Annotated in this window: 49 protein-coding genes; 16 read left to right on the top strand and 33 right to left on the bottom strand. The window is 70.6% G+C overall.

The window, feature by feature from the left end:
* Positions 1–105: 105 nt before the first annotated feature.
* The 9 genes from WD794_02555 to WD794_02515 all read right to left on the bottom strand — a co-directional run bounded on the left by WD794_02555 (position 106) and on the right by WD794_02515 (position 8,691).
* Positions 106–288, bottom strand: coding sequence for a hypothetical protein (locus WD794_02555; protein ID MEX2289194.1), 183 nt, complete (start codon positions 286–288; stop codon positions 106–108).
* 479 nt (positions 289–767) lie between these two features.
* Positions 768–1,295 (bottom strand): hypothetical protein, encoded by a 528-nt coding sequence (locus tag WD794_02550; protein MEX2289193.1) that lies wholly within the window; start codon positions 1,293–1,295, stop codon positions 768–770.
* A gap of 605 nt (positions 1,296–1,900) precedes the next feature.
* Positions 1,901–2,908 (bottom strand): hypothetical protein, encoded by a 1,008-nt coding sequence (locus WD794_02545; protein ID MEX2289192.1) that lies wholly within the window; start codon positions 2,906–2,908, stop codon positions 1,901–1,903.
* 3 nt (positions 2,909–2,911) lie between these two features.
* Entirely contained in the window at positions 2,912–3,910 is a 999-nt protein-coding gene (locus WD794_02540; protein ID MEX2289191.1) for a hypothetical protein, read from the bottom strand.
* Positions 3,810–4,484, bottom strand: coding sequence for a hypothetical protein (locus WD794_02535; protein ID MEX2289190.1), 675 nt, complete (start codon positions 4,482–4,484; stop codon positions 3,810–3,812). Before WD794_02535 ends, WD794_02540 begins: the two co-directional genes overlap by 101 nt.
* A gap of 71 nt (positions 4,485–4,555) precedes the next feature.
* A complete protein-coding gene (locus tag WD794_02530) occupies positions 4,556–5,764 on the bottom strand; it encodes a Dyp-type peroxidase (protein MEX2289189.1) in 1,209 nt (402 codons plus the stop codon).
* A complete protein-coding gene (locus tag WD794_02525) occupies positions 5,761–6,615 on the bottom strand; it encodes a hypothetical protein (GenBank protein ID MEX2289188.1) in 855 nt (284 codons plus the stop codon). Before WD794_02525 ends, WD794_02530 begins: the two co-directional genes overlap by 4 nt.
* A 1,486-nt stretch (positions 6,616–8,101) precedes the next feature.
* A complete protein-coding gene (locus WD794_02520; protein ID MEX2289187.1) occupies positions 8,102–8,452 on the bottom strand; it encodes a type II toxin-antitoxin system PemK/MazF family toxin in 351 nt (116 codons plus the stop codon).
* Positions 8,446–8,691 (bottom strand): ribbon-helix-helix protein, CopG family, encoded by a 246-nt coding sequence (locus tag WD794_02515; GenBank protein MEX2289186.1) that lies wholly within the window; start codon positions 8,689–8,691, stop codon positions 8,446–8,448. Before WD794_02515 ends, WD794_02520 begins: the two co-directional genes overlap by 7 nt.
* Positions 8,692–9,098: 407 nt before the next feature.
* Here WD794_02515 and WD794_02510 point away from each other — a divergent pair, with 407 nt between their 5' ends.
* Positions 9,099–10,193 (top strand): hypothetical protein, encoded by a 1,095-nt coding sequence (locus tag WD794_02510; protein MEX2289185.1) that lies wholly within the window; start codon positions 9,099–9,101, stop codon positions 10,191–10,193.
* Between the two features lie 202 nt (positions 10,194–10,395).
* On the opposite strand, the gene WD794_02505 is transcribed toward WD794_02510, so the two are convergent.
* From WD794_02505 to WD794_02475, 7 genes are all read right to left on the bottom strand, one after another.
* Positions 10,396–11,280 carry a metallophosphoesterase gene (locus WD794_02505; protein ID MEX2289184.1) on the bottom strand — a complete coding sequence of 295 codons (885 nt, stop codon included), beginning with the start codon at positions 11,278–11,280 and terminating at the stop codon, positions 10,396–10,398.
* Positions 11,277–12,242, bottom strand: coding sequence for a metallophosphoesterase (locus WD794_02500; GenBank protein MEX2289183.1), 966 nt, complete (start codon positions 12,240–12,242; stop codon positions 11,277–11,279). Before WD794_02500 ends, WD794_02505 begins: the two co-directional genes overlap by 4 nt.
* 637 nt (positions 12,243–12,879) lie before the next feature.
* A complete protein-coding gene (locus WD794_02495) occupies positions 12,880–13,209 on the bottom strand; it encodes a helix-turn-helix domain-containing protein (GenBank protein MEX2289182.1) in 330 nt (109 codons plus the stop codon).
* Positions 13,210–13,546: 337 nt separating this feature from the next.
* Positions 13,547–14,629 carry a hypothetical protein gene (locus tag WD794_02490; GenBank protein ID MEX2289181.1) on the bottom strand — a complete coding sequence of 361 codons (1,083 nt, stop codon included), beginning with the start codon at positions 14,627–14,629 and terminating at the stop codon, positions 13,547–13,549.
* A 106-nt stretch (positions 14,630–14,735) separates the two neighbouring features.
* Positions 14,736–15,050, bottom strand: coding sequence for a hypothetical protein (locus WD794_02485; GenBank protein MEX2289180.1), 315 nt, complete (start codon positions 15,048–15,050; stop codon positions 14,736–14,738).
* Positions 15,047–15,991: a hypothetical protein gene (locus tag WD794_02480; protein MEX2289179.1), complete on the bottom strand. Its 945-nt coding sequence runs from the start codon at positions 15,989–15,991 to the stop codon at positions 15,047–15,049. Before WD794_02480 ends, WD794_02485 begins: the two co-directional genes overlap by 4 nt.
* 1,177 nt (positions 15,992–17,168) lie before the next feature.
* Positions 17,169–18,356: an NAD(P)-dependent oxidoreductase gene (locus WD794_02475; GenBank protein ID MEX2289178.1), complete on the bottom strand. Its 1,188-nt coding sequence runs from the start codon at positions 18,354–18,356 to the stop codon at positions 17,169–17,171.
* Between the two features lie 632 nt (positions 18,357–18,988).
* Between WD794_02475 and WD794_02470 the strand changes: the two genes are divergently transcribed.
* A complete protein-coding gene (locus WD794_02470) occupies positions 18,989–20,107 on the top strand; it encodes an ATP-binding protein (protein MEX2289177.1) in 1,119 nt (372 codons plus the stop codon).
* 71 nt (positions 20,108–20,178) lie between these two features.
* Here the strand turns inward: WD794_02470 and WD794_02465 are convergent, their stop codons facing one another.
* Positions 20,179–20,358, bottom strand: coding sequence for a hypothetical protein (locus WD794_02465; GenBank protein ID MEX2289176.1), 180 nt, complete (start codon positions 20,356–20,358; stop codon positions 20,179–20,181).
* Between the two features lie 170 nt (positions 20,359–20,528).
* Here WD794_02465 and WD794_02460 point away from each other — a divergent pair, with 170 nt between their 5' ends.
* Positions 20,529–21,482, top strand: coding sequence for an NADP-dependent phosphogluconate dehydrogenase (locus tag WD794_02460; protein ID MEX2289175.1), 954 nt, complete (start codon positions 20,529–20,531; stop codon positions 21,480–21,482).
* The gene (locus WD794_02455; GenBank protein MEX2289174.1) at positions 21,479–22,921 is read left to right on the top strand and encodes an FAD-dependent oxidoreductase; all 1,443 of its coding nucleotides are present in this window, start codon (positions 21,479–21,481) and stop codon (positions 22,919–22,921) included. The genes WD794_02460 and WD794_02455 overlap by 4 nt, the downstream gene beginning before the upstream one ends.
* Positions 22,922–22,930: 9 nt before the next feature.
* Here WD794_02455 and WD794_02450 read toward each other — a convergent pair whose 3' ends face one another.
* The 5 genes from WD794_02450 to WD794_02430 all read right to left on the bottom strand — a co-directional run bounded on the left by WD794_02450 (position 22,931) and on the right by WD794_02430 (position 25,840).
* Complete coding sequence (locus tag WD794_02450; GenBank protein ID MEX2289173.1) at positions 22,931–23,218, bottom strand: hypothetical protein; 288 nt, start codon at positions 23,216–23,218, stop codon at positions 22,931–22,933.
* A gap of 10 nt (positions 23,219–23,228) precedes the next feature.
* Positions 23,229–24,272 carry a thioredoxin-disulfide reductase gene (trxB, locus tag WD794_02445; protein ID MEX2289172.1) on the bottom strand — a complete coding sequence of 348 codons (1,044 nt, stop codon included), beginning with the start codon at positions 24,270–24,272 and terminating at the stop codon, positions 23,229–23,231.
* Entirely contained in the window at positions 24,269–24,514 is a 246-nt protein-coding gene (locus WD794_02440) for a mycoredoxin (GenBank protein ID MEX2289171.1), read from the bottom strand. Before WD794_02440 ends, trxB begins: the two co-directional genes overlap by 4 nt.
* Before the next feature lie 119 nt (positions 24,515–24,633).
* A complete protein-coding gene (locus WD794_02435; protein ID MEX2289170.1) occupies positions 24,634–25,032 on the bottom strand; it encodes a thioredoxin domain-containing protein in 399 nt (132 codons plus the stop codon).
* Positions 25,033–25,123: 91 nt separating this feature from the next.
* The gene (locus tag WD794_02430; GenBank protein MEX2289169.1) at positions 25,124–25,840 is read right to left on the bottom strand and encodes a Crp/Fnr family transcriptional regulator; all 717 of its coding nucleotides are present in this window, start codon (positions 25,838–25,840) and stop codon (positions 25,124–25,126) included.
* Between the two features lie 116 nt (positions 25,841–25,956).
* Here WD794_02430 and WD794_02425 point away from each other — a divergent pair, with 116 nt between their 5' ends.
* Positions 25,957–26,214 (top strand): histidine phosphatase family protein, encoded by a 258-nt coding sequence (locus WD794_02425; protein ID MEX2289168.1) that lies wholly within the window; start codon positions 25,957–25,959, stop codon positions 26,212–26,214.
* A gap of 217 nt (positions 26,215–26,431) precedes the next feature.
* Entirely contained in the window at positions 26,432–26,971 is a 540-nt protein-coding gene (locus tag WD794_02420; protein ID MEX2289167.1) for a carboxymuconolactone decarboxylase family protein, read from the top strand.
* A gap of 86 nt (positions 26,972–27,057) precedes the next feature.
* Here WD794_02420 and WD794_02415 read toward each other — a convergent pair whose 3' ends face one another.
* Positions 27,058–27,639: a hypothetical protein gene (locus tag WD794_02415; protein ID MEX2289166.1), complete on the bottom strand. Its 582-nt coding sequence runs from the start codon at positions 27,637–27,639 to the stop codon at positions 27,058–27,060.
* A 246-nt stretch (positions 27,640–27,885) separates the two neighbouring features.
* On the opposite strand from WD794_02415, the gene WD794_02410 reads away from it, so the two are divergent.
* Positions 27,886–28,521, top strand: coding sequence for a Crp/Fnr family transcriptional regulator (locus WD794_02410; GenBank protein ID MEX2289165.1), 636 nt, complete (start codon positions 27,886–27,888; stop codon positions 28,519–28,521).
* Between the two features lie 92 nt (positions 28,522–28,613).
* On the opposite strand, the gene WD794_02405 is transcribed toward WD794_02410, so the two are convergent.
* The 8 genes from WD794_02405 to WD794_02370 form a co-directional block, all read right to left on the bottom strand.
* Positions 28,614–29,591 (bottom strand): isochorismatase family protein, encoded by a 978-nt coding sequence (locus WD794_02405; protein ID MEX2289164.1) that lies wholly within the window; start codon positions 29,589–29,591, stop codon positions 28,614–28,616.
* Positions 29,592–29,715: 124 nt separating this feature from the next.
* On the bottom strand, positions 29,716–30,099 hold the full coding sequence (locus tag WD794_02400) for a DUF1622 domain-containing protein (GenBank protein MEX2289163.1): 384 nt from the start codon (positions 30,097–30,099) through the stop codon (positions 29,716–29,718).
* A gap of 1 nt (position 30,100) precedes the next feature.
* Positions 30,101–30,574 carry a hypothetical protein gene (locus tag WD794_02395; protein ID MEX2289162.1) on the bottom strand — a complete coding sequence of 158 codons (474 nt, stop codon included), beginning with the start codon at positions 30,572–30,574 and terminating at the stop codon, positions 30,101–30,103.
* A gap of 48 nt (positions 30,575–30,622) precedes the next feature.
* Positions 30,623–31,591 (bottom strand): SDR family oxidoreductase, encoded by a 969-nt coding sequence (locus WD794_02390; protein ID MEX2289161.1) that lies wholly within the window; start codon positions 31,589–31,591, stop codon positions 30,623–30,625.
* On the bottom strand, positions 31,588–32,772 hold the full coding sequence (locus tag WD794_02385) for a zinc-dependent alcohol dehydrogenase (protein MEX2289160.1): 1,185 nt from the start codon (positions 32,770–32,772) through the stop codon (positions 31,588–31,590). The genes WD794_02390 and WD794_02385 overlap by 4 nt, the downstream gene beginning before the upstream one ends.
* A gap of 153 nt (positions 32,773–32,925) precedes the next feature.
* Complete coding sequence (locus WD794_02380) at positions 32,926–33,183, bottom strand: hypothetical protein (protein ID MEX2289159.1); 258 nt, start codon at positions 33,181–33,183, stop codon at positions 32,926–32,928.
* On the bottom strand, positions 33,180–33,902 hold the full coding sequence (locus WD794_02375; protein ID MEX2289158.1) for a hypothetical protein: 723 nt from the start codon (positions 33,900–33,902) through the stop codon (positions 33,180–33,182). The genes WD794_02380 and WD794_02375 overlap by 4 nt, the downstream gene beginning before the upstream one ends.
* Complete coding sequence (locus tag WD794_02370; protein ID MEX2289157.1) at positions 33,899–34,417, bottom strand: RNA polymerase sigma factor; 519 nt, start codon at positions 34,415–34,417, stop codon at positions 33,899–33,901. Before WD794_02370 ends, WD794_02375 begins: the two co-directional genes overlap by 4 nt.
* Before the next feature lie 238 nt (positions 34,418–34,655).
* Between WD794_02370 and WD794_02365 the strand changes: the two genes are divergently transcribed.
* From WD794_02365 to WD794_02345, 5 genes are all read left to right on the top strand, one after another.
* The gene (locus tag WD794_02365; GenBank protein ID MEX2289156.1) at positions 34,656–35,264 is read left to right on the top strand and encodes a TlpA disulfide reductase family protein; all 609 of its coding nucleotides are present in this window, start codon (positions 34,656–34,658) and stop codon (positions 35,262–35,264) included.
* Positions 35,265–36,014 (top strand): cytochrome c biogenesis protein CcdA, encoded by a 750-nt coding sequence (locus WD794_02360; protein ID MEX2289155.1) that lies wholly within the window; start codon positions 35,265–35,267, stop codon positions 36,012–36,014.
* Between the two features lie 8 nt (positions 36,015–36,022).
* Positions 36,023–37,171 (top strand): DUF3179 domain-containing protein, encoded by a 1,149-nt coding sequence (locus WD794_02355; GenBank protein ID MEX2289154.1) that lies wholly within the window; start codon positions 36,023–36,025, stop codon positions 37,169–37,171.
* Between the two features lie 80 nt (positions 37,172–37,251).
* The gene (locus WD794_02350) at positions 37,252–37,797 is read left to right on the top strand and encodes a hypothetical protein (GenBank protein MEX2289153.1); all 546 of its coding nucleotides are present in this window, start codon (positions 37,252–37,254) and stop codon (positions 37,795–37,797) included.
* Positions 37,798–37,827: 30 nt separating this feature from the next.
* The gene (locus WD794_02345) at positions 37,828–38,478 is read left to right on the top strand and encodes a DsbA family oxidoreductase (GenBank protein MEX2289152.1); all 651 of its coding nucleotides are present in this window, start codon (positions 37,828–37,830) and stop codon (positions 38,476–38,478) included.
* Between the two features lie 27 nt (positions 38,479–38,505).
* Here the strand turns inward: WD794_02345 and WD794_02340 are convergent, their stop codons facing one another.
* Positions 38,506–38,994: a carbonic anhydrase gene (locus WD794_02340; GenBank protein MEX2289151.1), complete on the bottom strand. Its 489-nt coding sequence runs from the start codon at positions 38,992–38,994 to the stop codon at positions 38,506–38,508.
* Between the two features lie 218 nt (positions 38,995–39,212).
* On the opposite strand from WD794_02340, the gene WD794_02335 reads away from it, so the two are divergent.
* Together WD794_02335 and WD794_02330 are read left to right on the top strand one after the other, a co-directional pair.
* Positions 39,213–39,899 (top strand): haloacid dehalogenase type II, encoded by a 687-nt coding sequence (locus WD794_02335; GenBank protein ID MEX2289150.1) that lies wholly within the window; start codon positions 39,213–39,215, stop codon positions 39,897–39,899.
* Positions 39,900–39,939: 40 nt separating this feature from the next.
* Positions 39,940–40,221, top strand: coding sequence for a DUF427 domain-containing protein (locus tag WD794_02330; protein MEX2289149.1), 282 nt, complete (start codon positions 39,940–39,942; stop codon positions 40,219–40,221).
* A 72-nt stretch (positions 40,222–40,293) separates the two neighbouring features.
* On the opposite strand, the gene WD794_02325 is transcribed toward WD794_02330, so the two are convergent.
* Positions 40,294–41,643: an NAD(P)/FAD-dependent oxidoreductase gene (locus tag WD794_02325; protein MEX2289148.1), complete on the bottom strand. Its 1,350-nt coding sequence runs from the start codon at positions 41,641–41,643 to the stop codon at positions 40,294–40,296.
* Between the two features lie 230 nt (positions 41,644–41,873).
* On the opposite strand from WD794_02325, the gene WD794_02320 reads away from it, so the two are divergent.
* Positions 41,874–42,395 (top strand): thioredoxin domain-containing protein, encoded by a 522-nt coding sequence (locus tag WD794_02320; GenBank protein ID MEX2289147.1) that lies wholly within the window; start codon positions 41,874–41,876, stop codon positions 42,393–42,395.
* Positions 42,392–43,765, top strand: a complete 1,374-nt coding sequence (gene nhaA / locus WD794_02315; GenBank protein MEX2289146.1) for a Na+/H+ antiporter NhaA — start codon at positions 42,392–42,394, stop codon at positions 43,763–43,765. The genes WD794_02320 and nhaA overlap by 4 nt, the downstream gene beginning before the upstream one ends.
* Positions 43,766–43,875: the final 110 nt, after the last annotated feature.

Genomic DNA, 43,875 nt, shown 5'->3' with positions numbered 1-43,875 from the left:
ATCTGCCTGTTCACGACGCGCCCGAACCAGCCACTACTCGCGGATCTGGGTCAGAGCAGCGTCCGATCCGCTGTCCCCGGCGGCGGTGCGGAGACAGCGGTGGCATCAGAAGGGCTCGGTCGCGATCGACTGGAGCTGGTGTTCAAGCACAGCGACACGCTCACCGGCCGCGGCGACTTCTGCGGGGACGAGCGGGATCGGCTCACCAGGACGCACGCCGTCGTAGAGCCGGTGTGCCTGCCACAACCGCTCTTCCTCCTCCTGGGCCTCGGTGTGGGCCAGCGCCACCCGCGCCCGCCAGTCGAGGCGCTTCTCGTCGGGAAGACGCTCGAGGAGCTCCGGCCAGGCCTGCCGTAGGTGCTCCCGCTGCTCATCCCGGGGCGCGTCGCCCGGGCCGGTCCATCCGCATGAGCAGAGCGGCCGTCCGGCACGTCCGCCAGCAAGCCCTGGGTTCAAGACGTGGCCGGGGACTCGTGTCCAGGGCTCGACGGCGCGAGGCGGCGGGCCAACGTCCGGCTGCGGAGCGGTCATCGGTGTCCTCCTCAGTATCCTGAGTGCCATCGTGACAGCCTCCGGCCGCGTTCTGGGTGAGACCCCGCGTGCCGGTTCTCCGGCGAAGCCTCGTTCGGTCTGTCCGTGGCCAGTGAAAGTCCCCGTTGGTGGCCACGAGAAGTCCCCCTGAGACATCTCCCGGCCCTGCGTACGTTGGCTCACGGACGCGATCGCCGTCGCAGCGTCACCGTCCTGACGTGGGTTGCGTCAGCCCGTCACCAGCGGCGCAGCCAGCGAGGGCGTCGGCGAGGAGGTTGTTCTGCTGCAACGGCCCCGTCGTGCAACTGGGCGCGCCTGCGTTCGTAGAGCCGCGCGACGTCGGTCCATCTCTGTTCCCCGTGGCGCTTGACGATGATGCCGAGGGCGCCGACCAGCAGGGCGACTGCGGAGGGGAGCATGTGCCAACCGCCACGCAGTAGGAGAGCCAGCGAGGCGCCCAGCCCTGCACCAGCGGTGAGCAGCATGAGTTCGCCGGTCAGGATCACAGACTCTCGTCGCTCGCGCGCGTAGTCCCGGTAGGCGGCGGCGGTTCGTTGTTGGTCGACACTGGCTGGTGATGGCCACGAGTCGGGTACGACGGAGCGGAGCGGCTCCCCGCTGAAGATCTCCCCCACCTCCAGTGGTTCTCGGGTGCGGGTACGGCGGAACTCGGCAAGGTTGCGCAGTGCGACGCGGGTGGACCCGACGGCGAGGACCAGGCACGCGATCGCCCAGAGCCCCGACAGCACCCAGACGACGGTCACCTCACGCCTCGTCGTCCGGCTGCCCGAGCACGACAGGAGTCGGCTGCACCAAGATGGCGAGCGCACGAAGAGCGACACCGCCCAAGGCGAGCCAAGTCGCGGCGATGGTGAGCATTACTCCGACTTGCTCGAAGCGGCCGATGGCGACGAGGGCAGGAACTGGCGCAGAGAGAAGCATGGCGGCTGTGATCGACAGCCACGAGGCGCCGCGCAACAGCCACGGGGCAGGGCGATGCGGTTCGAGGGGACGACGAGGGCGTTTGTACGCGAGGCGGCGGACTATTGCTCGCCGTCGTCCTCGTACCGCTGACCGCGCCACTCGACAATCCCTCTGCTGAGGTGAGTCAGAGGACGGCGCTGACGCGACTGCTGGCCCAGTGTGGTGGGGCCGGTCTTGCCGCCAGTTATAGAGTCGTGGTCGGTGCCGGGCACGCTGGGCTCCAACCGAAATGGCGGTCCCTGCCAGCCCAGGATCGGGAACAGCCCAACGACCCTCGGCGCGCGCATTGAGTCAGCGCCCGAATGCAGCTCGCCGGTGCCGGCAGCACAAAGACGCTTTGAATCCGTGGCAGCGCCCGACGGCGTACGCCCAGCCGGTGTGCGTCCTACGTGACGCAGCCCTCGACCCGTGGCTCGTGCGCCGCTGGCTTCACCAGTGCGGTGAGACGGACAGTCACTCGGTCGGCCAGCTGCGCACCGAACTGGATCGGGCGGCCGTCGAGCTTGATGTCGCCGACCGCGAAGCCAAGCTCGGGCGGGACGGCGAAGCTCGCGCGCACCGCGTGGTCGATGTCGCCGCGCTCGATCGTCCAGAACGCCGCCGGGTCGGCCCGGTCAGTGTCTCGCTCAGGAGTCACCATGCCTGTCGTCCTGATCTCGTGCAGGTACAGCCCGATGGGGTCCTGCAGCGTGATCTCAGCGCCGGTGGCGGCAGCGTCGTTGACGGCCGCGGCGATCCGCGGGTCGCTGTTGCGGAACTCATCGCCGAGTCCCGCGCAGCGTACGAGGATCTGTTGGTCGCTGACGCGGCGGCCGCCGCTGTCGACGCGCTGCACCGTTGCCTCGGCCGCCAGCCGTGCCGCGGCGCCCAGCGTGTTGTTCTTCTGTACGAGATGCGCGAGGCGGCCCTCGGCTGTGGTGTTCCACTTGTTGCGCGGCACGTACTTGCCGGAGTCGAACAGGTCCTTCTCCTCCACCCGTCCGTCGACCAGCTCGCGGTACATCGCGAGGAGTCGTTCTGGGTCCCGGTTCGCGACGTGCTCCCAGAACTCGGGAACCTCGGTGCTGAACGTCACCCGGTTGATCGTGCCGTCGCTATCGCGCTCGACGCTCCACTCGCAGTACTCGACCTGCTGGTCGCGGTCGTCCGCGGTCTCCCAGCGCCCGGTCTCGGTGGTCGCCCCGCGCAGCAGCGGTGCTGGGAAGGCAGGCCAGCCGATGCGCGCAACAATCGCGTCGGCGGGCGTGTCGGCTGCTGTCGGATCGTAGAACTGCGGGAACTCCGCCGCGAACTGGGCGAGCATGTCACTGACGACGTCGCTCCAGGCCGCACCATCCGCCTCGTTGGGCTCGGCGAGCCGGGCCGGGGCAGCGAATTGTCTGAGCGTCGCCACGGTTCAGCCCGCTGCCACAGAACCGTCGGTAAGCATCCGCAGAGCCCCGACGCGCTCTCGCGCCTTTGCGAACAGCAGCGGGCTCTCGGCGATCGGCATCGTTTCCTCAACGTGTTCACGCCGGGACTCGGCCAGGCGGAAGTAATCGTCGTAGCCCGCCTGGGTCTGCAGCCGCTCGGTGATCTGGTCGTAGTAGGCACTCAGCAGCGCGTCGAAGGAGGGCTTGAAGTCTTCGCCGACTGCCCACAGCTCGGCGAACTCCCGTTCGGCGCTGTCGGCCGGCGAGGTCTCGGCCGCGGCCAGGATCGCCGCGGCCATGTCGACGGAGAACGAGGCGGCGCCGGCCGCCACTGTTGCCGCTGCGGGAACATGCGCCATCAACGACGCGCGACGCACCGAGAAGATCGGGTTGGCGAAGTCGGTCATGAGCAGGCTCGCCGCGAGCCGATCGCTCAGGAGCCCGATGCGCCGGGCCTCGCGCAGCACCTGGGTGTCCTCCAGCGCCCGCTCGGGCACGCAGAAGGCGAAGTGCGTGTCGCCGGCCTGCTCGAATCCCTTACCGTCGCTCAGGTGCACACCGAAGTTCGTCAGGCTTTGCTCGTAGATGGGCCCGGAGACCGCGAAGGGTGGCGGCGCCTGCAACCCGAGGACCTCGGACAGCTCCTCGGAGTCGATGAAGAACGTCTGGGGCAGGTCAACGGTCCCTGATGCGGCGTTCCTGGCTTCAGTGTGGCTGGAGATCAAGTTGACCGTCGGCGTCTCGAGCAGCTGTCGCATGATCCGCGCCGGGTCGGTGATCTTGCCGCCGGCAGCCACCAAGCCGTCGAAGCGTGCCTTCGTCCACCGCACGATGCTGGGCCGGGCCACAGCCGTCTCGCACGCCAGTGCGCCGCTGAGCTCTTTACGGCCGAACCACTCGTGCGGCGGGCCACCTAACACCGAGGGGAAGATCTGCGCTGCCGGGGAGTCCCAATGGATCCACGGCGAGCGCAGCTCCTTCATGAGGAAGTTGCCCGACGTGTGACTCTCGAAGGGTCCCTTTCCCTGGGTGGGGTCGCTCAGCGCGTGCCGGGAGTTTCCCGCGAACACCCACCCGGAGCTGGCGCCGACGGTGCGGTAGTAGTTGAAGCCGCCCCGTTCCCGGTCCCAGGCCATGACCTCGACTTCTCCTTGGTCGGGAGAGCGTGCTCAGGAGCACGTCCGGGCCTTCTGGGCCACCGCCGAGCGCAACGAGGAAGCGCAGGTTCCGCGCGACGCCCGCTGTGTCGGGCGTCATCGCGATCTGGCTGCCGTCGCCAACCAGGAAGAAGCTCGGCTCGCCCACCGAACCGTCGGCGTCCCCTGCTTCGGCGAAGAAGGCGAGCACTTCGCCGGCGGTCCTCGGGAAACGGCCGCGCAGCAGCAGCGTCCTCGCGAACACGTCGCCGAGCTCGGCCGCGGCTTGCTCGGCCGTCAGTGTGCGCAGCGCTGCGTCCTCGCCGATCACCATGCGCTGGATCGCGTCGGGCGCGAGCGCCTCCTCTGGCAGGTTGCGGAAGGCGCCGCACGACTCATCGATGACCATCGTCGGGGTCAAGTGCTCTTCCTTCCTCGCGGCGAAGCGCCCACCGTACGCGCGGATCGCGCGGTAGCTGACCAGGCGCGACGTCAGCGCGAGAAGACGTCCGCGCCGGGGAACGGCGCTGCCCGCGGGGGCATCGCGTACAGGCCGCCGGCAACGAGCGACACGAACGCAATGGCTGGCGGCTCGTCCGGCCCGCGCCCGGCCCGTCCGCCGAAGTTGACGTCGCCGAGCCATCCCGGCAGGTGCAGCAAGTGCTGGACCGTGGACAGGTCGCGCTGGAAGCTGACGAAGGTCAGCCCGAGCGACGGTCCTTCCGGCCCCAGACCGTCGAGGAACTCATAGCCCTGCCGGAACATCCGCAGACCCCCGGCAGCCGAGCCCGACGCCCGGTTCTGGTTCGCGCGGTGCACGTGCGACGCCTCGATCACCGGATCGGTGACCTGCGGCGGGTCTCTGTAGTCGGACGGAAGGTTCGCGCCCAGCGCCGGCGGAGAGGCGGCGACCGGCCGGAGCTCGCCCGACGGCCCACGCTCGGTGCCGATCAGGGGCGCGCCACTGAGCTTGTCGCGCCCGACCAACAGCTCTTGCTGCGCGCGCGACAAGGCTCGCCACGCCGCCAGGTCGACTCGCAGCCGCAGGAACGCCAAGTACGTCCCGCCGGCCATCCAGGCCGGGTGCTGCCCGGCCACCATGGCTGCCGCCCTGTCCTCAGTTCGCAGGTTGCTGACGCCATCGTGGAAGCCCAGCCAACCGCGCCCATCGGGCCGTCCGAAGCCCGGGTAGCTCTCGGCGACCGCGACCGGTAGCGCGTGGTCGGCGATGACCTTCCAGATCTCCACCGCAGCAGCGTTGACTGCCGCCTCGCTTTCTGCGGTCAGCTGCATGAGGACGTCGGCCTCTCCCGTCCGGCGCCCACCGTCCCAGGGCAGCGCCGGAAACGGCTCGCCGGTTCGAGGGAGGTAGGCCAGGAAGTCCGGCCGCGGGAGCGCAACGACCGGCGGGTCGTGACGCTGGTCGTCGAACAGCCGCCGCCCGAACCCAAGCAGCAGTCGCAGGCCGGCGAACTGCGCCGTGCTCTCGGCCCGAGTCCGCTCGGCCTGCCCAGCGAGGTCGCGCACCTCCCCTCGCCGCAACCGCTGGACGCATTCGACGATCAGGGCGAGGGCCTCGCCGGCCTGCTCGGCAGTCGCGCCCGCGGTGAAGTCGAGCAGCACGAGCCGAAGGCTGAGCGGCGGGCGCTCCCCGTGCCGCCAGAAGATGCCCTCCTGCAGCAGATGGCCGTCGGCGCTCACCGCGCCGCCCCTGCAGCACGGAAGTCTGCCCACGCGTCGAGGACACCCGCGCACGAGAGACCGTCTGCAGGGCGCGGGATCGGCTCGCACTGCCGCGGATGCTCTTTCAGAGCGCCCGGCGCGCTGACCTTCAGGACGACTGCCAGCTGCACCAGGTCGGCCACCTGGCAGCCGAACGCGATCGGCTGCTCTGTTGCTGTGTCCACCAGGTCGCTCACCCGCAGTCCCTCCCCCGGCGGGACTTCCAGCACCAGCCGGCGGTACCGCGCCCGGCCGTCGGCAGCGCCGCCCGCAGCCATGCCACGGCCGAACGAAAACCATTCGGGTGGAACCGGCCGACCGTCCGGCCGGTGCAGCCGACTGTGCTCGACGCCAACGATGAACATCCCGACCGGGTCGTCAATCCCGATGAGTCGGCCTTCGAACGCTAGACGACCGAGCCGCTCGACGAGGACCGGGTCGCTGCCGCGCCCATCCTGCGCCGCACCGGAAAGCAGCGGAATCGTCTGCCAGGCGGGTGCGCAGCCGGCAGGCTCTCCGGTCACGAACGAGAACGCTGCGGCCGACAGCAACGTCACAAGTGCCTGGAGCGTGTTCGACGGGTGCACCATGCAGCACAGCGAGCGATCGCCCGAGTTGTAGGGCCCTGGCTCGTCGAGCATCGCCGCCGCGAACGCGGCTTCTCGGTCCTCCGGCGACACACCCGCGGCGAACGGGTCCGTCGACCCGAACAGCGCCGCCGCCGGCAAGCTCGGCTCGCCAGCAAACGTGGCCGCCACCCGCAGCGCCTCCGCAGGCGCATGCGCGGCGAGCACCCGCCAGAAGTCGGCCAGCTCCGTGGTGAACTCCACGCGCCGTACGCCCCCGTCCGGGTCCCGTACGACCCGCCACTCCACGTACTCCTCCTGAAGCCGCTGGCGCCCCTCGCAGCCCGACATTCCTTGCCAGTCGAGCAGCGCCAGCCCGTCCTTCCGCGGCAGACACGATGCGACGCGCAGCGGCAGCCCCGTCCAGTCGACCATCGTGGTCTCGCCGAGTCGCACGTCCGGCGGGTGCACCATCCACGGCGACCTCGGCTCGCGTGCCGCGGCCTGCGCGACGCAGGCGTCCACCCGGCGGGCCCACGCCCGGCGGCCCTCCTCACCCAAACCGGCGACAGACTCGTCGGCAGGCGGTGCGGGATCTCGGTCGTTGCGCGCGTCGCTCTGCAAGACACCACTTTCCGATGATCACCTGCGTCGTTGGGCTAGTCCGGCACCCGCGCCTTCGACGTCGGCCTCCCGTTCGTCGCGCCGTCGGTCGCCGCCGAGGGACGCCAACCAGAGGACCGCACATTCGGCCCCCGACACGCCTGTCCTCACGGCTTCCCGCGGGGTGAGATCAGAGCCCCTACTGATAAGTCCTGCCACGATCGTTGGCAACCGGGGCCTGACCCTGCGATGACGCAGAAGTCAGGTCTCGTTGGTCTTGACCTCGAACGGGCACCGACAAGAACGTACTGAAGCCTCCTCAACATCGCTAGGACGTGGAGAGAGCGTGTGTTGGTGCGAGTCTGGTGCGCGGCGCCCACCGCACCCCGGCTGACCTGCGGTCTTGTACGTGCGACTCGTTCTCGATCCCGAAGATGCGACGCTCCACAGGCGACAGCCTGGCACCTGGACGACGACGCTGGGGAACCGGCGCGCCCAGGGCAGGCACCGGATCAGCGGTCGCGCTCCCGGGGTGCTCGGAAACCAGAGGCCGAGCTGCTCGGTACGACGCTGGGCACATGAGCAGGGCGAGCACTGTGGGCGGGTCGACCCCCGGCACCGGTTTCGCGTTGCGCCAAGTGATCTTGGCACCCGCTCTCGCCGCTCTTTGCGGGCCGCTCACCGGACGACGGCAGCTGCCCTTGCACCTGGACGCCTCGGCCCGGGCGGTCTTCGACATCTCAGTAGCTGCCGATCGCGAAAGGCCTACTAGGTCGTGCTGTTGGAGGCTGGCAGGGTGTCCGACCTCGAGCAGTGGCTGGACGGCGATGAGCTGCTTCGGCTGTGGCCCGCTCTGTAGCTGCCACGAGTGCTGCGTGTCGCTTGGCAGGACCGGCATCCGGTACTGGTACATGTCGGTGCTGGACCGCACGTTCCGCAGGCGTCGTCGTGCCGGTCGAGCCGTTTCAGGCGACCGTTGCGCAGCTGGCGCTCGACGCTGCTGCCGCTGAAGAGTCGCCCTCGCCGGTCGCCATGCGGTCGGTGCCCCGGGTCGCTGAGCCGGCGGACCGAGGACGTCGACCTGTTCAAAGCCGCGTGCCGAGGGTCGACGTCGTCTGCCTCCGACAGGGCCACGGGCGTCGATGGGCTACAGGTCCATCACGAGGCGCAGCCCCGCGTCCAGGTCGGTCATGAGGTAGCCCGGCACCTCCCCCGCGGGTTCTTGGCCTTCCAACGTGCCGCGGTCGAGGGTCACGATCTGGGTGACGTTGACCGCCGAGTCCTGTGCGAGGCCGGTCGCGGTGGCTGGCAGGAAGACGTTGCCGGGGTGCGCGGCCACGCCCGTGTTGGACGTGAGGGTCGCGGCAAGCACCGTGCGCAACCTGCTGCGGTTGAACGCATCCGCTGACACCACGACGACAGGCCGCCGCTTGGCCGGTGTGCTGCCGGTGCTCTCGCCGAGGTCGACCCAGAAGATCCGACCCCGCTGGATCACCACTCCTCGTCGGCGGCAAGAAGTGCCCGACGGCTCGCGTGCACGACCGCCGTCTCGGTCTCCTCGTCCGCGGCGACCTCCAGTGCGGCGTCGATGCGCGCGGTCAGGGAGGCCGCATCGAGCTCGGTCAGGTAGTGCGCAGCAGCACGCGAGAAGAACTCCGACCTGCTCATCCCCAGTTCTCGCGCACGACGACTAGCCGCCTCGAACGTCGGATCCGGGACGGAGATGGCGGCCTTCATGTACGCGAGTATGACCCGGTCATACCTCCGCGTCAACGACGTATGCGGGCGTCCAGGCGCGGTTGCGACTGAACGAGCCGGCGTAAATCGTCGACGACCTGTCAATCCGCGCAGCGAGCCGAACGTCGTCAGTGGCCGCTCGCGGCGGAGGCCTTTCCCCTGCGGCACCCTGGCGGGTGCATTCACCTCGGCAGGCAGGAAGGCAGCCGTCGTTCATCCAGGTGAGGTGCAGGCGTGCCTGTTCGGTCTACGGAACCTGACCGCAGCGAAGGCTGCGTCTGTGTCGCCGTCTGAGGAACCTGCGACGCGGACTTGCCCCCACGTAGCCCGGGGGGCGGACGACGCGAAGTGCGGGCGACGCCTTGCAACGCCCGCGGGTTGTCGTAGCCACCTGCGATGCTCCGAGCATGACGACGCATGTCCGTTCCGTCGCCGCGCGGGAGCCATCAAGCAGGGCGCTAGGCCGGCTCAACAAGTGTCTCGCCACCGCACCTGGCGACCTGATAAGCGCGGATCCAGTACGTCGATCGCACGCAGCGATGGCATTACGGCATGCGCTGGCGGGCATCATGTCCGCGGAGGAACTGCTCGCCCGGTATTTTGCAGCGCTGCCCGCTTGGCATCCCTACCTAACTGATTCCACTTTCGACGCGGGCTGGGATCGCGTGCGACATGCATTTGCTGCCCGACTGGCCGACCTCTACCCCAACCGGGATGGTGCCGCCCTTCGCGGCGCGGTGACCACGGCGTCCAGCACCATCCAAGCTCTGCGTAATGCCGATTCTGAAGCCGGCAAGGGGCGTGTGCTGCGTGACCACGTGAAGGTCACCGAAGCGCTGCTGGCCGGCACTCTCTTCGACGCCGTGATCCATGTGCCGCTTCGAATTGCAAACAAGCTTGCAGCGGACCCCACAGAAGTCGAGTTGCTCGACCACATGCTGCTCATCGCGACGGTTCTGCAGCTATCAAAGAATGCCGATTGGACCGAGTCCGCGATGTATCTCGCACTGATCGACAGCCGGGGGGTCGACCCCCAGGGTCACAGCATGACTGCCATCTACGAGCCGGGCAACGAAAGCAGTGCTTACAATGTCGCCTACCGCCACCAGATCACCGCCTTGGCAGAGGCCGCCCGACGAACGCAACTCGAGGAGGCTGCGCTGATTTGGGCCAGCGTCGGCCAGGCCCTGGGCAATGGGCTGCCCCGCCTCGCCCAACTGCGGGGTGGCTTCTCCGTTCTGCTGGTTGAGAAGCACCTGGGTGAGGCTGGCCGTGCAGACGTAGTCCTTCAGAGTGGCCGACGTCGGGTTGAGCACCTCATTCTCGATTGGAAGGTCACTGACTCCTGCGCGCAGACTTGGCGCGAGCCGATGCAGCAGAAAAAGTACCGAGATTGGCTCTCGGTCAACTCGTCAGGTGGTCGGGCCGGTGAAGTGCACTGCAGTCCCACGCGCTGTTACATCTGCACCTGCTCCCCGGAGCCGCGCCCTGAGCCGCGGTGACCGCACCCGCCCCGGTGCAGACACCCGCTGAGCCCGCCACCAGCCGAGGGTGACAAGCGTCCGCGTGTTGCCACTCCATCGACGGTTGGTGACAGCGGTCGCGGAGGCACCGTGTCGGCATGGTGGCTACCGCCTCCTTCGACCTGTTACGTGAGCTCGGGCTCGCGGCAGGTCACCTATCCCGTCACCGCGGCACTTCGCGCTAGTCCAGGAGGTCCGGGCGACCTGCCGTCGGAGGGAGCCGGGTCGGTCGGATGAGAGCAGCGGTTCGTTGATCGGCTGGCTGCAAGAGGATTTGGGCGAGCTGGGGCAGGTCCAGGACCACGACGTTGTCGTCGTAGTGGGTGTGGTCGGGCGCGAGTCCGACGACCAACGTCTGCCGGCCGGTCGGTAGGTCCAGCGTGTCCTGATAGCGGACGTGCAGGTGCCCGTGGACGAGGAGCGCCGGCTCGACCGCGTCGACCGCCTCCCGCACCCGCTGTTGGTGTTGCGTGGCGTGGCGTAGCGCGTCCTCAGGCCAGTTCGTGCTGAGGCCCGGTACACGCGCACCGGCCGGGGCGTCGTGGGTGAGCAGCACGTCCAGCGGCCCGCCGTCGGCCAGCCGCTGCACCTGATGAGGTCGCAGGGCCTCCTGTGGCCACCAGGAGGCGTGTGGCCGCCGTTCCCTTGCGTCGAGGCTGGTGGCGCCGCCAGGTACGGCGAAGACACGCCGTGCCAGGTGAAGCGCAGGGCCCGCGGCAGGTGCCAGACGTGCGGGCGGAGCCTGCCCACCCCGTGCTGATCGCGCGGGCACGCCTCGAGCTTCGGCGTCGTCGTGGTTGCCCTCGAGCATCAGGAAGAGCTGCTTGTTGCGCTGGGCCTCGCGCTCGAGCGCGTCCAGGTAGGCCGACCCATCCGGGCCGGGCCACACCCCGACGTCACCGAGCGCGAGCACCGTTCGCACCCCGCTGCGGCTGAGCGCGGGCAGGACCAGCAGCGCCCACTCCGTCTCGCCGTGCAGGTCGCCGATCAGCCCTAGCCACCGCTGCGGCTCGGGCAGCGGCACCGGTTGGCTGAAGGGCGCGAGCAGCCGGTCGGTCTCGGTCATCTGGCGTCGCCCCGCACGAACGGCTCGGAGAGCAGGGCGTCCAGGTCAGGGCTGCACGGCAGTACGAGGGTGTTGGCGTTGCCAAGACCCTCGTGTGCAAGACCCTCGACCCGGCAGCGCTGCCGGTAGGGGGTGTCGTCGCTGACCAGCGTGTAGCGACGGTGCAGATGGCCGTGCAGGTGCAGCCGGGGACGCAGGGCGGTGACGATCCGGTCGAGCCGCTGCTGGTGCGCCTGTGAGCGGTGGAAGTCATCCTCGGCCCAGAACCCGGGGGCGTGCTGCCACCAGCCGCCCGGTGTCAGGCCGAGCGCCTGCTCAACCCAGGCCGGTCGGTCGTGGGTGAGCAGGACATCGGTCCCGCCGTGCCTGGCGAGGACGTCGGTGATGATCTTGTCCGCCTCGCTGTCGCTGATCTCTTCCTCGAACCAGACGTTGGTACCGAACGTTCGCATGGCGGCGTCGACGGAGACGGCCCCGCCGATCGCGGTCCAGCGCACGCCGTGCCAGGTCCAGGTGTGTCCGCGCGGCAGGTGCCACACCCGCGGCCGGACAGGCTGTAGGCCACTCGACTGCTGGACTGGCCACAGCGGCACGTCTGGGTGCCGGTCATGGTTGCCGTGCAGCCAGACGAAGTCGACCTCGTGCCGGGTACACGCGGCCGAGACCAGTTCCATCGCGCCCTGCGCGGTGTCGGGATGGGTCCCGAAGGTGTCGCCCAGCTGGATCAGCAGACTGATGCCCGCGTCCGCGGCGCGCTCGATGAGGGCAACCATGTGGTGCGCGTTGCCGTGGACGTCGCCGACCAGCAGCACCGGGTTGCCGCCCGGCTCCCGCAACGGATCCTGGCCGGCGGTCAGCTCCAGCACCTGCTGCTGCGCTCGCTCGCGCGCCGCCTCGCCCACCCGTGGCGCAGTCAGTTCGCGCCAGGGCGTCATGCGCTCGTCGAAGTCAGGACCGAGCACCTCAGGCCCCTTGCCCGCCGTCGCCGTCGCCGGCGTGGTCGGTGCGGTCGAGGTTGAGCGTGCCGACCTCAGCGGTCGTGGCGAAGCGTTCTTGCTGATGCGTCATGTCGGTCTCCTTGGTAAGTGCGGGAGACCGCGCCCCACCTCAGGGTGGGTGTCGATGCAACGTCGAGATCAGGCCCTACCAGCGCGGTACGGGTCAACCTACGCGGAGCCACCGACAGTTTCGTCCGCAGCCGGGCACGAGCGTCAAGGAGAACGAGGTTCCGGCGATGCCAGGAAGGACCGGGCCGAGGTCGAGCCGCTCTCTCGACAAGACTGACTCCGTCGACCCGGGTCTCGAACTGCTCTTTCCTGCTCAAAGTAGGGCGTCCCAGGACGGCGTTTGCGCGGCTGGCACCAGCCCAGCGAGTGCAACGGCTCCTGCCCGCAGCGGAGGCCGCGCCCCGCGCGGGTGAGAACGTAGCGCTAGGCGACGCAGCGAAGGCCGGCGACGAACTCGGCTGCCTGCTCCGGCATGCGGACCCGGTCCTTGCTGCGTCGGGATTCACCTCGGCTTCACCCTAGACACCACGTGCTGGAACTCTTGCTCGGACAGCAGTCCGTCGATGAGTGCGAGGGTGAGGTCCGCGAGGTTCTACACCGTCATGTGCTCAGCCAGCTCACCCCTATTGGCGTCGTGTGCAATTGTCGCGGTGTACGGCCAGTCCACCAGCTGCTCCAGCATCGTCGCCTGGTCGATCTCGCCCGCAGCCCGCTCGAGCACGACGTCCATCGGTGCCCGCGTGAAGGCGTCCGGGTTGTTGCGGTAGCGCCGAATCATGTTCGAGACGGTCGGCTCGGACAGGCCCAGTTGCGCAGCGATCGCTTGCGGGGGAACGTCGTCCTCTGCCGCGCGGCCGGCCATCACGTGGCCCCGCTTCTTCCCCAGCCGCAGCCGAGCACGCTCTCGCATCAACTCGGTCACTGCAGGCTCAGACAGCGGGTCAGCGGGCGCCATCACGGCCTGCCTGCAGGGTTCGGGCATGCTGCTTGCGGTCGTGGATGCGGAGCAAGATCTGGAGCATGTGGGTGAGCCGGGCCGTCGCGGAGCTGCCGAGGTGGAACACCTGGTCCTGGGGGCTGACGACGTCGACCCAGCCCTCGCGGGACGGGCAGCGGCGATAGCGGAGTGGCCGGACCGGCCACTGCCCCGGCTTTCGTCGGCCGGGCTGAACGGCGGGCCTTTCGGCAGATCCGCGCTGCCGACGCCCAGCCAGATCGGCCTGCCGTGGTGGGATCCCGTCGGCCGCGGTGGTCGCCGGTCATGAGGTGTGGGCCTGCCGTAGGTGCTGTTCAGTTTCCCGCAAAGTCTGTCGGGCGTTCCCGAGGTGGGTGTTGCGGCTGGTGAGCGCTGCTCGGTATGCCTGCGCCAGCTCGTGCAGCACGCTGTGGGGTATGAGGGCTGTCGCGCGTCGGCCGCGTCGTGCCTGCCCCAGGACGAGGACGATGTACGCATGCTGGTCCAAGTGCTGGCTGACGGACGGGTGGTGACCCAGTTCCGCGATCTTGCCGACCATGTGCTCGGCGCCGTTCAGCTTGACGTCTAACGTGTCGCGGGCCCGTGCCGGGGTGAGCCAGTTGAGCTGCTCGTCGGTGAGTCGGGACAGGGCGTCGGTCAGCAGCGGTTCGAGGTCCTGGCGCCCGCCTAGCGTGAGCAGGGCGGCGGCCGAGGCATGGTCCAGTGCTGGCGTCAGCCGCCGTAGGCGCCGCACGAGGCGATCCAGAACAAGCTGTTCCATCCGGGCCTCCCCGACGACGTCCTCCGCCGCCTTCAGGTCACGGAGCAGCTCAGAAATTGTCGGACGCAGCGCCGGTACGAGGGCCGCCGCCCGACGGGCGGCCGCACGCAGGCGCAGCGTCTCGCCCGCGACGATCGAGCAGGGGTCGGACCGGGCGAGCAGCCCCGCCAGGATCAGCCGCAGCCCGCCAGTCCGCCGCATGTAGCGGGCGCACGCCCGTACGAGCATCGCCCCGCCGGCGCCCAGCAGCAGCGCTGCCGCGCGCGGGTGCTCGGTCGCGAGCAGTGCGAGGAGCAGCGGGACGAGGGGCGCAAAGCTCACCAGCAACACCCGCTCGGCCGGCGCGTCAACCAAGGCTTGAAAGCAGCGGTGAGTAAGCGAAGGGTGTGCAGCCTGCGCCGCCAGCTCCTGGCCGCTGTCCTGGAGCAGCTCCGTGAGCGCCTCGTCGAGCACGCATTTCTGCGCGGCGCTGCTGCCGTGCGGCGAGCACGGCTCGGCGGGTTCGGACTCAGCTGCAGCGGCGTGCTGCGGTGGCTGGTCGCCGAGCGTGACGGCTTGCAGGCGACGCGACCGGCGTCTCCTGCCCGGCTCATCGAGGCCGTTCACTGCGCACCCGCCACAACCAGGGTGGGGCAGCGCTGGCCGCGGATGAGGAGTTCGCAGTTTCTCGCCAGGGAGCCTGCGGCAACACCGCTATGCAGCAGTTCCCTTCTCATCGGCCGCTCCAGCCCTGGGACTGCGCGTAGCTGCTCACCCATTCAGAGGGTGCCGTCTCCTGCAGCGCGGAGACGGCAGCGACGGGATCGAGCGTGCCGCTGAGCAGCTCGTGGCAGACCAGCCACACCGCGGCGGCGTGCTGCTGATCGTGCAGGTGACCCGCTCCCTCCACCGTGAAGGGCTTCGTCAGGGGCTTGAGCCGGAACAGGCAGACCTGGCCGCAGGCACAGCTCATGCGGCCGACGAGCCCATCGCCGTTCTGTACGCCGGGCCAGTCCAGAGTCAGCGCCCGGCAACCAGCGGCGGTCACGGCTGCACCTGCTTCGCGCCCTGGACAACGGCCTGCCAGAGCCGGTCGCTCGGCTCCCACGACGGCTCCACGACAACGAGCGCGTGCGCGCGACCCAGCGCGTAGGCCAGCGGCGGGAAGGCCTCGCGGTGCGCCTGCTGGAACCCTTGCGCGAAGTCCGGCCGGACGTCGGACGGCTCCACCGGGAGCATGGACCAGGTGGACGGCTGACCGTCGGTCAGCGTGACCGGCACCGGCCCGCGGCCGGCCGGCACCTGGCTTAGCGGCCAGTGATCGACGAGCAGCCGCTGCGCGGACAGGACGGCCGTCAGTCGCGCGGCCCGCGATGCCGACGTGATCATGTCGAGGTAAGCGCGCTGCCGTAGACGCCCGCTGCTGACGCTCGGCTGGCTGCAGACGGTGAGGATCGACGCGTCGTTCAACTCGACGAGCGCCTGCAGGAGCGGCAGCGTCTCCGGGCACGGCGGGCCGAAGTGGTGCGGCGTGCTGTCCACCCTGCCCTCGAGCCAGTCGCGGGTCTGCGCCAGCGCCGGCGAGAGGGCGGTCTCCGGTCCGCCCGCAACGGACAGCGCGAGGTCAGCCGGGACCGGCGCCGACGGCGGCACGGCCCAGCGGACGTCGACCACGCGGGTTGTCTGTCGGACGGTCAGACGTCCGGGAACCACCTGCAGCATGAGTACGGCCGGCTCGCCGTGCCGCAGCGGTCCGAGACCCAGCAGCGTCAGCGGCACATGATCACGCCGCAACGCGGAGACCCGCACGTGGGCGCCGCCGCCTCCGGTGTCCGGCGCACGCACGAGGGTGCGGGCGGAGAAGTCGATGACGTGGGTCGAACTCTCGGTGGTGATGACTAGAACGCCGTCGGCGGGCAAGGACTGGATGTTCTTGGTGTTGATGGCGGTCGTGGCTGCCCCTTCTCCCCGGCCCCGTTGGCCGGCCACGGACGCTAGGGCCGACCTCCGACAGTTCGGGCCGGCCAGCCGCCGTGCGTCGGCAGCGTGCCTGCGGTGCATGGCCGACACTTCTGACGGAGGCGTTTGTTCCGAAGGATCCCGCAGTCCCCAACGTCGTCGGTGGCCAGAGGCGCGTCAGGGCGCGGTTGCACTGACGCGGCGCAAGGCGCTTGCTCTCGGTTTCGCACGGTGCGAGGTGTGCTCCCCCTCGCCTGAGAGTTGATTTCGGCCTGGTTTGGGAGCAGACGGCCCAGAAAGGCTTCTGGGGAGGGCCTGAGCCCTGGGCCGGCTCAAGGGTGCCTCTTGTCATTCGACGTCCAGTCCATGGACGTGGCGGACGATGACGACACTCAGCGAACGTCACTGCCGTGGCAGCGACAGCCTCGCACCTGGACGACGACGCTGGGGAACCGGCGCGCCCAGGGCAGGCACCGGGTCAGCGGTCGCGCTCCCGGGGTGCTCGGAAACCAGAGGCCGAGCTGCTCGGTACGACGCTGGGCACATGAGCAGGGCGAGCACTGTGGGCGGGTCGACCCCCGGCACCGGTTTCGCGTTGCGCCAAGTGATCTTGGCACCCGCTCTCGCCGCTCTTTGCGGGCCGCTCACCGGACGACGGCAGCTGCCCTTGCACCTGGACGCCTCGGCCCGGGCGGTCTTCGACGAACGCATGAAGCCGTGGCGCGAACTGACCGCGCCACGGGTGGGCAAGGCCGCCCGGAGCGAGCGCAGCAGCAGGTGCCCAACGACGACTGCACGGATGCCAGCAAGTACTCGCCTGAGCCGGGCCCCTGACCAGCGGAAAGCCGCCCGACCTTCCTCCCGTTGTCTCGGCGGGTGACGACGACCCAGCACGGGGCGGCCAGTCCGCCCTCGCTCAGGCCAAGCGAGATTGGTAGGAAGCCAGTCGTGCCTTGGTCATCGGACCCATCGCAGCCACGCCAGGGCCACGGCGAGACCGGGCGGGAGCAGGAGGGCGATCGAGGCCCACGCGCGGCGACGCTGCTGTCGACAGCCAGCCTTCGAGCCGCTCGGGCACAGCGGCCGCCTGATGCGGCGTGTGCGGAGGTGCGTGCGACCAGCAACCATGGGAGGCACGGGTCCACCGGACGCACCGCCGGCCAGGAGACGGGTCCGTCGGCGCGCCGGGCGGGCGGCTCCGGCCGGCTCAGCGGGTGAGGACCCAGCGGTTCTTCCGGTACCAGTCGATGGTCCGACCGATGGCCGGCTCAAGGTCGCCGTGCTGGAACCGGAAGCCGGTCCCGAGCACGGCGTCGATGCTCAGCCGGTTGTTGCGGTTGGACTTGCGCATGAACCGGAAGCGCTGCTCGGTGAGCAGGATGTCCGGCCGCATCCCCTGCTCGAGCATCTCGCGGTGCAGGGCCGCCCGCTCGTCGTACGCCGGCCCGCCGTCGGGGTCCTTATGGAGCTCGACGGTCATCCCGAAGGTCCCGGCGAGAACCCGCGCCACCTCGTGACTGGATGGGTACTCGTCGGCGACGACGTTGTAGGCGTGACCTACCGCAGCGTCGTGCCCGGCCAGGTGCAGGGTGGCGCGCACCAGGTCCTCGACGTGCACCAGCCGCTGCTCGACCGGTCGGTCGTGGACGGCCAGGGTGTCCAGCCCCGCCCACGCCTCGACAGCGGTGTCCAGCACCGCGCTGCCCAGCAGCTTGACGTTGCCGGGGCCGAAGACCGATACCGGGCGCAGCACGACCACGGGCAGGCCTGCCTCGGCCGCGGCCCATACCTCCTGCTCGCTCTCCCACTTCGCCTTGCCGTAGCCGCGACTGGGGCTCGGCTGCGCGTCCTCCCTGACCGGTACCGGCAGCTGGACCTCCTCGCCGTAGACGGAGGTGGAGCTCATGTAGAGGGCGCGTTCCAGCCCGGGTGGCGCTGCGGCCAGCAGGTTCCTGGTGGTCACCACGTTGAAGCGGTGCATCTCCTCGTCGGTGGAGGTGGAGCTGGACGCCCCGGCCAGGTGGAACAGGTGGGTCACCCCGTCGTACAAGCCGCCCAGTTGGTCGGGCTCCGCCAGGTCGACCGAGCGGTAGTCCACCTCGTCGGGGAACCGGTCCGGGCGGGTACGTCGTCCGCAGGCCCGGACCTTCCAGCCGTCGGCCAGCAGGGCGGGCAGGAGGTGGGAGGCGAGGAATCCGGTCGATCCGGTGAGCAGTGCATGTCTGTCGGGCATCCGCCCAAGTTTGCACAGCGGCGCGCCGCGCACCAGCAGCCGGGCGGCTGCTTGCCAGCTGCACAATCGGCCCGGCTCGGCAGCGCTGTTCACCGGGCCGACCTGGTCGCTGACCACACCCACGGCGTGCCGCGGCAGGCGTAGCGGCACAGAGCCTCGCACCCGAAAGACCGCAGATGGGTTCTTTCGACGCGCAGCAGTTACGCGGGAGACGTCTGGAGCGGCCACACCCCCACGACCCCGTGCGCAACGGCGCAAGGCGTGCCCGACACTAGGTCGACGGCATCGGCCAACGTCGCTGGCTCGATGATCGCGAAGCCGGCCACGGGGAGCTGCGAGGACATGAACGGGCCCTCTTCGCTGCTGACTCCGGCCGCGTCGTGGTTGCGTACCTGAACCGGCCGGCCCGCTATGCCCACTCGACACCCGCCCCGCGGAGCCGGTCGTCGTGCGCGTGAGCCGCGTCGCGAACTCGGGCATCGGTGCGGTCGTAGCCAGCGGCATCGCCGTACCCGATGGTGATGAACTTCGGAATCGCACAGCTCCTTGTCTGGGAGGACCACTCAGCCCGTCTCCTGACAGTCGAACTCATCGCCACGCCTCTGCAACGCGCGTTGCCGCGTCGACGAGGTCCTCGGCGCCCACGTTCCGCCACCGTGACCGCGCTGACAGCCACACGGTCGCGCCGGAACCGCGGGCGGCGCGGTAGAGCATCGCCGCAGTGCTCTACGAGCCGGCGAGCCTTGCTGGCAGTGCTCTATCGAAGAACGCACTTCTGCGCTATTTTTTAGCGCATGACCGTGAACCCTTTCCGCTACAGCGCGCCGGTCGGCGGCGACGACCTGGTCGGCCGGGACGTCGAGCTGGAGCAGCTGCAGCGGACGGCGGAGGAGGGCAACAACAGCCGGCTGGTCGCTCCTCGCCGCTTCGGCAAGACGAGCCTGCTGCGACAGCTGGTCACCGAGGCCCGGTCCGACGGCTGGGAGGCCGTGTACGTCGACTTCTTCGGCGTCCTGACGCTCGCTGACGTGGCGGCCCGCATCGAGCGCGCCTACCGACGCGACCTGTCCGGGCCGGCCGGACGCTGGTTCGACGGCGTCCGCCGCACGCTGCAGTCGGTGGAGGTGGGTGCCGGTCCGATCACCGCGGGGGTGTCGCTGCGCCCTGGCGTCGCCGCGCTGCAGGACCGCCTGGACCTGCCGCGCCGGCTGCACGAGCGGCACGGTCGGCGCACGCTGGTCGTCTTCGACGAGTTCCAGAGCGTGCTCGCCACCCAGGACGAGGTCGATGCACTCATCCGCGCCGAGATCCAGCACCACGGCGACGCCGCCAGCTACGTTTTCGCAGGCTCGCACGTCGGCATGATGCGTGAGCTGTTCGGCGACCGCCGCCGCGCCTTCTACGCCCAGGCCCGCGAGGTGGAGCTGCCCCGTCTCGACCCGGAGGCCGCAGCGGACTTCATCGTTCGACGCTTCGCCGACACCTCGCGCGATCCTGGAACGGCACTGACACCGCTGCTCGACCTCGCCGACGGGCATCCGCAGCGGACCGTGCTGCTCGCGCACGGAATGTGGGAGCTCACCCCTCCCGGGCAGATCGCCGACGAGGCAACGTTCGCCGAGGCGCTGACGCAGGTCATGACCGAGCAACTGCGCGAGTTCGAGGGCACCTGGACCACCCTGCCGGTCGGTCAGCGTCGGGTGCTGACCCGCGTCGCCGAGGGCGTGGTCGGCCTGTACGCCGGCGACGCACCGGGTGGCCGCAGCGGCTCGAACCGCACCGCCGTCCGGGCGCTGGCCGACCGCGGCGAAGTCGTCCCGGAACGCGCGGCCCGCAGCGGCTACCGCGTGGTCGACCCGCTGCTCGCGCTCTGGCTGCGCTCGGGTCGACCGCAGACCTGGCCGGCCGAGTAGACGGGATTCGACGTCATCGTCACCCTTCTGCGCCGAACGGAACGAGAACAGCGCCTTGCGCGCCGCCTTGCTCAGCATCGGCGGAGCGGAGGTGGCCAGCGTCTGCAGCACCCGGCGTCGGCGGCGTACCGGTAGACCTCCGCCACCTCATGCCCGGTCGACTCGAGCCACATCCCGGCGTACGGCCGGGCGACCGGGTCATCGAGCAGTGACCGCACGGCGCCCTCGGCAGCCGGCAGGTCCTCGAGCACGGCCAGCGCGAACTGCCGCCGGCCGACATCGGGATCCCCTGACAGCGCGGCGAACCTTCGGGTGCTGAAGGTCGACCGGACGGCAACCCAGGTGGCTGTGCACTCCCCGGGAGAGGGTGCGGTGGGTAGGCATGGGCCACGATGCCGACCGCAGCAGAAGAGGAGCGCCGATGAGATTTGCCATCGCGGGACTGGGCCGGATGGGTCTGAGCCTGGGCCAGCTGGCCGTGGAGCAGGGCCACGATGTGGTCGGCTGGGACCCGGACGAGGAGGCCCGGCAGGCGGCCGGGAAGGCCGGCATCTCCACTGTGGACAACCTCGCGGACGTGCCTGCTCGGCTGGAGGCGCCTCGGGTCGTGCTGATGTGGGCACCGCACGGCCAGGTGGTCGACGACAACCTCGCGCAGCTGGCGCCCGGGCTGGAGCGCGGTGACGTCGTCGCCGACTGCGGCAACTCCTTCTGGGAGGACTCCCGCCGGCGGCACGACGAGCTGGCCGAGCAGGGCCTGCACTTCCTGGACATCGGAACCAGCGGCGGCATCTCCGAGGCCCCGGGCTGGACCGGAGCCGCCTTCATGGCCGGCGGCCCGCGGGCCGGCTTCGACGTCGTCGCCCCGCTGCTGAGGGACCTGGCCGTCGACGAGCAGGGCGTGTTCTACGCCGGCCCCTCCCCCTCCGGACACTTCGTCAAGCTGGTGCACAACGCGATCGAGTTCGGCATGGTGCAGGCGATCGCCGAGGGCGTCGAGATGTTGAAGGGATTCGACCACGAGCTGGACCTGCCGAGCCTGTTCGAGCACTGGAACCACGGCAGTGTGATCCGCAGCTGGCTGGTCGAGCTGATGGGCAACGCTCTGGCGCATGGTGGAATCGGGCCGGAGAGCGACGTCGGACCCCGGGCCGCGGGCATCTCCACCTACGTGGAGGACACCGACGAGGTGAAGTGGGTCGTCCACTGGGCGATGGAGCACGACATCCCGACGCCGGTCACCGGGATGTCCCAGCAGATGCTGATGGCCTACCGCGACCTCGACTGGCCGACCGCGAAGTCGGTCGCGCTGCTGCGCAACCAGTACGGCGGGCACGCCATCCACCGGGCCGACGAGAAGGAGCGACGACGATGACGAGCAGCTACGACCTGGTGGTGATCGGCGCGGGAGCGACCGGCCTCGCCGCGGCGCGCGCCGCCCGCAACGCCGGCAGGAGCGTCGCGCTGGTCGAGAAGGCGCGGCCCGGGGGCGACTGCACCCACTACGGCTGTGTGCCGAGCAAGACCCTGCTCGATCTGGCCCACCGGGTGTCCGGCGCCCGGGAGGCTCAGCAGTGGGGTCTCGGATCCGTCGGAGACCTCGACTTCGCCAAGGTGATGCGGCACGTCCACGACGTCATCGAGCAGATCGAGCAGGACGAGTCCCCCGCCCGGCTGGCGTCCGAGGGCATCGACCTGCTGGACGGCTGGGCCCGCTTCACCTCCCCGCACACCGTCGACGTGGACGGCCGCGCGGTCACCGGCTCCCGCTTCGTGCTCGCGACGGGGGCGCACGCGGCCATCCCGCCGATCCCGGGCCTGGACACGGTCCCCCACCTCGACAACAAGACCTTGTTCGACCTCACCGAGCGCCCGGAGCACCTGCTCGTCATGGGTGGCGGCGCGATCGGCGTCGAGCTCTCGCAGGCCTTCTCGCAGCTGGGCTCGCGGGTGACGCTGATCGAGGCACTGCCGCGCATCCTCACCAAGGAGGAGCCGGAGGTCGCCGAGGTGATGACGACGGTGCTGGAGCGCAGCGGCGTCGACGTCCGCATCGGCAACGCCGTCGAGCGGGTCACCGCCGGACCCACCCTGCACCTCGCCGGCGGGCAGACCGTGAGCGGCTCCCACCTGCTGGTTGCCGTGGGGCGCAGGCCGGCGACGGGCGGCATGGAGCTGGAGGAGGTCGGCGTCACCCTCGGCAAGCAGAAGCAGGTCGTGACCGACGCCCACCTGCGCACCTCGGCCGAGCACATCTTCGCTGCGGGCGACTGCACCACCCCCCTGCAGTTCACGCACGTGGGGGACGAGCAGGGTCGCCTCGCCGCCGGCAACGCCTTCGCCTCCGGCCGGCTCCGCCCGGGCTTCGCGGGCGGGTTGAGGGAGTTCGACGACCGGGTCGTCCCGTGGGTCACCTTCACCGACCCGGAGATCGGCCGTGTCGGCCTGACCGAGCAGGAGGCGTACGAGCAGTACGGCGAGCGGGCCCGGGTCGCCGTCGTACGGCTGGACGAGATGGACCGGCCGCGGACCTCCGGGCACACCGACGGCTACCTCAAGCTCATCGCCGGCCCCCGCAAGCTGGCGCGGGCGCACGTCCTGGACCGCGTCGTCGGCTTCACCGCCGTGAGCCCGGCCGGCGGGGAGCTCGCCGCACAGGTGGCGCTCGCCATGCGCACCGACATGCTGGCGGCCCGGCTGGCACAGACGATCGCGCCGTACCCGACCTACGCGCTGGGGCTGCGGATGGCGGCCGCCCGGCTTTTCGGCGACTTCGCCGGCTCGAGGTGGCGCCCGGCCAGGCCTGGCAGCTGACCCGTCCGGTCACCGCCGCGCCGTGCACCCGGCGTCGGAGCGCGCTGCTCGCTGCCGCACGGCCAGCAGCGCGCCGAGACTCGACGTCAGGAAGGGGATCAGCAGGTTCGCTGCGATCTTCCACGCCACGCGCTCGTCAGCCATCCCCGCGGCGACCAGGTCGCCCTGGTTGACCAGGCTGAGCACGGTGCCGACCACGAGCGCGATCGGCGCGCACGTCCGGAACGTGGCGCCGCACAGCAGCAGCCACGCCGCCTCGCGCGGGCGCGTCCAGGGCCGGAGCCGGGCCACAGCCATGCAAGGGCAGCTAGACGCTGGCCGGGGGGCTGCCCTGGCCGCCCTTGACCTGGGGGCGGTCCGGTGGTTCGGCCGGGACGGCGGTGTCGAAGCCGACGGCGGGCGCGGGTGGGGTGTCTTCCTGGGCGGCCAGGTAGCGCTCGGCGTCCAGCGCGGCGGCGCAGCCGGTGCCGGCGGCGGTGACGGCCTGCCGGTAGGTGGAGTCGACCAGGTCGCCGGCGGCGAACACGCCGGGCAGGTTGGTGGCGGTGGAGTGCAGGGCGTGCAGCACGACGTAGCCCTCGTCGTCCAGGTCGACCTGGCCCTTGACCAGCTCCGAGCGCGGGTCGTGGCCGATCGCGACGAACAGCCCGGTCGCGGCCAGGGTCTTGTCCTGGCCGGTGCGGCGGTTGCGCAGCCGGACCGCCTCGAGCTTGGCGGTGCCGACCGCCTCGAGCACCTCGCTGTCCCACTCGAAGCGGATCTTGTCGTTGCTGAACGCCCGCTCCTGCATGATCTTGCTGGCGCGCAGGCTGTCCCGGCGGTGCACCATCGTCACGCTGCGCGCGAAGCGGGTCAGGAAGGTGGCTTCCTCCACCGCGGAGTCACCACCGCCGACGACCACGATGTCCTGGTCGCGGAAGAAGAACCCGTCGCAGGTCGCGCACCACGACACCCCCCGGCCGGACAGCTCGGACTCCCCGGGCACGTCCAGGTTGCGGTAGGCCGAGCCCATCGCCAGCACCACCGTCCTGGCCAGGTAGGTGGTGTTCCCGACCTTGACCACCTTCGGGTCGGCGGTCAGGTCCAGCTCGGTGACGTCGTCGGTGACCAGCTCGGCCCCGAACCGCTCGGCCTGCTTGCGCAGGTCGTCCATCAGCTCCGGACCCAGCACACCGTCGGGGAAGCCGGGGTAGTTCTCCACGTCGGTGGTGTTCATCAGCGCACCACCGGCGGCGACCGACCCCTCGAAGACCAGCGGCTCCAACGCCGCCCGCGCCAGGTAGATCGCCGCCGTGTACCCCGCCGGACCAGAACCCACCACGATCGCGTTGCGCACCTGCGAGTCGCTCATGCTGCGACCAGCTTGGCGGTGACCTGCGCGAGGCTGGGGTTGGTGAGCGCCGTGCCGTCCGCGAAGACGACCGTCGGCACCGTCTGGTTGCCGCCGTTGACGGTCATCACGTAGTCAGCCGCCGCGGCGTCGCGCTCGATGTCCACCGAGGCGTACTCGATGCCCTGGCGGTCCAGCTGCTTCATGAGCCGGTGGCAGTAGCCGCACCACGGGGTGCTGTAGACGGTGAGGGTCGAGGTCATGCGGGCTCCTTCAGCGGGCGGTCAGCGGTTGTCAGACGGTGACAACGCTGCGGCAGCGGGTCTGTGCCTGCTCCGCAACATGCGTGACCTTTCTGGCTGTCCGGGTGCCGGTGCGCAGGTCACCGCGTGCTCAGCTGGGTGACGGTCGCCTCCAGGTCGCCACGCGAGACGGCGCCGGCCGAGCGACCGACCTCGCTGCCGTCGGGGCCGAACACCACGAGGGTCGGGATGCTCCGGATCTGCAGCAGCTCCGCGGTCCGCGGGCTGGCGTCGACGTCACAGCTGCCGAACCGCACCGGCCCCCGGTGGGCGGCAGCGACGGAGGCGAACACCGGCGCGAAGCCACGGCAGGGGGCGCACCAGCCCGCCCAGAAGTCGACGACGGTGTAGCCGCCTTCGGTGCGCTCGAAGAAGGAGGCGTCGTCGATCACGAGGACATGGCGGCTCGGCTCCGGCGTTCTCGCCGATGCCGGCTCGGGCTCCTGCTCGCGTGTACGGGAGCGGTGTGTGCCCCACATGGTTCTCCTCCAGGTCGGTGTCGCCCAGTCTTGCCCGCGACCTGTGCAGGCCGGTGCCGGAGCGTCACAGAGGTTGCCGACCGCGCTCTGCTCAGGGCAGCGGATCGCGCCCCATCACGTCGTGCAGGCCGTTGGCGTCGAGGATGAGGGTGGAGCCGTAGCTCGTCTCGACCAGGCCCCGCTCGCGGAGCTCGCCGACGACCCTGGTCACCGACTGGCGGCGCGCCCCCAGCAGGTGCGCCATCGTGGTGTGGCTGAGCCGGGCGACCGGCCGGCCGTCCAGGTCCGTCTCCGCCAGGTCGAGCAGCAGGTAGGCGACCTGCGCGATCAGCGGCTTGCTCGTGACGACCACCAGCCGCCGGCGGTCGTCATCGAGGCGCCGCGCGATCGAGGTCATCCACCGCAGCGACAGCGACGCCGAGCTGCTCAGCAGCTGCGTCCAGCGCTGCCGGGACAGCGCCACCATCTCGGTGTCCCGACTGGCGACGGCGTCGAACGGCATCGGGTTGCCGAGGAGCATCGGGATGTCCATGATCACGCCGCCGGTGCGGACGACGGCCATGGTCGCCCGTCCGCCGATCAACCGGGCCATCAGCTCCAGCTCGCCGTCAGCCACGACCTGCACGTGCGTGGCCGGTGAGCCGGCCGCCGCCACCACGGTGCCCGCGTCCGCGTAGCGCACCGTACCGAACGTCCGGAGCTCCGCCAGCTCTCCGCGCTTCAGCAGACCGAGGTTGGCCTGTGCCGAGGACTGGCTGATCCAACGGCCGGTCGCAGGTGATCGGCCGAGGTCGAGCTTCGTCGCCATGCGGCCCATACTGCCAGCGCACGGGGACGGCGGCGGCACCTCAGCCGGCCGGGTGCACCTCGCGCACCAGTCAGTGACCGCGTCACAGCCACCGAGGTGCGTGAGCAGCTGAGGGAGTGGGACTACGGCGACGACGAAGGGCTGACCACAGTGCAGATCCGCGTGAGCTGCAGGGGCGAGCCGCCGACCGCGGGAACACGCTCGTCTTCGGACACGGTCACCTCCTCCAAGCGCTGTCGCTGCGCTGGGTGGGCGTCGCCGCCGCCGACGGGCCGCTGTTCGAGTTCGGCACCGCGAGCATCAGCCGACTCGGCTGGAAGCGGGAGACACCCGTCATCGCGACCTGGAACGACACCACACACCTGCGTGCCTGACGGGCCGTCGACCCGTGAAGCCGCCTCTGCACACCGCGGACGGAGCGGGCTGCCCCGGCGGGACGTGGCCCGGCAGCAGGCAGCAGGCAGGATCGGCTCGATAGGCGCGCGCCAGCTCTGTCTCCTGGGTTGCCGTCGGGGACGGCGACTCGCTGGAGACGGGTTGCCTCAGTCGTGCCGCAACCACACCTGTCGGCACCAGACCCCAAGGAGAACCATGACCCGCGTCCCCGTCCACACCGTCCCGTCGGCCCCCGAGGCCAGTCGCGACACCCTGAAGGCGCTCGAGGCGCAGATGGGCAAGGTGCTCAACATCCACGGCGCGATGGCGCACTCGCCCGTCGTCCTCGACGTCTACGCCTCGCTGCAGCACAGCATCGGAGAGCTGGGCACCTTCGACGGCAAGACCCGTGAGGCCATCGCGCTGACGGTCGCAGCAGTCGACCAGTGCGCGTACTGCTCGGCCGCTCATACGGCAGGCGGCAAGGCCGCCGGCTGGACCGAGCAGGAGACGCTGGACATCCGCCGCGGCACCAGCAGTGACCCGAAGCTGCAGGCGCTGCTGACGGTGGTCCGGGAGCAGATCAGCAACGTCGGCCAGGTCCAGGACGCCAGCTGGCAGGCCGCACTGGACGCCGGCTGGTCCGACACCGAACTCGCCGAGTCGACGGTGCACGTCGCGCTGAACTACTTCACCAACATCTTCAACCATTCGGTGCAGACCGACCTCGATCTGCCGGCCGCCCCCGCGCTCTAGCCGCGCGTACTCAGCAGGCTCGGGCGGCATCAGCTGCCCGGGCCTGCTGACGCGGCAGAGGGAACGACCGCGACGGACCGTCGCCGCTATACGGAGGACCCGACCGAGGAGTCCCGCGCCGCGTGGGTGCGCCGGGGCGTGGACCTGGTGGCCCAGGTCGCGACCACGAGGCCGAGCACGACGCCGAAGATCAGATGCTCAACCAAGAACGTGCCCCACCCGGCCATCGACGGCATGTCGGCGATCGGCTCCCCGCCGCCGAAGATCTCCGCGACGATCGGCAGGCCGACATACGCGTTGCCAAGCATCACGATCATCCCGTACACGGCACCGGCGAGCACCGTCATCATGCGGTTCGGGGACGCGAGCGAGACAAGGGCCCCGAACAGCGCGCCGACTCCGGCGCCGGTCAGCAGGTGCACGAACAAGCCGAAGGTTGCCGCACCTGCTTCGAGGTAGAAGCCGTCGCCACCCATGGCCGCCTCCATCGACGCCATGATCGCGGCAGGCTCGGCGAAGGCGGATCCGATGTGGTACAGCGGCGTGAAGAAGCCGACGTCCTTGTAGGCGAGGCTGACCACCATCGCGTACAGGATCATCAGGACGCTGCCGAGCAGCCCGCCGATCAACCCGATGAGCGTCCAACGTCCGAGCCGGTCTGTTCTCACAGAACTGCTTGTCATCCTGCGCCTCCTCTGGCACTCCGTCGTGTCCTGGAAGACAAGAGAAGCCCAACGACCACGTCTGCGGATTCGCATGGCCACGCAGGTTGCCGAGCGTGAGATGCCACCTTGCGCAGGCACTCCGAGCCCTTTGCAGCGGGGCAAGGCGGTACGGCAGCCCAGGATGCCGACAGCATCGGCATCTGCTGTGGCTGCCGCATGCTCGATGACGTCCTATCGATGGAGGACGGAATGGCCGTCGGGTCGCCCGCCGAGTGGTTCAGCCAGTCCTCGACGTGCGACAACCACGGTCTGCTGACCCGGCATGAGCTGGCAGTGCTGCGCGAGCTCGGCACCGTGCGTGACGTCGACGCCGGGACGGTCGTGGCGGCGGCCGGATCGCCGGCCACGCACGTCCAGTTCGTGACGGACGGGGAGCTGGAGCTGATGGCCCGCCTGCCCACCGGCCGCACCACCGTTGCGGTGGTGCGCACCGGAGGGGTCATCCTCGACATCCCCCTGCTGCTGCGCAGACGCATGCCCTTCGACGCCGTCGCGAGCCGAGACACGGAGATGGTGGCGCTGTCGCGGCAGCAATGGGTCGAGCTGCTGCAGTCGTCGGCGTCCCTGTCGACGCGCTGGATGAGCTCGATCGCCCGACGTCTGGATCAGGACCGTCCCCGGCTCGTCGTCGTGACGTCCCGGCCGCTGATCGCCCAGGTCGCGTACCTGCTGCTGGATCAGGCGGAGGCCGAGGGTGACCAGCACCGCGTCGTCCACCTGAGCCACCTGACCATGGCGCACCTGCTCGGAGCTCGCCGCCAGTCCGTGACCCGGGTCTTGCCCAGCTGCGCGACCGCGGGCTCGTCTCGACCCGTTACGGCGTGACCCTTCTCGAGGACGAGGCTGCACTCCGACAGGCCATGGGACGCCAGCCACTGCCGTGACCGCCGGTGCCGCGACCTGCCGTCAGGCCGACCTCAGCGCGGGCCGGTGGGGGCTTGACTGCGGTACAGCGCGCTCACGTCAGCAGCAGGAGGACCGAGCTTGGCTCGAGCCTCCTCGGCCGTCGGACGCTCGCTCCACGGCATCTTGCCCACGACCAGCTTGGGGACGTTGACGTAGACCCGATCCTCAGCCCGGTGCGTCACCGCGTCCAACGGGATGTAGGTGTCCTTGTCGAGCAGCCCGCGCGGCACCGAGAAGTACCCGGGTGCCTCACCCTGCGGCAGCACGACCTCGTCGACCGTGCCGATCTTGCCGCGGTCGGAGCCGTGCACCTCGTCACCGATGCGCACCGCTTCCCCGTCCGCCGCCGTGCCGATGGCGGCCAGGAAGTCGTCCACCTCGAGGACGGCGTTGCCGATCAGCGGGTAGTTCAGGTGGATCGCGGCCTCGTACGACGGCAGGCTCTCGGAGCCCACGGCATCGGACAGGAACGTCACGTCATAGCCGAGCTCGCTGGCGTGCCGGCCGGTGGACTCGACGCACAGGTTGGCCGTCATGCCCGCCAGCACCAGGTGGGTCGTCCCGAGCCGGTCGAGGTGCTGCTCGAGGTCGGTCTGCAGGACGTCGGTGCCCTTGTGCGGCTCCAGGACCACGTCACCGGGCTGCGGCTGGATGTCCTCGTGGAAATCGGCGCCGAAGCTCCCGGCCAGGAACATCTTCTTTTCGAACATGATCCGGTTGATTCCCGATCGCCGTTGCAGCTCCTGGTCGGCATAATCCTCCTGGGTGTACGCCATCGGCCCGAACAGCACGGGGACACCAGCGGCGCGCGCGCCGTCGGCCAGGCGCGCGAGCGTGGCCACGACGTCGTTCTTCTTCACCGTCGATTTGGTGAGCTCCCATGCCGCCCCCTCCTCGTGCAGGAAGTCGTTCACCGGATCGATGATGAGCAGCGCGGTGCGCGCCGGGTCGAAGTGGACCTCGTAGGGGGACTGCAGGGTATCGCTCAAGGCTCTGTCCTCTCGACGTGCGCGGCTGTGACACCGGCTGTGACTTGGTTCATGAGCGACCGGTGCCTTCCCGTGCCTTCTCGTCGCGGCACCGAGTGGGCAACCCAGGTGGCCGAGTTGACGGTCACCCAGGGTGCCGACCTGGGGACGCCCGGTCAGGCGCCTGCTGCCAGGGCCACCTGCCGTTCAGCTCCACCTCCAGTGCGAAGGACAGGAAGGTGCGGATGAGCACGATGAGCCCGAGCACCCCGATCGAGCGGAACGTCGGATCCACCGCCACAGTGCGCACGATGTCGCCGGCGACCAGCAGCTCGAGGCCGAGCAGGATTCCACGCCCCAGGCAGCGCCGGGTGTCGCCGTAGGCCCGGTCTCGCGTCTGTGGGCGGACGCTGCGGGTGAGGAAGACAAGGGCCGCAAGCACGACGCTGGCGGCGATGGCTGCCACTCCCAGCATCTCGATGGCCAACCCGAGCTTCTCCGCCACGCCGGCGAAACCGTCGCGATGCACCTCAGTCCTGGTCCAGCCGCTCGAGCACGACGGCCGTCACGGCTCCGTAGCCCAGGTGCGGCACGATGTCGACGATCCAGGATGACGCGGGCCACGTCCGTGGGTCGGTGACGCCGAGCAGGGTCATCGGCCCGCTCGTGCCGACCATCGCCCCCAGGGTGGCCACGGCCGTGCTCACGCGAGCACCCGGTCGCCAGCCGGCGGCACGCAGCACGCCGAGCACCGCGCCGATGCCCACTCCAGCCAGCAGGCCGCTCAGGGGACCGAGGCCTGACACCCGGTTCTCACGGCTGTCCTCGTCCCCCGGAATCGGCACGTGCGCCACTTCGGACAGCTTCTCGACGGTGGTCTCGGGCGTGCTGCTCGCGGGTCGGCCGCGGACAGCCATGTCCACGTAGGTCAGGCCGTTGAGGGCGGTCGTCCCAGCGGCGCCGGCCGCCGCTCCCCACAGCGCCAGTCGCAGCGTGCTGTGCATATCGTTCTCCTTCACTCGTCGGTTCGGGCTGCCCCGTCCAGAGCCCGCTCAGCCGCGGCGGCGGGCAGCGATCGCCGCGATGGCGACGCCCGCGACAGCACCTGCCCCGACGGCGGCCCGCGCGGGCTGGTTGCGCCAGCCCCCTCGGAGGGCATCCAGCTCCGGCTGCGGGGTGAAGACGTTGCCGTCGTCGTGCGGCTGCGGGTCGTTGCCGAGGGCGGCGAGCCGCATGGCCTTCGGCGCCAGCACGCCGTAGGTGCGGGGCAGCAGCGCGTGCCCCCAGGAGGCGACGTGGTGCAGCTGCCCGACGGTGACCTCGCGCCGCGGCCGCCGGGCGCAGTGCACGATGGCGCGGGCGACCCGCTCGGGCGCGGCGACCGGCGGCACCGGGCGGATGCTCCGCCCGGTGTAGTTCGCGGCGTGCCGGAAGATCGGCGTGTCGATGGACCCAGGCAGGATCGTGCAGACGTGCAGGTGCCGGTCGCTCTGGAGCTCTTGGCGCAGCACCTCGGAGAAGCCCAGGACACCGAACTTGCTGGTGGCGTAGGCGCTGACGTACGGAGAGGTCATCTTCGCGTACAGCGAGGCGACATTGATGATCACGCCGCGGCCCTGTGCCTTGAGTAACGGCAGGGCGGCGCGTGCGCCGCACATGGTGCCCAACAGATTGGTCTCGATGATCCGCCGCTGGACCTCGAAAGGGACCTCGCCGATCGAACCGTAGGCCATCACCGCGGCGTCGTTGACCCAGACGTCGACGCGTCCCAGTTCCTGGACCGTCCGGTCGGCGAGCGCTTGGACGGCGTCGCCGTCGGTGACGTCAGTGGGCACGACGAATGCGCGCACCCCCCTGGAACGGCACTCCTGGGCTGCCTGCTCCAGAGAGGCGCCGCCGCGCGCGGCCAGCACGACGTCGGCGCCCTTCTCCGCGAAGCGTCGAGCCGCGGCCCGGCCGATGCCGCTGGAGGCACCGGTGACGACGACGGCGGCTCCGGCCAGCTCGACACCCCGCCTCATGGCTTGAGCACGACCTTGATGCAGCCGTCCTGCTTCTTCTTGAAGATCTCGTAGCCGTGCGGCGCCTGCTCCAGCGGCAGCGGGTGCGTGGTGAGGTCCTCGGTCCCCAGCGGGTCGGTGTCGTCCTGCAGAGCCGGGAGGATCTGGTCGATCCAACGCTTCACGTGCGCCTGGCCCATCCGCATCGTGATGCCCTTGTCGAACAGGTCCATCATCGGCATCGGGTCGGCCTGGCCGCCGTACACGCCGATCAGAGAGACGCTGCCGGCTCGTCGCACGCTCTTGAACGCCGTCCGCATCGCCGCCATCCGGTCGACGCCGAAGGTCTCGGCGGCCTTGCGCGCCACCGGCCCGGGGAGTTTGCCGGCCGCGGTCTGCATCGCCGCCTGGATCGGCGTGCCGTGCGCCTCCATACCGACCGCGTCGACCACCCCATCCGCACCGCGCCCGCCAGTCAGGTCGAAGATCGCACCGGGGATGTCATCGACCGTAGCCTCGTCGAGCACCGTGATGCCGTGCCGGCGGGCCATCTCCAGCCGCTCGGGCACGCGGTCGACGCCGATCACCGTCTCGGCGCCCAGGTAGCGGGCGATCCTTGCGGCGAACTGCCCCACTGGGCCGAGCCCGATGACCGCGCAGGTGCTGCCCTGCTCGATGTCGGCGTACTTCACCGACTGCCAGGCTGTGGGCAGGATGTCGGACAGGAACAGCCAGCGCTCGTCCGGGTGCTCTGCCGGGACCTTGATCGGCCCGAAGTGGGCCTGCGGCACCCGCAGGTACTCCGCCTGCCCCCCCGGCACCGCGCCGTAGAGGCTGGTGTAGCCGAACAGCGCCGCGCCTTTGCCCTGTTCGCGCACCTGGGTCGTCTCGCACTGCGCCATGAAGCCGCGGGTGCACATCCAGCAACGCCCGCAGGAGATGTTGAACGGGATCACCACCCGGTCGCCCGGCTTGACGTGCGTGACGTCGGAGCCGACCTCCTCCACGATGCCCATCGGTTCGTGGCCGATGATGTCGCCCGGCGTCAGGTACATACCGAGCACGTCGTACAGGTGCAGGTCCGACCCGCAGATCGCCGTCGACGTCATGCGTACCACCGCATCTGTCGGCTCCTGGATCTGCGGATCCGGAGCCTGTTCGACCGACACCTTTCCGGTGCCCTGCCAGGTCAGTGCCTTCATCTCGACCTCCACGTCCCATCGGGTGGGCCGCCCGGGCGGACGCTGCTGCGCAGGTCGCACGCCGTCGACCGTCTGCGTCCGGCATTACCCCGTTCCACCTGGTGGCGGACGTACTCGGTCACCTGGATGACCAAACAACGCCGCAGGGCCCCGTCAGTGGCTGGCGCGCAGCATGAACAGCCCGACGGTGAAGGCCAGCCCCCCCGCCCAGAGCTGGACCAGCTGGAGCCGGCGTGCGGGCACGAGCAGCAGAGCGAACACGAACGCGACGACCACGGCCTGCGCCGCGACACCTGCGTCGGTGCTGGGCAGGAGCAGTTCGACGAACCACCCGCCCTCGCCCACCCAGCGCTCCAGGTCCGTGGGCTGGGGCAGCTGCTCGGTGGCGGCCGCAGCAGGGCCCCGGCTCACAGCACACCCAGCGCGCTGGCCGTGCTGCGGACCAGGCGGTCGTCCTGTCCCACCACGAGCAGCGCATGCGGCAGGCGTGCGCACAGCACGATCACATCACCGCGCTGGACGATCCACGGGCCGTCCTCGCCCGCGAGCCGCTGCGCTCCGGGCGCCTCGGGGAACGGCTGGTCGGAGAGGTAGAGCACGACGCGGCGGCCGGCCGGGTCGCGGTAGGCGTAGCCGTCGACGTCCAGCCCGGCGTACCTGCCGCCGCCCGCACCGACCGGCTGGAGGTCGAGCTGCGACAGGTCCGGGGCCGCCTGCTGCGGCAGCTGTACGCCCGGCAGCTGCTTGGCGGAGAAGTCCGCGACGGCCTGCCGGAGGGAGGGTGGCTCGCTCGTCCCGCCGCCGAGGGACAGGATCAGAGCGACTGCGGCCACGGCGGCCACGGGCACGGCGAGGGGCGCCAGCCATCGCCTCTGCGACCAAGGGGACGAGGGCATGTCCGAGGTGTCGAGCGACTCGGACTCGACCAGCCCCCGCACGTGGTCGCGCAGTGAGGCAGGTGCTGCCGTCCTCGTCGACTCGACCAGCGTCCGGCCACGCCGCGCCTCGCGCACCTCGCTCCAGCAGTCGGCGCAGCTGAGCAGATGTGCGGAGAACTCCGCACGCTCCTGCACCGACATCGCGGCGCCGAGGAAGCGGGCAGCGTCGCGCTCCGGGTCGTGTCTCCTCACGTGCCGCCCCCTTCCCTGTCTCCGGTCAGTATTCGGGCCAGCACCTTGCGACCCCGGTGCACACGGGCCAGCACGGTTCCGCGCGGCGCACCCACGATCGTCGCCGTCTGCGCGGCGGTGTACCCCGCGAGGTCCATCATCGTGATTGCTTCGCGCTGCGGTGCCGGCAGCCGGGCCAGCGCCTCACGCACCCGCGTCGCCTCGACCGACGCCAGCGCCGAGCGTGCGGTGTCGGCTCGCTCGTCCGCCTGCGCCAGCAGCCAGTCCTCGGCCGCGATCTCGACCGGCCGCGCTGCGCTGCGGCGGTAGGACGACCGGGCGGCATTCAGGCAGATCGTCGCGAACCATGCAGCGGGATCATCGGGGGCGCGTCGTCGCCACCCGCGCAGCGCCAGCAGGCACGTCTCCGACACCAGATCCTCGGCGTCCTGGCGGCTGCTGGTCAGGCCTCGGGCGAGGTTGTGCAGCCGGTCGAGGTGCTCGGTGAACGCCTCGAGAAATTCGCGGTCGTCCATTGCCCACCTCCCTCGTCTGGGGCTGCCACGCCACATCCGGTGAGGACGCGGGAACGTCCCGGTTGATTGCAGGCGCCGCGTTCGACCACAGTCTCCGCCGTCGCAGGGACTGCCCGCACAGCAACGGCAGCCAGGGATGCCGTGCACGCCGGCAGCGCGCAGAACCCAGGGCAGGCTCGGCGCAATCACGACTCGACCCGCCGCGTCCGGAGGGATGAGTCCACACCCGGGAGAGACCATGAGCACGTCGTCTGGCACCGCCACCGCTCGCGGCCGCGGCACGTCCCGCAGCACACCCACGCGGCGTCCACCGGTCGTTGCGGTCGCGGTCGCTTTCGGCCTGGCGCTGGCGGTGGTCACTGCGCTGGTCACCACCAGCGGGGGGCCGGGCAGCGGCACGCTGTCGGTGTCGTACGACCGCGACTCCCAGGTCCTGGACTTCCGTGGCGGGACGTTCGCCGGCGGCACGATCGACTCCGAGGCGCTGAGGGGCACGCCGGTGGTGCTCAACTTCTATGCCTCCTGGTGCACGGTCTGCGATCGGGAGCTGCCTGACTTCCAGCGCGTCGCGGAGCGGCTCGACGGCCGCGTGCAGGTGCTCGGAATCAACCCGCAGAGCAACGACACCGACGCGGCGCAAGCCCGGATGATCGAGCGGGCCGGCATCACCTATCCGACACTGCCCGACCCTCAGGACGAGTTGTTGCGCCAGTTCAACAGCACCGGCGGCCTGCCCATCACGGTCTTCGTCAGCGCAGACGGTGTCGTACGCAAGGTGCACAACGGCCTGCTGACCGAGCAGCTGCTCCTCGACGAGATCGCGGCGTCGCTGGACGTGCAGGTCTAGATGGTCGACGCCGCCGGGGCGCCGCTGACCGTCGCCATCGCCGTCAGTGCGGCGGCGGGCGTCGTGAGCTTCGCCTCGCCGTGCGTGCTGCCGCTCGTGCCCGGCTACCTGGCGTTCGCCTCGGGCCTGTCCGGCGCCCGCAGCTCAGGCGGCCGCGGCCGGGGAACGGTCCTGCTGGCGAGCGTGCTGTTCGTCCTGGGCTTCGCGGTGTTCTTCACGGTGCTCGGCGGGGCATTCGGCGGGCTCGGCCGCGCTGTCGCGGAGCACCGACAGCTCGTGGGGGCGCTCGGCGGGATCCTGGTCATCGCGATGGGGCTTTTCCTGCTCGGCGTGCTGCGTCCGGCGGTCTTGGAGCAGGAGGCCCGGGCCCTGTCGCGGGTGCGCCGCGGGGGCCTGCTCGGGGCGTTCCCCCTGGGTCTGGTCTTCGCCGCCGGCTGGACGCCCTGCATCGGGCCGACGCTGGCCGCGATCCTCACCCTCACCGCCGCGGACGGCGGAGCATCGCCGGCGCGCGGCGCCACCCTCGCGTTCGCCTACGCGCTCGGTCTCGGCATCCCGTTCATCGTCATCGGTGGTCTGCTCGACCGGGGCACCGGTGTCCTGACCCGGCTGCGCCGGCACAGCCTCCGGCTCGAGCGCGCCGGTGGCGCCGTGCTGGTGCTCGTCGGGGTGCTGCTCGTCACCGGCCTGTGGGACCGCGTCCTGCTCGCCCTTCAGCCGACCGTCTCCGGCTTCACCCCCGCCCTGTAGGAGAACGCATGAACGTGCGCCTGCTCGCTTCGGTCGTCGCCGTCGCCGCCGCAGTCACCGCCTGCAGCAGCCCACCGACGGGGCAGCTCGCTGAGGACCGCCCCGGGAGCGGGGAGGTCCGCAGCGACATCGCGGCAATCGCCCTGCTGGCCACCGACGGCGAGCCGCTCATCGACCCGAGCGAGCTCGTCGACGCCGCCAGCTACGACGGCATCCCCTCGATCGACGAGCCGTTCGTGATCGACCGGAAGCGTGCGGACTCGATCCTTGTCGAGACGGAGCAGGTGATGCTCGTCGAGCACGCGGGGCAGGCCCGTGCCTACCCGGTCCGCTCCCTGATCCGGCACGAGATCGCCAACGACGTGGTGGGCGGGCTCCCGGTCGCGGTCACGTGGTGCCCGCTGTGCAACACCGGCATCGCCTTCGACCGGCGCGTCCACGGGCAGGCGGAGGTGTTCGGCGTCAGCGGCGCGCTGTACCGCTCCGCGCTGGTCATGTTCGACCGGCGCACGCAGTCGCTCTGGCCGCAGCCGCTGGGCCAGGCCGTGCTCGGGCCGCTGCTCGGCGCCGAGCTCACCGTGGTCGCCTCGTCGCTGCTGCCGTGGCGTGAGGCTCGCGCTGCGCACCCGGACGTCGAGGTGGTCCTCGCCTCGGAGAACGAACTCGAGCAGACAGTGAACCCGTACGACGGCTACGACGTCTCCGGTAAGCCCTTCCTGTTCCGCGGTGAGGTGGATGAGCGTCTCCCGGCGTTCGTCCGCGTCGCAGGTGTGTCCTTCGACGGCCAGTCGAAGGCATGGTCGTACGACGTGCTGCGCCGTCACCGGGTGGTCAACTTCACGGTGGGGCAGCAGCCGCTGGTGGTCCTGTGGGCGCCCGGTAGTGCGTCGCCGCTGGAGAAGGCGGATGTCCGCGAGGGGCGGGACGTCGGCAGCACGGGGGTGTACGACCCTCGCCTCGACGGGCGCTCCCTCACCTTCCGCCCGGCCGGCCGGGTCGCGTTCACCGATCGGGAGACGGGCAGCCGGTGGACGCTCGCCGGGCTCGCGGTCGACGGTCCCTTGGAGGGTAGGCGGCTGACCCCCCTGCCGCACCAGGACGCCTTCTGGTTCGCCTGGGCCGCCTTTCAGCCGGACACGGAAGTCGTCACCCAGTAGCCCGCGCAATCAACCACGGCCCCGCCGTGTTCGAACAGAAGTGACCGCCACCAGGCGGCCGACTCGACAGGAGAACCATGATGTACGCCAGCAGCGCGACCGGGACCACCAGCGGCACCGCCGACACGGCATGCGCCGACGACGACGTCAGCGCCCGCCGGGCGCGCGGTATCGCGCTCATCGTCGGCGCGCTGCTCATCGTGGCGCTCGTCGAGACCGAGACGATCCCGTTCTACTGGTTCCCGGCCCTCACGGGCTTGACCTATCTGGCGGCTGCCGCCGCAGGACGCAGCCGCGGGACGCTGTGGGGGCCGGGGTTCGTCGTCACCAGCGTCGGCCTGGCCGCCGCGCTCTGGCTGCGTGACGGCCGGATGCCCGACAGCTTCCAGTTCCTCGCCCTCGCGGTGATGGCGCTCGGTCTCGGTGGCGTCCTGGCCGCCCTTCTCACGCAGATCCGCGGCTTCTCGATCAGCGCCATGAGCGTGGCGATGCCGGTGCTGCTGTTCGGCGTCTTCGCGCTCCTCGAGCAGCAGAGGGTCAGCCCGTTCGCCGGCCAGACGTGGGTCTACGCCGCGCTGCTCGCCCTGTGGGGGGCCTACGAACTCCGCCCCGCCCGCAACGGCTGAGGGGCTCGCTCACGACGTGCCTGACATCCGATGAGGATCGACATCTGGTCCGACGTCGTGTGCCCCTGGTGCGCGGTCGGCAAGGCCCATCTCGAGAAGGCGCTGAGCGGCTTCGAGCACGCGGACGAGGTCGAGATCGTCTGGCGCAGCTTCGAGCTGGACCCGGGCGCTCCGCCGGCGCGCGAGGGCGCCTACGACGTGCTGCTGGCAGCGAGGTACGGCACGAGCGCCGCCGGTGGCAAGTCGATGGTCGGGCGGCTGAGCGCGGCCGCGGAGCAGGCGGGGATCCAGGCCCGGTTCGACCTGGCGCGGTCGGCGAACACCTTCGACGCCCACCGCTTGCTGCACCTGGCCAAGGAACAAGCGCTGCAGGACGACCTGAACCGTCGGCTGATGGGCGCCTTCCTGGCCGAGGGAGCCCTGCTCAGCGACCATGCGACGCTGCACCGGCTCGCTGCGGAGGCGGGGCTCGACGAAGTCGCCGTGCTGCGCATGCTGTCCACCGACGCCTACGCCGAGCAGGTCCGTGCGGACGAGGCCGAGGCGGGACGCCGGGAGGTCACGTCGGTCCCCACGTTCCTTCTCGACGGCCGCTTCGTCATCCCCGGAGCGCAGAGCTCCCAGAACATGCTGACCACCCTCCGGCGAGCCTGGCTGCAGCGTGCCGACCGGTCCCTCTGAGCGCGTCACCGCAGGCCGCGGAAATGATCAGCTGACTTCCGTCAGCTTTCCTGTGGCCACATCGAAGACGAAACCGCGGATGGACTGCTTGTGGAGGAGGAACGGGCTCGCCTGCAGGCGCGCTTTCGACTGCCGCACGTCCTCCTCGAGGTCGGGGAAGGCTTCGGGTGCCCAGTCCGGCTTGATGCCGACCTCTTGCTGGAGCTGGCGCCGGAACTCGTCGTCAGTGAAGGTCAGCATCCCGCAGTCGGTGTGATGGATGAGGACGATCTCGGTGGTGCCCAGCAGCCGCTGACTGATCGTCAGCGAGCGGATCTCGTCGGCGGTCACGACTCCGCCGGCGTTGCGGATGACGTGGGCGTCACCCTCGGCCAGCCCCAGTAGGCCGTACGGATTGAGCCGGGCGTCCATGCAGGCCAGGACCGCCACGTGCTTGGCGGGCGGCAGCGGCAGCGGCCCGTTGAAGGACTTCGCGTACTCGGCGTTGTTGGCGAGCAACTCGTCGGTGATCGACATGGGTACCTCGTGCTCCTGGGGTGGTCGGGACGTGTGTCGGGGCGACGTCGTGAATGTTCCTCCCTATCAGTTCCTGCCTGAGCTACGGCTCCGACAGTCACCGAGATGGCCAAGATGGCACGGCTCGTCGGAAGACGGGCCGATCGTGGACATCCGCCCGCGCACGCGAAACGGCCTGTGGCGGTTTGGGTGGGCCCGGACAGGTTCAGGCTGGTGAGATGACAGATCGTCCGAGCGTGGTGGTGTTCGACGTCAACGAGACGCTCTCCGACATGCGCCCGATGGCCGACCGGTTTACGGACCTCGGGCTCCCTCCGCAGCTCGCCGCCGTCTGGTTCGCCAGCGTCCTGCGGGACGGCTTCGCCCTGGCCGCCGCGGGCAGTCGGGCTCCTTTCGCGGCCATCGCCGACGGCGCGCTGCGCACCGTGTTCGCCGGCCAGCCGCCCGACAGGGACACCGACGCCGCAGTCGAGCACGTGATGCAGGGGTTCACCGCTCTGCAGGTGCACCCCGACGTCCCCCCCGGCGTCCGGGCGCTGACGGACGCCGGCCTGCGGCTGGTCACCTTGAGCAACGGATCGGCCGCCGTCGCGGACACCTTGCTGAGCACTGCCGGCCTGCGGGAGTCCTTCGAGCGGCTGCTCACGGTGGAGGACGCCGTCGCCTGGAAGCCGGTGCGCGCGGCGTACGAGCACGCCGCTCAGCAGTGCCAGGTCGAGCTCGGCGACATGCTCCTCGTCGCGGTCCACCCGTGGGACATCGACGGGGCCGCCCGCGCCGGGTTGCAGACGGCCTGGGCCGACCGCAGCGGCACGCCGTACCCACCGCACTTCACCCCGCCGACGCGCACCGTCTCCGGGATCGACGACCTGGCCCGGCAGCTCGCCGACGGCTCGACCGCCTGACGCCGGTCGGCGGCATCAGGGCGCCCGGAGGGAGTACACGATGGTTCAGGCAGTGTGGAACGGCGAGGTCATCGCCGACAGCGGTGACACCATCGTCGTCGAGGGCAACCACTACTTCCCCCGCGCGTCCGTGCGTGAGGACGTGCTGCGCGACAGCAGCACGCAGAGTCGCTGCCCGTGGAAGGGCGTCGCCAGTTACTTCAGCCTGGAGGTCGGTGGCCACACCAATGCCGACGCTGCCTGGCACTACCCGGAGCCGAGCGAGGCGGCCGAGAACATCGCCGGTCATGTCGCGTTCTGGAAGGGTGTCGAGGTCAGTTAGCAGCACCATCCTGATCCGCCAGGATGCTCTCTCGGGATGCTGTCGCCGCCTCGGGTGGGCCTCCAGCAGGATTCAGAGTTCGAGCCGCTCGAGGCCCTGCAGCCAGCCCTCGTTGTACGTCGGGAACTGGGCGACCTGATCGAGCAGGCGCTCGATGGGGATCTGCTCGCGGACGGCGAGGGCCGCGGTGTGGATCCACTCGCTGGCCTGCGGCCCGACGGCCCAGGCGCCGACGAGGGTGCGCCGGTCGGTGTCGGCGAGCACGCCGAGGTGTCCGCGCGGGTTGTTCTCATAGGTCCACGGTCGCGCGATCGCCTTCGCGAGATCCACCTCTGCGCTGGCCGTGCTGAGGCCCTGCTGCTGCGCCTGCTCGCTGGTCAGGCCGACGGCCGCGACCTCCGGGTCGGAGAAGACCACCCGCGGAACGCCTCCGTAGCGGGCGGTGCGGTCCCTGCCGGTGATGTTGTCGACGATCACTCGCGCCATGTACATCGCGACATGGGTGAACGGCATGACGCCGGTGACGTCACCGAGCGCCCACACACCCTCGCCCGCCCGGCAGTGGTCGTCCACGACCACCTCGCCGCGTTTCCCGAGCTCGATGCCGACCGACTCCAGCCCGAGGTCACCGGCCCGGGGGGTCCGGCCGGTCCCGACGATGATGACGTCGCAGCGCACCTCGTCCCCGCTGTCGAGTTCCACCACGGTGTCGGCGCCGTCCTTGTGGGCGCGCACGGCGCTGGTGCCGGTGCGGACGTCGATGCCTTCCTCGCGCAGGTACTGCTCGGTCAGCTCGCCGGGCCGGGGGTCCTCGCGTGACAGCAGCCGGCCGGAGCGCTCCAGGATGGTGACCTGCGCGCCGTAGCGGGCGAGGAACAGCCCGAGCTCCACACCGACCGCGCTTCCGCCGATCAGCACCGCGCGCCGGGGAATCTCCTCGAGCGTCGTCGCCTCGCGGTTGGTCCAGACCGGGACGCTGTCCAGACCGTCGATCGGCGGGACGAACGCCTCGGAGCCCGTCGCGACGATGATGTGGTCGGCTGTCAGCGTTCGCCCGTCGACGTCCACCTGTCCCTGGCCGGTCACCCGGGCGGCGCCCTTCACCACGGTCGCGCCGGACTTCTCGTACCCCTTGACCTGATTGCTGTCGTCGAGGTCGCGGATCATGTAGTCGCGGTAGTCGCGGGTGGACGGCCAGTCGAGGGTCGCGCCGCCGACGCCCTCGGCGCGAGCGACCCCGGTCCTGGCCTCCGGAGGTCGCAGCAGCGTCTTGCTCGGGATGCAGGCCCAGTAGCCGCACTCGCCGCCGATGAGTTCACGCTCGACGATCGCGATCTGCTTGCCTGCCCGCAGGAGCTTGCTCGCAGCGACCTCACCACCTGGTCCCATGCCGATCACGATCGCGTCGAAGGGCTCGCTCATGCAGATCTCCTGTCGCCGTCAAGGGTGGGGCGGCGAGCTCGTGACCGCTGACGCGGTGGGTTCGAGGCAGCGCCTGAGTATCCGGGTTTCCGGATGTTCCGCGCCTACCCGGGCGGCTGGGGGACAAACGGTGACGCCCGGCCACCCGTGTCGGTGGGCTTGCACCACAGCCGCCTGATCCGCCGGCCGGGAGCGGTAGGGCCGCCTCCGACAGGGGCAGGAGCCTCCCGATGACCTACTTGTCGCTTCCGGTCGGACCGCGCGACCACGTGCGGGGCGCCGCGGAGGCCGCCGTGACCCTGGTGGAGTACGCCGACGTCGAGTGTCCGTACTGCCGCCGGTTGGAGCCGGTGCTGCGGGAGGTGCTGGCGCAGCGGCCTGCGGTGCGACTGGTGTATCGGCACTTTCCGCTGGTGCAGGAGCACCCGCACGCCTACTCCGCCGCCTTGGCGCTGGAGGCTGCCGGGCAGCACGGACGGTTCTGGGAGCTGCACGACCGGTTGCTGTCCGAGCCGGCCCGCCTCGGCCGCCGCGTCCTGGCCCACCACGCGTCGGAACTGGGCCTGGATCCTGCCGAACTGCTGCGCCCGGCCAGCGAGGAGCACGACGCCAAGGTCCGGGAGGACTTCCGGAGTGGGGTCGACAGCGGTGTGCAGGGGACGCCGGGCCTGTTCGTCGACGAGCTCCGCCTGCTCCGTACGCCGACGCTTCCTCAGTTGCTCGGCGCGGTGGACCGTGCGGCGGCGCCGTGACGACTGCCGCTGACAACGCTGCCGGTCTCCGGCCGCAGCCGCAGGGCGTGACCGCCGCCGCCCGCCGCTACCTGCACACCGAGGCCGGCGGAGCCGTGCTGCTGCTGGTCGCGACCGTGGTCGCCCTGGCCTGGGCGAACAGCCCGTGGTCCGGCAGCTACGAGCACTTCTGGGAGACGCCACTGTCCCTGCAGCTCGGCGACTCCGCGCTGACCGAGTCGCTGCGGCACTGGGTGAACGACCTGCTCATGGCGCTGTTCTTCCTGCTCGTCGGGCTGGAGATCGCGCGCGAGATGTCCATCGGCGAGTACCGGGACCGGCGCGCCGTCACGGCGCCCGCTCTGGCTGCTCTGGGCGGGCTGGTCCTGCCGGCAGCGCTGTTCCTCGCGGTGGTCGGCACGAGCGGCGACGCCGCCCGCGGCTGGGGGATCGCCATCTCCACCGACACCGCCTTCGCGCTCGGTGTGCTGGCGCTGGTCGGCCCGCGCTGCCCCAACCGGCTGCGGATCTTCCTGCTGGCGCTGGCGATCGTCGACGACATCGCCGCCATCGGTGTGATCGCCGTCTTCTACACCGACGACCTCGAGGTGCTGCCGCTGACGCTCGCCGGGGGGCTCCTCGTCGCCGTCGCCGCAGCACGCCGTTTCGGCCTGCAGAACCCGGCGCCGTACGTGGTCTTGGCCATCGCGTTGTGGCTGGCCACCTATGCGTCGGGCGTGCACCCCACCGTGGCGGGGGTCGCGCTCGGCCTGCTCTTTGCCGCCTACCCACCCCGCGAGGACGCGCTCGCGCAGACCCAGGCGCTCGGCCGGCGGTTCCTCACCGCGCCGTCTCCGCAGCGCGCCCGCGAGGTGGTGCGCACCCTGACCGGATCGCTGTCGGCCAACGAGCGGCTGACGCTGCGACTGCACCCGGTCGTGAGCTTCGCCGTCGTGCCGCTGTTCGCGTTGGCCAACGCCGGCGTCGCCCTGGACACCGAAGCTCTGCGGGACGCCGTGAGTGGCCGGCTGGCCTGGGCCATCGTGCTCGGCCTGGTGGTCGGCAAGCTGCTCGGTGTGGTGGCAGGGACCTGGCTGGCCCTGCGGCTGCCGGCCACGACCTTCGTCGGCGGGGTCCGGTGGGGTCAACTGAGTGGCGTCGGCGCGGTGGCAGGGATCGGCTTCACCATCGCGCTGTTCGTCACCGACCTGGCCTTCGAGGACCCGGCCCTGCAGCAGCAGGCGAAGATCGGCATTCTGGCCGGCTCCGCCCTGGCCGCCCTGCTCGCCCTCGGGATCTTCCGGTTCCTGTCCGCCCGCGGCGGCCTGTGCCTGCCTCAGGACGCGACGCTGTCGCTCCCTCCACCACAGGACATCGCCGATCCCGAGTAGCGCAGGCGGCGGGACTGGCAGGCGCCGGCCACGGCAGGCGGACGCGGCGCGCAGCGACCTAGTGCCGCTGCCGGCAACCTTCGCCTCGCGGGCGACACGCCGATGAAGAT

The sequence above is a fragment of the Mycobacteriales bacterium genome (assembly GCA_040902655.1).
Lineage (GTDB): Bacteria > Actinomycetota > Actinomycetes > Mycobacteriales > SCTD01 > SCTD01.
This window is presented reverse-complemented; position numbering and strand designations above follow the sequence as displayed.

Bases quoted from the DNA above. Each gene is read 5' to 3' on its own strand.
- WD794_02540 (MEX2289191.1), bottom strand. From the start codon at position 3,910: ATGAAGGAGCTGCGCTCGCCGTGGATCCATTGGGACTCCCCGGCAGCG.
- WD794_02515 (MEX2289186.1), bottom strand. From the start codon at position 8,691: ATGAAGGCCGCCATCTCCGTCCCGGATCCGACGTTCGAGGCGGCTAGT.
- WD794_02510 (MEX2289185.1), top strand. From the start codon at position 9,099: ATGACGACGCATGTCCGTTCCGTCGCCGCGCGGGAGCCATCAAGCAGG.
- WD794_02505 (MEX2289184.1), bottom strand. From the start codon at position 11,280: ATGACCGAGACCGACCGGCTGCTCGCGCCCTTCAGCCAACCGGTGCCG.
- WD794_02470 (MEX2289177.1), top strand. From the start codon at position 18,989: ATGACCGTGAACCCTTTCCGCTACAGCGCGCCGGTCGGCGGCGACGAC.
- WD794_02460 (MEX2289175.1), top strand. From the start codon at position 20,529: ATGAGATTTGCCATCGCGGGACTGGGCCGGATGGGTCTGAGCCTGGGC.
- WD794_02455 (MEX2289174.1), top strand. From the start codon at position 21,479: ATGACGAGCAGCTACGACCTGGTGGTGATCGGCGCGGGAGCGACCGGC.
- WD794_02450 (MEX2289173.1), bottom strand. From the start codon at position 23,218: ATGGCTGTGGCCCGGCTCCGGCCCTGGACGCGCCCGCGCGAGGCGGCG.
- trxB (MEX2289172.1), bottom strand. From the start codon at position 24,272: ATGAGCGACTCGCAGGTGCGCAACGCGATCGTGGTGGGTTCTGGTCCG.
- WD794_02440 (MEX2289171.1), bottom strand. From the start codon at position 24,514: ATGACCTCGACCCTCACCGTCTACAGCACCCCGTGGTGCGGCTACTGC.
- WD794_02435 (MEX2289170.1), bottom strand. From the start codon at position 25,032: ATGTGGGGCACACACCGCTCCCGTACACGCGAGCAGGAGCCCGAGCCG.
- WD794_02430 (MEX2289169.1), bottom strand. From the start codon at position 25,840: ATGGCGACGAAGCTCGACCTCGGCCGATCACCTGCGACCGGCCGTTGG.
- WD794_02420 (MEX2289167.1), top strand. From the start codon at position 26,432: ATGACCCGCGTCCCCGTCCACACCGTCCCGTCGGCCCCCGAGGCCAGT.
- WD794_02410 (MEX2289165.1), top strand. From the start codon at position 27,886: ATGGCCGTCGGGTCGCCCGCCGAGTGGTTCAGCCAGTCCTCGACGTGC.
- WD794_02395 (MEX2289162.1), bottom strand. From the start codon at position 30,574: ATGCACAGCACGCTGCGACTGGCGCTGTGGGGAGCGGCGGCCGGCGCC.
- WD794_02390 (MEX2289161.1), bottom strand. From the start codon at position 31,591: ATGAGGCGGGGTGTCGAGCTGGCCGGAGCCGCCGTCGTCGTCACCGGT.
- WD794_02385 (MEX2289160.1), bottom strand. From the start codon at position 32,772: ATGAAGGCACTGACCTGGCAGGGCACCGGAAAGGTGTCGGTCGAACAG.
- WD794_02370 (MEX2289157.1), bottom strand. From the start codon at position 34,417: ATGGACGACCGCGAATTTCTCGAGGCGTTCACCGAGCACCTCGACCGG.
- WD794_02365 (MEX2289156.1), top strand. From the start codon at position 34,656: ATGAGCACGTCGTCTGGCACCGCCACCGCTCGCGGCCGCGGCACGTCC.
- WD794_02360 (MEX2289155.1), top strand. From the start codon at position 35,265: ATGGTCGACGCCGCCGGGGCGCCGCTGACCGTCGCCATCGCCGTCAGT.
- WD794_02355 (MEX2289154.1), top strand. From the start codon at position 36,023: ATGAACGTGCGCCTGCTCGCTTCGGTCGTCGCCGTCGCCGCCGCAGTC.
- WD794_02350 (MEX2289153.1), top strand. From the start codon at position 37,252: ATGTACGCCAGCAGCGCGACCGGGACCACCAGCGGCACCGCCGACACG.
- WD794_02345 (MEX2289152.1), top strand. From the start codon at position 37,828: ATGAGGATCGACATCTGGTCCGACGTCGTGTGCCCCTGGTGCGCGGTC.
- WD794_02340 (MEX2289151.1), bottom strand. From the start codon at position 38,994: ATGTCGATCACCGACGAGTTGCTCGCCAACAACGCCGAGTACGCGAAG.
- WD794_02335 (MEX2289150.1), top strand. From the start codon at position 39,213: ATGACAGATCGTCCGAGCGTGGTGGTGTTCGACGTCAACGAGACGCTC.
- WD794_02330 (MEX2289149.1), top strand. From the start codon at position 39,940: ATGGTTCAGGCAGTGTGGAACGGCGAGGTCATCGCCGACAGCGGTGAC.
- WD794_02325 (MEX2289148.1), bottom strand. From the start codon at position 41,643: ATGAGCGAGCCCTTCGACGCGATCGTGATCGGCATGGGACCAGGTGGT.
- WD794_02320 (MEX2289147.1), top strand. From the start codon at position 41,874: ATGACCTACTTGTCGCTTCCGGTCGGACCGCGCGACCACGTGCGGGGC.